Source organism: Nitrosomonas sp. Nm132, assembly GCF_900100485.1.
GTDB lineage: Bacteria > Pseudomonadota > Gammaproteobacteria > Burkholderiales > Nitrosomonadaceae > Nitrosomonas.
In genome coordinates this window covers 1-57,671 of sequence record NZ_FNDH01000010.1, presented here as the reverse complement: position 1 = coordinate 57,671, position 57,671 = coordinate 1, and the positions used below count along the sequence as shown (strand labels likewise).

Sequence of the window (57,671 nt, the reverse complement as noted above, 5' to 3'; positions counted from 1 at the left end):
CTCTGGGTAGTGAAGGAATCGGTACTGAAAGCACTGGGATGGGGGATTGCTGAATACCTGCAAGCCATTACCGTACGGCCAAATCATGACGGCAGCTACTGCATTATCCATGATCAAGGCGAATGGGCCGGAGTCGACGCCTGGTCGATTGGCGTACCTCTGCACTACGCGGCGGCATTGGCGTTGACCCATCAGGGTAAATCGCGAGTGCACGAATGCAGCGCCAGTCTTTCCTATGCTGATTAGTCGCAAAAACAATGAAGTGCCAAATACAGGTTTGGGTCGCAAAATTTTTTCCGGTAAAGCACGAATTTATTTTTAGGTGTAAATCATGAATACAAGACTGATTCCCTCTCGCAGTTATCCTGACAACATCGTTAGCCATCTGCAAAGGTTGGCACGGGAACGACCAGCGGACCCTGCGCTGATTGTCGTGAGTGCAGCCGGTGACGAGCTTGTTGACAAGCAATTAGATTATGCTTCGCTCGATCTGCACGTCAGGGTCGTTGCCGCTGTTTTGCAAGATCGTTTCATGCGGGGTGAACGGGCGTTATTGCTGATGGATAACGATGAGCATTACGTGATCGGTTTTCTTGCCTGCCTTTATGCAGGCATGATCGCTGTCCCTGCTTTTCCACCAGAGTCCATCCGGGAACAGCATCTGGCAAGATTGCTCGCGATTGCTGCGGATGCCAAGGCGAGGTGCATTGTCACGGCCAGCCAGTTTTTGCCGCTGATCAATGATGCAGCGATCGCTCAGTTAGCTGGCGCTGATATCCTGACTGTCGATACCCTAACTCAAAGTAGTGAGCAAAATAAGGTGCCCGCATGGCATGCGCGCCTGCCGGAGAAAGATGAGATCGCTTTCCTGCAATATACCTCGGGATCAACTTCCACGCCCAAAGGAGTCATGGTCAGTCACCACAATTTGATGATCAATGCGCGGGTATTTGAAGAAGGCATGTCGATTGATTCAGATGATATCTTCGTGAGTTGGTTGCCGCTTTACCATGATATGGGCCTGATTGGCGGTCTGTTGCAGCCTCTTCATCGCGGTGTTCCCGTGGTCCTGATGACGCCTGGTTTTTTTGTCGAAAGGCCGGTTCGCTGGCTGGAAGTCATTTCGCGCTACCGCGCTACAGTCAGTGGCGCTCCCAATTTCGCTTTCCAGCTATGCGTCGAGCGCGTAAGAAACGCACAATTACAGGAGCTCGATTTATCGAGCTGGCGCGTTGCGTTCTCGGGCGCCGAGCCGGTGCGCAGAGACACAATGTGGGCTTTCATCGAACGTTTTAGCTCAGTCGGTTTCTCTGCTGGGACGATTTACCCGTGTTATGGTTTGGCTGAGGCGACGTTATTTGTGACTGGCGGCGTGCGTGGAGAGGGGATGAAAGCCCATGACTTTTCTACCGAGAAGCTGGCGCAAGGCAAAGCCGAGGTAGCAGCGTCTGGGACATCCCTAGTGGCATGCGGTTTTCCCGCATCTCATCATTCGATAGCCATCGTTGATCCAGAGAAGTTGATTCCCTTGGCGGATGGCAATGTCGGTGAAATCTGGACAGATGGAGCCAGTCTCGCGTGTGGTTACTGGCAACGCCCGCAGGAGACGGCAGAAACCTTCGTGACCTATGAAGGCAAGCGCTGGTTACGTACCGGAGATCTGGGTTTTATTCACGCCGGGCAATTGTATATTGTGGGGCGGCGTAAAGATCTCATCATTATCCGTGGGCAGAATATTTATCCACAGGATATTGAACTGGTGATCGAAGAAGAAGTGGAAGCGGTGCGTAAAGGCCGGATTGCCGCATTTTCAGTGGAAACCAGAGATGGTGAAGGAATCGGTATTGCCGTTGAGGTATCGCGCAATATGCAGAAACTCGTTTCTGCCGAAACCCTTGTGAACGTATTAAATGAGACGGTCAGTATCAGTTGCCAAGAACCGTTGTCTGTAGTGGTGCTCCTGAATCCGGGGGCCTTGCCTAAAACCTCGAGTGGAAAACTGCAACGCGCGGCCTGCCGTCAGGGATGGCGTGAACGTACGCTGGATGCCTATGCCATCTACGAATTTGGCGGTTTCGTAATCGGTGGTAGCACTCAACCACCGCAAGCATTGACTGATGAAACGGAGATGGTGTTGGCAGCCATCTGGCAATCTGTGTTAAATCACACCGAGCTGGGGCGTGAAGATCATTTTTTTGCCATGGGTGGCAACTCACTCGCTACGGCTCAGGTTGCGGCACGTATCTCAGATCATTGGCAGATCAATTTCTCTCCGCGCAGCCTGTTTCAGCATCCCCGGCTGCATGCGTGCGCAGCGGAAATTAAGCATCTTTTATCAGCTGGCTGTTCCCCGCTGGCAGCTGATTCTCGCATAGTGCCTGTTCAACACGGAGTCAATTCAATCCCGTTGTCTTACGGACAGCAGCGGCTGTGGTTTCTTTGGCAGCTCGATCCCGCCAATACTGCCTATCATATTCAATATGCATTACGGCTGGCAGGATTGCTCGATGTCCAGGCATTGCATGCGAGCTTTCATGGTTTGATCGAGCGACATGAGTCATTACGCACGATTTTCTGTATCGGCACGGATGGATCGGTTGAGCAGGTGATTCAACCGCTGCCTCAGTTTGCGATGACGCAGATCGATTTAGGTGAGGTGGCTGCTTCAGAGCGGACGGCGCGGGCAGCAGCAGAAGCGCAGCGTATGGTCTCGATACCCTTTGATCTCACGCAAGGTCCGCTATTGAGAGTAGCGCTGGTGCGGATGACGGAGAACGAGAGCATCTTGATTATCGTCATGCACCATATCATCTCTGATGGCGCTTCCATGCAGATCATGATTGATGAATTGGCCGCCCGTTATCAGGCTCATCTACGGGGAGAAACCGCTTCCCTCAATAACTTGCCTATCCAGTATGCGGATTACACTTTATGGCAGCAAAAGTGGCTGCAGGCAGGGGAAAAAGAAAGGCAACTGGCTTACTGGCAAGATTACTTGGGCAGCGAACATCCGATTCTGACGCTCCCTACTGATCGCCCCCGGCAACCGCTTACCAGTTATCAGGCGGCACGACACCGCTTTGACTTACCCACCGCTGTTTTAAGCAAATTACGCAAGCTCATCCAGGATCGTGGCGCCACCCTCTTCATGGCATTATCAACCGCCTTTCAGGCATTGTTGTTCCGGCATACAGGCCAGTACGATATCCGTGTGGGCGTGCCGATAGCGAATCGCAATCGAGTAGAAACGGCTGGTCTGATCGGTTTCTTCGTCAATACGCAAGTATTGCGTGGTCAATTACATGGCCGGATGACCTTGGCTGAGCTTTTGGAGCAAGTGCGGGAAGCGGCGATTGAGGCGCAAGCTCATCAAGATTTGCCGTTTGAACAACTGGTTGAAGCACTGCATCCTCAGCGGGATGTGCGCCATAGTCCGCTGTTCCAAGTGACCATTAATCATTTGGTGAGAGATGACCAGGCACTGCAGAAAATTTCTGGACTTGCGATCACAGACTATCCTCTCCCTGAGCAGTCAGCCCAATTTGAACTGATATTGGAAACAGTCGAATCACCGGATGGGCGCATACGAGCTAGTTTCATCTACGCTGCTGATCTTTTTGATTCTTCCCTGATGGCGCGACTGGGACGTCATTATGTGTCTATCCTGCGCGCACTGGCGGAAAACCCGGAAGGAGCGATAGGGGACATTAACCTGTTAAATCAGGAGGAGGTATTACAGCTCAGAAACTGGGGTGTGGCGGTGCCACCTGCATCCGCTGCTCAGTTTGTGCACCAGCTCATAGAACAGCAGGTAGAGAGATGCCCTCAACTAGCCGCGGTCATCTCGGGTCATATTGAGTTGAGTTACGCAGAGCTCAATCGCAGGGCAAACCGGTTGGCGCATCGGCTTATCAGTCTTGGCGTTAAACCAGAAATTAAGGTTGGGATTGTAGTGGAGCGATCTATTGAAATGATCATGGGTCTGTTAGCGATCTTGAAGGCAGGCGGAGCTTACGTACCGCTTGATCCGGGGTATCCGGGAGAACGCCTGAGTTACATGCTGGAAGACAGCGGCATTCAGTTGCTGTTGACACAAACTCATATCAGATCGCGTATTCCGCAGAGGGAAGGACTGACAATTCTGGAATTCGAAGCGCTGGATCTAAGTACAGGAATAGAGACTAACCCGGTGGTGAGATTGCATGGGGATCATCTTGCCTATGTCATCTATACCTCTGGATCAACTGGCCGCCCCAAGGGCGTTTCAGTTGCGCATGGTCCGCTGGCCATGCATTTGACTGCGATTAAAAAGGTTTACGACGTTCGGCCCGGGGATCGGGAGTTGATGTTTTTCTCCATGAATTTTGATGCAGCGGTGGAGCAGTGGACTACTCCCCTGATTGAGGGGGCGGCGATTGTCTTGTCTTCCGCAAATGATCTGGCAGGGAAGGGCTTTGTCGATTTGATCGAAAAGCACCAGGTAACAACGTTACATCTTCCCCCCGCTTATTTGCGCATGTTGCTGCCGTTGCTGGACAATAAAGCGCTTTCAGTGCGCTTGTGCATCGCAGGAGGAGAAGCCTGGTATGCCACAGACGTTGCAGCTACCCAGGCTACCTTCCAGAACGTCCGGCTGGTAAACGCCTATGGCCCGACTGAAACCGTGATAACGCCTACAGCCTGGATTAGTCATGCTTCTGAAGAACATGCGCTAACATCTGTTGATGGAGATTATGCGCCGATCGGACAACCCGTGGGCGCACGTAGTTTGTATGTGCTGGATACCGAGCTCAATCTCGTGCCTCCGGGTACCACAGGAGAGCTTTATGTAGGAGGAGAGGGGCTGGCGCGGGGGTATCTTGATCGTCCTGCATTGACCAGCGAGCGTTTTATTCCTGACCCCTTTGCGCAAAGGGGAGGCCGCCTCTACCGGACCGGGGATTTAGTCCGCTGGCGAAGTGATGGGCAGCTTGAATATCTCGGCCGGGTTGATCATCAGATCAAGATTCGCGGTTTTCGCGTTGAACTGGGTGAGATTGAGTCGCAGCTGCTAGCTCAGGCAGGAGTGCGTGAAGCGGTAGTGGTGGCGCAAGAGGGACGAAATGGCCTGCGTCTGATCGCTTATGTAGCCGCCCATGCTGGAATGCTGCTCAATGCATCGTTGTTAAAAACAGCATTGGGTGCTGTTCTGCCTGATTACATGATTCCCAGTTTATTCATTTTTCTGGATACGTTACCGCTCAACCCTAATGGCAAGATAGACCGCCAGGCGCTTCCTTCCCCAGAGCAATTCGATCAACCGGATTATGAGCCGCCTGTTAATGCGATCGAGGTCATGGTTTCGGAAATCTGGGCCGAAACGTTGGGCGTTCCCAGAGTTGGACTGTACAACAATTTCTTCGATCTGGGAGGTCATTCACTGCTGTTGATCAAGATTCAACACCGGTTGCAAGAACGCTTAAATACGCCCATTTCCATCGTTGATCTCTTTAAATATCCCACTGTGGCGAGTCTGGTGAAATTTCTCAGTCAGGGAAGCGCCGATCACGTGTCTTTGCAGCGCCACCAGCAGCGAGCCCAGCGGCAGCGAGGCGCTTTTATTCAACGTACCCAAAAAGCAGAAAGGATACACTGATGAACAATATAGAAGAATCGCCAGAACGCGCAGACATTGATATTGCCATCATTGGTATGGCGTGCCGCTTTCCCGGTGCGAATGATATTGGAGCTTTCTGGCGCAATATCCGGGATGGAGTGGAGTCGATTACTTTCTTTACCGATGAGGAATTGCTGGCGCGCGGCGTCCCTGCGGACGTATTGAATGATCCGCTCTACATCAAAGCAGGTGCTCACCTGGAAAATGTCGATCACTTCGACGCGGCTTTTTTTGGCTATACCCCGCGGGAGGCGGCGGAGACGGATCCGCAGCATCGGCTTTTCCTTGAAGTCGCCTGGCAGGCCCTGGAAGATGCCGGTTATGATGCATCAATCTATCCTGATCTCATCGGGGTATACGCGGGTTGCGGTGTGGATACCTATCTACTGCTAAATCTGCTGTCCAGTGGACGCATGTCGGACAGGCAGGATATTTCCTCCCTGCAGGGGCTAATGAACGGCAACAATAAGGATTCTATGACGACGACTGTCGCGTATAAGCTTAATCTGCGCGGTCCCGGCATTACCGTTCAGACGGCCTGTTCCACCTCGCTGGCAGCGACCCATGTGGCTTGCCGCGGCCTGCTCAATCATGAGGCCGATATGGCGCTTGCCGGGGGCGCCTGGATCAACCTGTTGCATGAGGGAGGATACCACTATCAGCCCGGTGCCATTCTTTCTCCTGATGGTCATTGCCGTGCTTTTGATGCCAAGGCTGCTGGCACGGTGATAGGAAGTGGCGTGGGCATTGTGGTCTTAAAGCGGCTGGCCGATGCGCTGGCCGATGGCGATACCATTCATGCCGTGATTAAAGGTTCAGCTATCAATAATGATGGTTCAGCCAAGGCCGGGTACACCGCGCCCAGCATAGAAGGGCAGGCGGAAGTCATCCTGGCTGCTCAGGCCATTGCAGGCATATCTGCCGATACCATCAGCTATATTGAAGCGCATGGGACCGGTACGACGCTAGGTGATCCGATCGAAGTTACGGCTTTGACGCAGGCTTTCCGGGAAAGTACCGAGCGACGGGGATTTTGTGGTATTGGCTCAGTCAAGACCAACGTCGGTCATCTCGATGCGGCTGCTGGGGTAGCGGGTCTGATTAAGACGGCACTCTCATTGAAACACCGGATGCTGCCGCCGAGTTTAAATTTTGAGCAACCCAATCCGCAGATCGATTTTGCATCGAGCCCTTTTTACGTCAATACGATCAGTAAGGTTTGGCCGAGTGGCCCGACGCCACGGCGTGCCGGGGTCAGTTCATTTGGGATTGGTGGAACCAATGTTCACGTGGTCCTCGAAGAAGCGCCGCCAATTCATCCCTCCGGCCCTTCACGCGATTGGCAAATGCTCACCTTGTCAGCGCGCAGTCATCATGCGCTTGAGGTGATGCTGACTCGATTGAGGGAGCATCTGATGGCGCATCCTGAGGTACCATTGGCCGATGTCGCCTATACCCTCCAGATCGGAAGAAAAGGCTTTGCTCACCGGACGATCGCGTTATGCCGCGACCATGATGATGCAGTGGGTCTGTTAAAAAACCGGGACACGGAGCGGTTTCTAACGCAGCAAGTGATAGTCGAAAATCGCCCGGTCGCATTTCTTTTCCCAGGACAAGGGGCTCAGTATGTTGATATGGCGCGGGATCTGTATCAAAGTGAACCCGTTTTTCGCCAGGAATGTGATCGTTGTTTCAAGCTGTTAGAACCCTATCTTGATTTTGAGTTATTGACCGTCTTGTACCCTGGTTCAGATGAAGCTGACAAAGTTGCAGCAGCAGCACGGCTGGCGCAAACGGAGGTGACGCAACCCGCGCTTTTCGTGATTGAATATGCCTTGGCGCAACTGTGGAAGTCATGGGGTATCCAACCCACAGCAATGATTGGCCATAGCGTTGGCGAATACGTGGCTGCCTGCCTGGCAGAAGTCTTCTCCCTGGAGGATGCGTTGCGCCTGGTCGCGATGCGCGGGCGTTTGCTCCAGCAGATGGAAACGGGCGCCATGTTGGCTGTGATGCTATCCGAAACGGAGCTCACGCCTTATCTGATTGCAAATTGCGATTTGGCAGCCATCAACGGACCTGAGCTTTGTGTATTATCCGGCCCGGCTGCAGTCATTGAAGCTGTCGAGCAAAGTCTCACGAATAAGGGAATAGTAAGTCGGCGGCTGCATGTTTCCCATGCCTTTCATTCTGCCATGGTGGAGCCCATGCTCGCTGGTTTTGTTGAGAAGATTGCTCAAATTGAGTTGCGTCAACCAAAAATTCCGTTTATCTCCAATCTGAGTGGTAGCTGGATTACACCGTGCGAGGCCACCGACGCGAGTTACTGGGGGCGGCACCTGCGGGGAACTGTGCGTTTCAGCGATGGGTTACATAAACTGCTGAGTAACCCGGCGCAAATTCTTCTGGAAGTGGGGCCAGGGGAAACCCTGATCACGCTGGCGCAACGGCATCCTCAGGCAAAACCTGAGCAGCTCCTGCTCTCATCTTTACCGCATCCCAGCAAGGGCCATCTGGCTCAGAGACATTTATCGCTTAGCCTCAGCAAGCTTTGGTTGAGCGGGTTGACAATCAACTGGCGGAATTTTTATGCAAATGAGCACCGCCACCGCGTTTCATTACCGACGTATCCATTCGAGCATCAGCCCTACTGGGTGCAGCCGGCAGGGCAAAACCTTGAAGTGCCCAATAATAACGCCGGCATACAGCAGCGCAACAGGGAGGTCCGATCAGAAGCTTGCCCGCTGGATAGCTGGTTTTATGCGCCATCATGGCGGCGCGACGAGGGTACGGCGCTTAATGACATCTTGACCAAGCAAATCGGCTCTCTGCTGATTTTCAGGGATAAGCACCCTCTCGGGATAGAACTCACTGCCCATTTGCTCATGCATGGCATCGAGCCTATCGTGATCGTCGCGGGTACCCGGTTTCGACGGCAGGATAAAAATCACTATACCATTCGCCCTGGAGAGCGGCTTGATTATGATCATCTGTTGCGCAGCATTCGCGATGATGGCAAAACCATCGGCCATGTCCTCCATTTCTGGAGCATGACCACGGTTAACCAAAACCGCGCTCAAAGTGAAAGCCAGCTGAGGAATTTCTTTAGTCTGTTCTATCTCGCCCAGGCGTTGGAGTGGACTAAAGCGCTTATTCCTGCCGGGGAAAAGATAGCCATCACGGTCATCACCAGTCAGTTGACGGATGTGACCGGCAATGAGCAACTGCATCCCGAGAAAGCGCTTCTACTGGGACCATGCAGAGTGATTCCTCAGGAATATTCCTATCTCGGTTGCCGTATCATTGACGTCGAATTCCAGCCCACAGAGAGTAGCGCCAGATCACGGCTGATCAAACAGATTCTTGCCGAGATCCAAACCGATTCCCTTGCATCCATTGTCGCCTATCGGGGCCCGCATCGCTGGGTTCAAACCTTTGAGCCTATCCAGTTAGCTAAACCTGTCAGCACTTCTCTTAAACAAGGGGGGGTTTATCTGATCACCGGTGGATTAGGCGGCATCGGCTTGACGCTGGCCGAATATCTCGCCCAGACCCGGCAGGCAAAACTGGTGTTATTAGGGCGTTCTCCTCTTCCGTCACGGGAATGCTGGCCAGAAGTGCTGTCAACCAGCAGTCAGGAAGACGCCACCCGGCACAAAATTGAAAAAATCATGCATCTGGAAGCACTGGGCGCCAATGTGCTGGTAGTGAGTGCGGATGTGGCCAATCAGGCTGACTTGAAGGCAGCTGTGACCCGGGCACGCCGCCATTATGGCGCGATTGACGGCGTGATTCACGCTGCAGGTGAAGTCAGCAGCGGTTTGATTTCAGCGAAAACGGAAGAAACGATGACCCGGATATTCGCCCCTAAAGTGCAGGGAATGCGTGCCCTGCGAGCTGTATTTAAGGATAAGCCGCTGGATTTCATGATTTTATGCTCTTCGCTCGCGACGATTGCAGGCGGTCTCAGCAAAATCGATTATTGTGCTGCCAATGCGTATCTTGATGCCGTCGCGCACGCCGCCTATCGTGCATCTCCATTTCCTGTCATTTCGATTAATTGGGATAGCTGGCGTGAAGTCGGTATGGCCGCAAATATGGCGATGCCGGATGGCGTGGGAATCGCTCCTAAAGAAGGGGCAGCGGTTTTCGAACGCATCGTGAGCAGTCAAAGAAGGGCGCAGGTAATCGTTTCTACGCTTGACCTGCACACGCGGCTCAGCCAGACCCAGGAAGAGCTGGTTACCCAGCCCTTTGCATTCGCTCCCGCAGTCAGGACAGGGAGATTCCCAAGACCTGCATTACAGACCCTGTTCAGGTCTCCCGAAAGTGAATTGGAGAAGCATATCGCAGAGGTTTGGCAGAGTCTCTTGGGAATGGAGAGCATCGGCATGGATGACAATTTATTTGAATTGGGAGGAGATTCCTTGCTGGGCATACAGCTGCTGTCCAGGGTGCGGGCAAGTTTTGCTGTCGACTTGCATCCGGTAGACTTCTTCAGATCACCCACCATCGCCGGTCTGGCGGCATTAGTTGAGACAAAGCTACTGGATGAAGCCGAGTGTTCCTAATTGTGCCGATGGGTTTTGCGTGAGCGATGATCGGATAGCGGGAAGTAAAAATGGAAAATAATTCAGGGTATTTTTATGTCCAATAGTGACGACCTTGCAAAAAGACGGGCGCGCCTGACGCCTGAGCAACGCAGTAAGCTTACTCGGCGACTCTCAGCTGCTGCGAGTAATCTGGTACGACCTGAAGCGGTTATTTCACCCCGAGATTCCCGGGAACCCGCATTATTGTCCTACGCGCAGCAGCGTCAATGGTTTTTATGGCAACTGGAGCCGCTGAGTACTGCGTACCATTTGAGCGGCGCCTTGCGTCTGGTGGGGAAGCTGGATATTGAGGTATTGCAGGCGAGTTTTCAGGCGTTGGTCGCCAGGCATGAAGCGTTGCGCACGGTATTCCGGGTGAATGCGCAAGGATTGCCAGAGCAGCTGGTAGAAGCAGAACGCAAGCTGGAAATCCCCCTGATCGATCTGTGCGATTGGCCAGCGGAGCAGCGCGCGAGGCACGCGCAGGAAGCCGCCAAGCGGATCAATGCGGCCGCGTTCGATCTCACCCGTGACCCGCTGCTGAGGCTGGCGCTGATCCGCATCACACCGGAAGAGCACCTGTTGGTGGTAGTGATGCACCACATCATCTCGGATGCCTGGTCGAACCACATACTCATTGAAGAATTCGCGGCCCAGTACCGGGCGCGGCTGCAGGGCCGGGAACCTTCACTGCCGGCGCTCACGATTCAGTACGCGGATTATGCCATGTGGCAGCGCAACTGGCTGGAAGCGGGCGAAAAAGAGCGCCAGCTGAGTTACTGGCGCAAGCAGCTCGGGGAGAATCAGCCGGTGCTGCAACTGCCCACCGATCACCCGCGCCTGGCCAGCGCCCATTATCGGGCCGCGCGGCATGACTTTGCGTTACCGGCGCTACTGATTGCCCGCCTGCAGCAGCAGGCGCAGCGCCAGGGGGCGACCCTTTTCATGGCATTGCTGGCGGGTTTCCAGGCGTTGCTGCAACGCTACACCGGCCAGAACGATATCCGTATCGGCGTGCCGATCGCCAATCGCCACCGGGTGGAAATCGAACATATGGTAGGTTTCTTCGTGAATACCCAGGTATTGCGTAACCGCATCGACGGACGCACTCCGCTCAGCCTCATTCTCGAACAGACCCGTGAAGCCGCGCTGGCTGCCCAGATGCACCAGGATCTGCCGTTTGAGCAACTGGTGGAAGCTTTGCAGCCGGAGCGCAGTTTAACGCAACAGCCGCTGTTTCAGGTCATGTTCAATCACCTGCGCCTGGATCGTCGCGCCTTGGAGCAATTGCCAGGGCTTAAGGTAGAGGAATATGAACTGAGCGGCCAGACAGCCCAGTTTGAATTGACGCTGGATACCGTAGAAAAGCCAAATGGGCAGTTTAGCGCCCGCTTCACCTATGCTGGCGAGTTATTCGAGCCGGCCACCATCCAGCGCCTTGGAGCGCATTATCTGCACCTCCTTGAACAGCTGGCCGGGCATCCGGAATGCAGGCTGGGCGACATTGCTCTGCTGAGTGAAGCGGAGCTGGCGCAGCTTAAGGCATGGGGGGTGAACCAACGGCGCTATGCCGATACCGAGCCGGTGCACCGCCTGATTGAGCGGCAGGTAGCCGAGCGACCGGAAGCGATTGCACTGATCTTTGGCGATACGGAACTCAGCTATGCCGAATTAAACCGCCGGGCCAACCGGCTGGCGCACCGGTTGATTGCATTGGGGGTTACACCGGAAACCCGAGTGGGGATTGCAGCGGAACGCTCGATCGAGATGATCGTCGGTCTGCTGGCGATCCTCAAGGCGGGCGGTGCATATGTGCCGCTCGACCCGGCGTACCCGCGGGAGCGTCTGCATTACATGGTGAGGGACAGCGCCATTGCGTTGCTGTTGACGCAAAGCGCGATCAGAGAGCGGATCCCGCATGCCGAAGGGTGCCAGGTTGTGGAACTGGACACACTCGATCTGACAGATTGGCCGCAGAACAATCCGCAGGTGAGTCTGCATGGCGAGCATCTCGCTTACCTCATCTATACTTCCGGTTCCACCGGAAAACCCAAGGGGGTGATGGTGCGCCATCATGCATTGAGTCACTTCGTAATGAGTATGCTTGAGTTGCCGGGTATGACAGTCAAGGATACCTTGGTATCCGTCACTGCGCTTTCATTCGATATTGCTGGCCTGGAGATTTATCTGCCTCTGAGTGCCGGCGCGCGGCTGGTACTGGCGCCACAGGCAGCAAGTCATGATGGATCGATACTCGCGCAATTACTCCAGACCTACCAGGTAAGTATTCTCCAGTCTACTCCAGCTGGATGGCGGGTGTTGCTGGCAAGTGGATGGCAGGCTTTACCAGAAGAAGAGAATCAACCTCCTCTTAAATGTCTATGCGGTGGGGAAGCGTTGCCCATAGACTTGGTTGATCAGTTGCGCGCATTGAATGTCGAGTTGTGGAATATGTATGGTCCCACAGAAACGACTATTTGGTCGGTTATCGGCAGGATCGATCAGCGAGCCATCTCGCTTGGTAACCCTATTGCTGCGACCCAGCTTTATATCCTCGATGCGGAAATGAAGCCGGTGCCGTATGGTGTGGTGGGAGAATTGTATCTTGGTGGCATGGGGCTTGCGCGTGGTTATCTAAACAAACCTGGTTTAACCGCCGAGCGGTTTATCGCGGATCCTTTTGCTGACGAGGGCGGACGGCTGTACCGGACTGGCGATCTGGCGAGATGGCGCGCCGATGGGCAGATTGAATACTTGGGGCGGCTCGATTATCAGGTCAAGATACGGGGTTTCCGCATAGAGCTTGGGGAAATTGAAGCGCAGCTGTTGTCACACCCTGAAGTGAGAGAAGCTGTGGTGGCCGCTAAGGAAGCGCCCAGTGGCGCCAGGCTGGTGGCTTATGTCTCGCTGCATGCGGGCAGCACGGTAGATACTGCCGTATTGCGCGAATCGATAGGGAAAGCTTTGCCGGATTATATGGTGCCTTCGGCGATCGTCATGCTGGAGCGTCTGCCGCTGAATGCAAACGGCAAAGTCGATCGTAAGCTGTTGCCTGAGCCGGAATTTGCCGGCGCGGATGCTTATGAAGCACCGCAAGGCGAAGTGGAAGAGACGTTGGCGGCAGTCTGGGTGGAAGTGCTGGGCATCAGCCAAGTCGGACGCAATGACCACTTCTTTATGTCAGGAGGGCACTCCCTGGCAGTGCTGCAGGTTCAGCAGAAATTGCGGCAGCGCCTGTCTATTTCGTTGCCGCTACATTTATATTTTGAGAATCCTGTATTGAGGGATATGGCGTCTGTTATCCAGGATAAATATTCGTTGCGATCTAAAGAAAATACCGCATTACACGAAATGTCGGAATTACTGGATTTATTAGGGAACTGAGTAGAATTGAATAAACAGGATATTGCCGAGCGATTTTCTGCGCTCTCACGTGAGAAACAAAAAGCATTCCTCAGTGGATTGAAACAACGAGGGATCGACTTCTCTCTTCTCCCGATTATTCAACAGCCACCGCAGAACCGAAGCGTACTTTCCTACGCGCAGCAACGTCAATGGTTTTTATGGCAACTGGAGCCGCTGAGTACTGCGTACCATTTGAGCGGCGCCTTGCGTCTGGTGGGGAAGCTGGATATTGAGGTATTGCAGGCGAGTTTTCAGGCGTTGGTCGCCAGGCATGAAGCGTTGCGCACGGTATTCCGGGTGAATGCGCAAGGATTGCCAGAGCAGCTGGTAGAAGCAGAACGCAAGCTGGAAATCCCCCTGATCGATCTGTGCGATTGGCCAGCGGAGCAGCGCGCGAGGCACGCGCAGGAAGCCGCCAAGCGGATCAATGCGGCCGCGTTCGATCTCACCCGTGACCCGCTGCTGAGGCTGGCGCTGATCCGCATCACACCGGAAGAGCACCTGTTGGTGGTAGTGATGCACCACATCATCTCGGATGCCTGGTCGAACCACATACTCATTGAAGAATTCGCGGCCCAGTACCGGGCGCGGCTGCAGGGCCGGGAACCTTCACTGCCGGCGCTCACGATTCAGTACGCGGATTATGCCATGTGGCAGCGCAACTGGCTGGAAGCGGGCGAAAAAGAGCGCCAGCTGAGTTACTGGCGCAAGCAGCTCGGGGAGAATCAGCCGGTGCTGCAACTGCCCACCGATCACCCGCGCCTGGCCAGCGCCCATTATCGGGCCGCGCGGCATGACTTTGCGTTACCGGCGCTACTGATTGCCCGCCTGCAGCAGCAGGCGCAGCGCCAGGGGGCGACCCTTTTCATGGCATTGCTGGCGGGTTTCCAGGCGTTGCTGCAACGCTACACCGGCCAGAACGATATCCGTATCGGCGTGCCGATCGCCAATCGCCACCGGGTGGAAATCGAACATATGGTAGGTTTCTTCGTGAATACCCAGGTATTGCGTAACCGCATCGACGGACGCACTCCGCTCAGCCTCATTCTCGAACAGACCCGTGAAGCCGCGCTGGCTGCCCAGATGCACCAGGATCTGCCGTTTGAGCAACTGGTGGAAGCTTTGCAGCCGGAGCGCAGTTTAACGCAACAGCCGCTGTTTCAGGTCATGTTCAATCACCTGCGCCTGGATCGTCGCGCCTTGGAGCAATTGCCAGGGCTTAAGGTAGAGGAATATGAACTGAGCGGCCAGACAGCCCAGTTTGAATTGACGCTGGATACCGTAGAAAAGCCAAATGGGCAGTTTAGCGCCCGCTTCACCTATGCTGGCGAGTTATTCGAGCCGGCCACCATCCAGCGCCTTGGAGCGCATTATCTGCACCTCCTTGAACAGCTGGCCGGGCATCCGGAATGCAGGCTGGGCGACATTGCTCTGCTGAGTGAAGCGGAGCTGGCGCAGCTTAAGGCATGGGGGGTGAACCAACGGCGCTATGCCGATACCGAGCCGGTGCACCGCCTGATTGAGCGGCAGGTAGCCGAGCGACCGGAAGCGATTGCACTGATCTTTGGCGATACGGAACTCAGCTATGCCGAATTAAACCGCCGGGCCAACCGGCTGGCGCACCGGTTGATTGCATTGGGGGTTACACCGGAAACCCGAGTGGGGATTGCAGCGGAACGCTCGATCGAGATGATCGTCGGTCTGCTGGCGATCCTCAAGGCGGGCGGTGCATATGTGCCGCTCGACCCGGCGTACCCGCGGGAGCGTCTGCATTACATGGTGAGGGACAGCGCCATTGCGTTGCTGTTGACGCAAAGCGCGATCAGAGAGCGGATCCCGCATGCCGAAGGGTGCCAGGTTGTGGAACTGGACACACTCGATCTGACAGATTGGCCGCAGAACAATCCGCAGGTGAGTCTGCATGGCGAGCATCTCGCTTACCTCATCTATACTTCCGGTTCCACCGGAAAACCCAAGGGGGTAGCGGTCACTCATGAACCGTTGTCAATGCATGTCCAAGCAATCGGTAAGCTTTACGGTATGACGCCTGCAGACCGGGAACTGCAGTTTGCCTCGATCAATTTCGACGGGGCGCATGAACGCTGGCTGGTGCCGCTGGCCTTTGGCGCGGCATTAATGCCGCGGGACAACGATTTCTGGTCTGTTGACCGTACCGTCTCCGAGATTATCCAACATCGCATCACCATCGCCTGTTTCACACCGGGTTATCTGCAGCAACTGGCTGAATTGACGGGCAGTGCAGGCCGGAGTTTACCGATTCGTTCCTACACAGTCGGTGGCGAAGCAATGAGCCGGGCCAGCTTTGATTTTATTCAGGAAACACTGCAACCTCCGCGCATCATTAACGGCTATGGTCCTACCGAGACGGTCATCACACCTTTAATTTCGAAAGCCTATCCGGGTACTCGATTCGAGTCAGCTTATATGCCCATCGGTTATCCTGTCGGAGATCGCGTTGCTTATGTTCTTGATTCAGAACTTAATCTGGTTCCACTGGGAGTTGCTGGGGAGCTTTATCTAGGGGGAGTAGGATTAGCTCGCGGCTATCTAAACAAACCTGGTTTGACCGCCGAGCGATTTATCGCGGATCCCTTTGATGACAAGGGCGGACGGCTGTACCGGACTGGCGATCTGGCGAGATGGCGCGCCGATGGGCAGATTGACTACCTGGGACGATTGGATCATCAAGTCAAGATACGGGGTTTCCGCATAGAGCTTGGGGAAATTGAAGCGCAGCTGTTGTCACACCCTGAAGTGAGAGAAGCCGTGGTGGCCGCCAAGGAAGCGCCCAGTGGCGCCAGGCTGGTGGCTTATGTCTCGCTGCATGCGGGCAGCACGGTAGATACTGTCGTATTGCGCGAATCGATAGGGAAAGCTTTGCCGGATTATATGGTGCCTTCGGCGATCGTCATACTGGAGCGTCTGCCGCTGAATGCAAACGGTAAAGTCGATCGCAAACTATTGCCTGAACCGGAGTTTATCAGCGAGTGCCCATATGAGGCGCCGCAGGGTGAGGTGGAAGAAGCGCTGACAGTAATCTGGAGAGAGGTACTGGCAATCAGCCAAGTCGGCCGCCAGGATAATTTCTTCGAACTAGGGGGAGATTCCATTCTTAGTTTGCAGATTGTGACCAAAGCACGCCGTGCAGGCTGGAAGATTACGCCGCGACAATTGTTCGAACGGCAAACCATTGCTGCGCTGGCAAGTGTTGCCAGGCCGCTGGAGGAAGCTGCTAAAACTATTCATGAACAAAATGACTTGCCGGATATCACAGCGCCTATTCCCATGCTGCCGATCCAGCTTGATTTTTTTAACCAAGCAATTCCTATGCGGCATCACTGGAATCAGGCGGTACTGCTGAAAAGCTGCCAACCTTTACATGCGGCATGGCTGGATCAGGCACTGCAGGTTGTTGCGCAACATCATAGCGCGTTACATTTCTGTTATAGCAAGCAAACGAACGATCAATGGCAGCAAATTGCCATTAAATCGAGCATGCAGGATGTGTTGTGGGTTCGGCAGGCGGCAGATGCTGAGCAGTTATTGACACTATGCAATGAAGCGCAGCGTAGTTTGAATTTGCAGCAAGGATCGCTGATACGCGCCATGCTTGTCGAGATGGCGGATCAATCCCAGCGTTTGTTGCTGGTTGTGCATCATTTGGTGATTGATGGCGTTTCCTGGCGTATTTTGATTGAGGATCTTGAAACCGCTTATCACCAGGCGAAGAACCATGAAGCCATCAGATTGCCCGAAGTGATCACCGGCTACCCTGCCTGGACTCACCGACTGCAACAGTATCCTGATAGCCATGCAGCCGAGTTTGCCTATTGGCAAAACCAGATGAATGTGCCTGTTTCCCTTCCCTGTGATTTTCCAGAAGGCTCCAACAGTGTGTTTAATCGTACCCGTATTACGGCGAGGCTTGATCAGGCGCAGACTCAGGCGTTGCTCAAAGACGCTCCCGCCGCTTACCGCACACAAGTTAACGATTTGCTGCTTACTGCATTGGGTAGCGCCTTATGTCAATGGAGCGGACATCAGAAGATTCGGGTAGACCTGGAAGGTCATGGACGGGAAGATCTTTATTCGGATATCGATTTGTCGCGAACGATCGGGTGGTTTACTGCGCTGTTTCCAGTCATCCTCGATCCATCGGGTGATTTGCCGCAAAGAATCAAGCATATTAAAGAGAATCTGCGGCAGATACCCAATAAAGGATTGGGTTATGGTTTATTTAAATACTATGGCACTGCGGCGCAACGGAAGGTGATCGATGGTCTTCCCAAAGCGCAAGTGGTGTTCAATTATCTGGGGCAATTTGATACCAGCTTCGAAGAACAAACCCCCTGGATACTGGCCGATGAACCAATAGGTGATTTGATGGATCAAGGCGTTGTGCAGCAGCATGATCTCTCAATCAACAGCCACATTTACAAGGGGGAGCTCTGTCTGGAAGTCAGCTACAGTGAAGCTCGCTATGCCAAAGAAACGATCGAAACATTTATCGCTACGTTGCTGACTGAACTTAAAGCGGTTATTGGTCATTGCAGGAAGGGTGTTCGCGGGGTGACGCCTACTGATTTTCCGTTGCTTCAGATCACTCAGGATGAACTGGATAGTTTGCCGATTCCCGTTGGGCAACTGGAGGATCTTTACCCGCTCTCACCGATGCAGACTGGCATGCTGTTCCATAGCGTGTTTGATAGGGATGGCGGCATGTATCTCACTCAACTGAGCGCTGATATCGAGCATCTGTCGGTCGAGCGGTTCAAGGCTGCCTGGCAGGCTGCGATCGATCGTCATGAGATATTGCGCACCGGTTTCGTGCAGGAAGGAAAAGTGCCTTTGCAATGGGTAGCCAGAACGGCTGAATTACCCTTCATCGTGTACGACTGGCGTAATCAGGATGCTTATCCTTTAACCCATCGGAAGCAGGATCTTGATACGCTCGCGCTATCCGAGCACACGGCAGGTATCAATCTGAAAGAACCACCGCTGCTCCGGATTGCCGTGGTGCGCCTCACCGATGATCGATATCACGTCATTATGATGATCCATCATCTGCTGCTGGATGGCTGGAGCACTTCGCAATTGCTGGGTGAAGTACTGCGGCAGTATGGTGGTGCGATAGGGCCATCACCGCGTACTCGCTACCGGGATTTCATTGCATGGTTAAGTGATCGCGATCAGAAAACATCGGAAATGTATTGGCAGGAGCGGCTACGCCATATCACTGAATCTACCCGGTTAGCCGATGTGGTTGCAGCGCCCGCAACAAATGAAGGCTATGGAGAATCTATTCATCCACTCCATCGGACCTTGACCCGTGATTTGGCCCATTTCTGCAAACATGAACACGTTACGATCAATACCTTAATACAAGCTACGTGGGCTTTGCTGCTTGGCCATTATACGGGTCAGCAGACAGTTACCTTTGGGGTGACTGTCGCGGGCCGGCCGGCAGATTTGCCGGGATCGGATCAGATGCTCGGACTTTTCATTAATACTTTGCCAGTGAGCATTGCACTTAAGCCTGAACTTGCCATCGGCGCATGGCTGCGTGATTTACAAATGCAGAATTTGGCTTCTCGCGAGCATGAATACACGCCATTGTATGAAATCCAGCGTTGGGCGGGGCAAAGCCGGCAGGGGCTGTTCGATAGTATTTTAGTGTTTGAAAACTATCCCATCGATGAAGCATTGCAACAGCATACGCCGGGCGGGCTCGTCATCTCTGGCATCAAAGGCCGGGAAGCGACCAATTATCCGATGACCGTATCGGTGGTAGAGAATAATGGACTTACCTTGCAATATGGCTATGCCTGCAAGTATTTCTCAGAAGCAACCGTCCATCGTATCGCAGTGCACATTGAACAATTGCTGCGCGAGATCACCCGAGATGGAGTCAAATGCCTGGGCGATATCGCGCTATTAAATGCAGCAGAATGGCATCAGCTTAAAGCATGGGGTATCAATGAGCGGCGCTACGCGAATGCTGAACCGGTGCATCGCTTGATTGAACGGCAAGTGATTGCGCATCCTGATGCGACGGCACTCATTTTTGGCGAAACGGAGCTCAGTTACGCGGAACTGAACCGGCAGGCAAACCGCTTGGCGCACCGGCTGATCGCGCTGGGAATCAAACCAGAGAGCCGGGTCGGGATTGCGGTGGAGCGCTCGATCGATATGGTAATTGGCTTGCTGGCGACGCTCAAGGCAGGTGCAGCCTATGTGCCGCTCGACCCGGACTATCCACGGGAGCGGCTAAATCACATGGTGGCGGACAGTGCGATTGAATTGCTGCTGACACAAAGCCCGCTGCGGGCGCGGATTCCGCACGTTGAGGGATGCCATGTTCTGGAATTGGATGCGCAGGATTGGGTTGGCTGGCCGGAGAACAATCCTGATGTAAGCCTGCACGGCGAGCATCTGGCCTACATCATCTACACTTCCGGTTCTACCGGGAAACCCAAAGGGGTGGGGGTTGCGCACCACGCGCTGGTTGAGCATGCTTATATTGCCATTGATTTCTTTAAACTACGCAGCACAGACCGGATGCTGCAATTTTCCACCATTAACTTCGATGGCTTCGTCGAACAGCTTTTCCCTCCGTTATGCGCAGGCGCGGCCATTGTTTTACGCGGCCCGATGCTATGGGACAGTGAAGCATTCTACCGTGAACTGATGGATAAACGGATAACAGTTGCCGATCTTACAACAGCCTACTGGTTTTTGCTCGTGCAGGATTTTGCCAAGTTGGGGCCGCGCGATTATGGTGCGTTGCGGCAAGTGCACGCAGGGGGTGAAGCCATGTCGCCTGAAGGCATCAAAGCTTGGCGGCAAGCCGGCATGAATGCGATTACCCTGCTGAATACCTATGGACCGACAGAAGCGATTGTCACCGCCACGGTCGCTGATTGCGGCGGGAATTATCCGGATAGTGGTCCGGGATCAGTACAAGTGACGATCGGAAAGCCGCTGCCAGCGCGCCGTATTTATTTGCTTGACGCTAATCTGGCGCTTGCTATGCCTGGAATTCCTGGTGAGCTTTGCATTGGCGGAGAGCTGCTCGCACGCGGCTATCTGAACCGGCCGGAGTTAACTGCAGAACGGTTTATCGCAGATCCTTTTGATGACAAGGGTGGACGGCTTTACCGTACAGGCGATCTGGCAAGATGGCGCTCGGATGGGCAAATAGAATATTTAGGGCGGCTGGATCATCAGGTCAAGATACGAGGTTTCCGCATAGAGCTGGGTGAAATTGAAGCGCAGTTGTTGTTACAACCTGAAGTGAGAGAAGCGGTGGTAATCGCCAAGGAAGGGCCCAGTGGGGCGAGGCTGGTGGCCTATATCTCGCTGCACGCAGGCAGTACGCTGGATACCACTGTGTTGCGTGAGTCGGTAGGAACAGCTTTGCCGGATTACATGATGCCATCGGCGATGGTCGTTTTAGAGAGCTTGCCACTGAACGCGAACGGCAAAGTGGACCGTGAACTGCTGCCCGAGCCGGAATTTGTCAGCGCGGACCAATATGAAGCACCACATGGCGAAGTGGAGGAAGCGTTGGCGGCGATCTGGGCGGAAGTGCTGGGCATCAATCAGGTAGGGCGTAACGATAACTTCTTTGAAGTGGGCGGAGATTCCATTCTCAGTTTGCAGATTGTGACCAAAGCACGCCGTGCAGGTTGGAAGATCACACCGCGGCAATTGTTCGAACGGCAAACCATCGCTGCGCTCGCGAGGGCGGCAGAAGCCATGGCAGAGCCGGTCACCGAGGAGTTATCACTCAAGAAAGCCCAGCTGCAAGACTATCTTGATGCTGGAATCATCGCTACGCTGCCATTTGGTAATAGTGAGATCGAAGATATCTATCCGCTGTCACCGACGCAGGAAGGGATGTTATTTCATACCCTAGAAGCGCCCGGCACCGGACTGTATGTGAATCAGATCAGCGTCGAAGTCGAGGGTCTCGATGCCGCGCGGCTGACGCAGGCCTGGCAGGCGATGGTTGCCCGGCATCCGGTGCTGCGTACGGGGTTTTTATGGCGGGCAGGTCTGGCGCGTCCTTCACAGATCGTCTTCAAGCAAGTCGAGGCGCCAGTTAGCCATTTGGATTGGCGGGGTAAGGATCGTCTCGAAGAACGCATCATTGCTTATGCCGATCAAGAGCTGAAGCGTGAATTCGATTTTCTTAATCCTCCCTTAGCTCGATTGAGCTTGATCCAGATAGGCGAGAACCGCCATCAGCTGGTATGGACTAAGCATCACATATTGCTCGATGGCTGGGGCGATTCCATGCTGATCAGTGATTGGCTACGCTGCTATAACGGTGAGACCCTGGCGCAACCAGGGCCGGATTATGGCGTTTATGTGCGATGGCTGGCGAAACAAACCGCTCAGGCAGCCCAGCATTTCTGGCAAGTTGAACTCGATCACATTGACGGTCCGACACTGTTAGCGGAATCAGTCGGCAAGGGGGTGAAAAAAGAGCAACGGTCAGACTTTGCTCAGATTTATACGCATCTGAGTTCTGACGAAACGCGTCGCTTGCAGGCGTTTGTCCAGCAAGCGCACGTGACCTTGAATACTTTTGTCCAGGTAGCCTGGGCGCTGCTGTTGCAACGTTATACCGGAAAACAGACTGTCATTTTCGGTGCCACGGTTGCCGGCCGTCCGCCCAGCTTACCGCAAGCAGATGAGATTCTTGGGTTGTTTATCAATATGATTCCTATTCCTGTTGCGCGCCGCAGCGAATTGACGGTGAGTGAATATTTGGTTTCGTTGCAGGAGACCAATGCCAGGTTACGCGATTATGAACATACTGCGCTCGCCGATATTCAGCGCTGGGCCGGTTTTCCTGGGCAGCCGCTGTTTGACAGCATCGTTGTCTTCGAAAACTATCCGATTAATGCTGCTTTGCGCAGTAATGAGCTGTATGGTCTGCGTTTCGGGGACATTGCAGGCAAGGGATTGACCGGTTACGCAATGGATTTGCAGGTGACGGTCGGCGATACGCTGGAAATCGAATATGCCTATGGATGCAACGATTTTACCGATGAGTTTGTACTGGAACTGCGCAGTCACATGGAATGCCTGATGCGGGAAATGATGACTTACCCGCAACGGGTAGTGGGAGAGTTGGGGGGAGTGGGGAAGGAGAGGCTGGCTCAACTGTTTCTGCTGCGCGGTGATGCAAATTTAAGCGATACCTTGTCTCGCGCCTATCAACCCGTTCATCATTTGATCGAGCGAAATGCCGCGCATCAACCGGATGCCATCGCGCTGCTGATGGGCGAGCAGGAAATGGCCTATGCAGAACTGAATAGGCGCGCAAACCAGCTTGCACACCACTTGATCCGGCTGGGTGCTGGGCCGGAGATCTGTATCGGCGTCGCGATGGAACGTTCCCTGGATATCATTGTAACGCTGCTCGCTATTCTCAAATCTGGCGCAGCGTATGTACCGCTTGACGTGGATTATCCGGCTGGCCGGCTCTCGTTTATGATGAAAGACAGCGCATTATCGCTGTTGATCACGCAAAGCAAGGTGCTCGCAAAGCTCGAATTCAATAGTGCTGTGCCTGTGCTCGTTATGGATACCCTCGAGCTTGAGGCTGAGCCGACGTCGAATCCGGCAATTGCGGTGCATGAGCATAATCTCGCTTATGTGATTTACACCTCAGGGTCGACCGGGCTGCCAAAAGGCGTGGCGGTCACGCATGGTCCGCTCGCCATGCACTGCCAGGCGACGGCGCACATTTACGGTATGAGCCCCCGTTCCTGCGAGCTGCTGTTTATGTCGTTTTCGTTCGACGGCGCGCATGAACGCTGGCTGACTGCGCTCACCATAGGCGCAGGGCTCGCGGTGCGCGATCAGGAATTATGGACCGCCGAGCAGACCTATGATGCGCTGCATCATTACGGAATTACCAATGCCGCGTTTCCGCCCGCTTATCTCGGTCAGGTGGCGGAATGGGCCGTGCCGCGCAACGATCCGCCCCCCGTAGAACTTTATGTATTTGGCGGCGAAGCCATGCCGAAAGCTTCCTATGATTTAGTTCGAAAAACGTTACGGCCACGCACGCTGATTAATGGTTACGGACCCACTGAAACTGTGGTAACTCCCTTGATCTGGAAAACGGACGCCAGCAATAGCTTCGAATGTGCTTATGCTCCGATTGGGCGTCCTGTGGGTGAACGAGTCGTGTATGTCCTGGATGTCGATATGCAGCTCGTGCCAATGGGTATCGTGGGCGAGCTTTATATCGGCGGATATGGATTGGCGCGAGGGTATCTGGGACGCGCCGGATTGACTGCTGAACGCTTCGTTGCCGATCCCTTCGACGAACATGGTGGTCGCCTCTACCGCACTGGCGATCTGGTAAGGTGGATGGAGGACGGCAATATCGAATATGTCGGCCGCGCTGATCATCAGGTGAAGATACGGGGTTTCCGCATCGAATTGGGCGAAATCGAGGCCCGTATTCGCGAGGTAACCGGTATCGCAGAAGCAGCTGTTACGGTTCACCAAGGAGCAATCGGCGCCCAGCTGGTGGCCTACATCGTTCCCGTTGCGCCTGTCACCGGGCAATCAGCGCAGAACCTGATAGCGCAATTGAAGCTAACACTTGCCAAGCGATTGCCCGAATACATGCTGCCGGCTCACTTTATGACGTTAACTGCGCTGCCGCGTTTACCGAGCGGCAAGCTCGATCGCAAGGCGTTGCCGGAACCCGATTGCTTGCCAGGAGAGCGTTATCAAGCACCTTCGACTCCTGAAGCCAGATTGATTGCAGAGATATGGCAGGAAGTCCTGGGTGTCGAGCAAGTCGGGGAGACGGATAATTTCTTTGCACTCGGCGGTGATTCTTTATCGAGCTTGAAGGTTATGGCGCGCATGCGCAACCTGACCGATGTGAAACTGGATTTTAAGTTGCGGGATCTGATACAGCGGCCAACCATCGCAAGCCTCCTGGGATTGGATAAACGAACGATAGCAAGTGCGAGCGGGTTATTAGCGCTAAACCAACCTAGCGGGAACGGGGAAAGAAAACCATTATTTTGCATCCATGCCGGACTGGGTACGGTATTCGATTACCAGCCGCTCGCGCGGCAATTGCAAGGTGTGCGGACTGTTTACGGATTGCCTTGCCGTATGCTGGCCGATCCTGCGCACCAGGATATTTCCTTGAGGCAGATGGCAGAAGACTATTGCAGCATGATTCGCTCTGTTCAACCGGAAGGACCGTATCATCTGCTGGGCTGGTCATTAGGCGGAACATTGGCTGTCATGATGGCCGATTTGCTGGAAGCAAACCGGCAAACCGTAGCGTTTCTGGGCCTGATCGATCCCTACGTTCCCGGAACGGCGCCGCTGCAGCGAGATGACTGGCGCGAAGATTTTCTTGATTTTATTTCGGTGGCGATTCCCGGGGGCGAGCCCGATGATGCCTTGAAGGCGGCGTTATCCAGCCAATCTGCAGGAGTGGTGTCGAAACAGGCCATCGCCGATTTACTGGAGAGGATGTTAGCCATCAAGCAAGCTGAGAGCCAAACGAGCGGGCAAACGGCAATCCAGGGCTATGCCGATATGGGCGTGGAGGAACTGGCGCATATCTTCCTTGTCGCTCGCCATTTAAAAACGCTGTCGTTGCGGGTGGGCGCACTGCGTCCCTTGAGAAGCCAGACAACGTGCTGGTGGGCAGCGACCCGAGAGGTAGGTGACCGGCTTACACTCGAACAGCAAATCAAACCGGCCGAGATACGCTCGATTGAAATCGACGTGGATCATTTTGATATCGTGCGTGCTGGGTCTTTGCTATTGGGGATTCAGTCTCTATTGACGACTGTCTTGACCAGCTCTACTGATGGTAAAGAGAATGTCTGCGTAAAAGAAAATCTTTAGCGATGACTATTTAATTGTTTGGCAGTCGATCGAATTTCTTTGGAAAGCAGGATAGATACTTCACCCGAATATTTCATAAATTGGCACGTGCCCTCACTTGTCTTTTGATTAATAAGAAAGATTTTGCTCAGTCGGGTGTATGAATCACTACACCACTCCTTCTCAAAACTTCCCTATTAATCAAAATCCTGCGTGATCATCACGCGAATTTATGAAATATTCGGGTTCAAAGCCTGGTTCCATCAATGTGCAAAATTTCCTGTTTTTGCTTTTTCAAGCATTATCCTGAGATCAAATTAAGGTTTTTGCTTATTTTAATTTTCTTCAAGAAAGAGTAACTTCTGGGGTGGTGGATTTAAGTTGAAAGCGCTGATCAAGCAAATAACTTGATAAATCAGCAATCTATTTATTAAGAAGGAGGTTAAATATCATGAATGCACTTACCGCGTTGTTAGTTGCTTTTTCTATTTCCTCTGTGCTGGTAGGTTGCAAAGATAGCAAGCCACCACAAGCCCCTGAACCTTCAGAAATGGTATGTGGCACGATCCAGGGATTGACATGTCCTGATGAGCAGTACTGCGATCTTGGAATCGGTCAATGCAAAGTCGCTGATGCACAAGGTGTCTGCAAGACTAAACCCACGATTTGCACAAGGGAATTCAATCCAGTCTGTGGTTGCGACGGCAAGACCTATGGTAATGCATGTGAGGCAGCTGCAGCAGGGGTTTCCATTGATCACACGGGTGAATGTAAGCCAGCAGAGCCTCAAGCGTGTGGTGGCATTGCGGCAATCAAATGTCCGGAAGACCAGACTTGCATTGATGATCCGAGTGATAGCTGCGACCCCACTCAAGGAGGAGCAGACTGCCCAGGGATATGCACAACCCAGCAGGACCCGATGGGAGATGTTTGAATTTGTTTGCGTGATTAATCGCATCATTATGATTTGTTGAAGTACAAAAAATATTTTGTAGTTAACGCGAAGGGCTGCTCTGTTTTTCAAGTTGAACAAGATGAAGTGGCCTGCCTTAGCCCCGCGTGGATGCGATACAGCCAAGAAAACGCTTTCCATTGAGGGCGCAAAATTAAGTGAGGTGACTGTTATGAAACAACTCAATACGATCAAGTTTTTCTCCATTTTGCTTGGACTATGGTGCGGGTTCGGCTTTATCGGCATCCAGCGAATCGCTCAGGCAGAAACAGCGAAATACCCAGAAACGATCAAAACCGAGTATCAATATGCCGCAAAAGTCGCTTGCTCGATGTTGCTGGCGCACCAGGATGGCACCTTGGCGAGAGGCACTTACCGCACAATCGTCAATATTCACAACCCTACCAATAAGAAAATTACCATTGCAGCCAAGGTGGCGCTTGCAACACAGCTTGGCTCCGAGCCAGGTCCCTTCGATATTACGCCTTTCAAGGGCATTGTTCTCCAGCCAGACGGGGCGGTTGGAGTAAACTGCTTTGACATTGCAGGCTACTTTTGTCCGATTGATGGTGTTTGTGTGGATTTCGCCTTCCTGGAAGGATTTCTGGTTGTGAAAAGCCCTGTTCCACTGGATGTTGTGAGCGTATATACCGCTCGGCATACCGACGGGGAGGTTGAGTCCATAGATGTTGAAACAATTGAGCCGCGAAAAGCGCACGATACCGTTAAGCTGGGGCCAACAGAGCTCACCAAACCGGGGGAAGGAAAACGCATTGATTATCCACCCAAGGGAAGCTCTGCTTACTATGATCAGAAACCAAAACAAATGTGTGGAGGAATTGCCGGTTTTCCATGTCCTGAAGGCATGAAGTGTGTGGATGATCCTTCAGATGATTGCGACCCTACTAAAGGTGATGCTGATTGTGCAGGTATCTGTGTGAAATAACCGCAAGTAAGCGTAAAAATAGTTGCTGCAAGGAATGCAGCAGCGGGGTGGTTCCTGTTTTGTTGAGTTAAGCACTTAATTGGAGGATTTGTACAAATTGCAGTGAGTGTGCATGCTGCTGATAGCAAGGAGTGCAATCATTGCGCACTCACAGCGCGTTCTCGAGGAAAGGCGCCATGAAACCAATTGCTGTGATTCTCATGGGTATGGCGATTCTTGTCGAGATGAGCTCCACCGCAATGTCACAGGAACCTTTCGATTTAAAGAATATGACTTGCCACATTGCATCAGCAGATACAAATGGTTGCACAGGAATACCCACGCTTCATTCCGGGGTGCTGACTATTTCGAAAGAGGGTGCTTTTAAACTGAAGGCTCACTACGAGGGATGTTTCATGGTTGAGAAGGTTACAAAATCGGGGAGATATCAGGTATCCCGTTTTAAGGAAACGATGAGCCTTGAGCTCCTGACTACAAAAACAACGGGGATGGCAGATACGGCATCAGATTTTCCGAGAACGCTTGGGTTTGCCAATTTAAATTATGACAGGCTGGATGGATACTTTATTGACATATCTGCCGTGATTCGTGAGCGTGGACGTCATACAGAAAATATCATTACCTCGAAACTGCAATGCGAGGTGGATGAATAGGGCAGCAAATGGCTACCCCTTTACTGGTTTGTCAAAATATTGTAGTGAGTAACACAGTAGAAACTCTTTTTTATACAAAGGCAAAGGGCGGATCAATTTTTCATCACTCAAAAGGGAGTTCACAGTATGGCGCATCATAAAGAAATGTTTGAAGGCTGCGATATTGAAATAAAAGACGATATCAATCTGTCGATTAACGGAAAGGAAATTCATTACGAGCATGATGAGGCAAAAAATAAGTGGTCTTCGAAATATCTACCCTATACCCAATATGATTCGTTATTGGAACTGGCAAGAGCAATTGCTCAGCACACTGTTGAGTTTTCCAACGTAAAAAAATAGTCTAAACAGACTGAGAGAAGGAGGAAATTCTCATGGCTATCAGAAAAGATGCAAATACCCTGACGGTTGCTGAACGGGCAGAATTCGTTGCCGCCATCGTAGCTTTGAAAGCCGAAGGCATTTATGACCAATTTGTTCTCAGGCATGCAAATGCCATCATGAGCGCCATTCATCGGGCTCCTGCCTTCTTGCCCTGGCACCGCCGTTTTATTTTTGATCTCGAGCTGGAACTGCAGCGTGTCTCAGGCAACCCGAATCTCGGAATACCCTATTGGAACTGGCCTTCGGGAGGAGCCAATGCCTCCATGTGGAATGATGACTTACTTGGAGGAGATGGAGATGCCGGTGGAGTCGTCCGGACCGGACCATTCCGGGCCGGTCAATGGACAGTCGTCAATTCCAGCGGATTACCAGCTGGCCCACTTATGCGAGCATTTGGTCAAAATGGCCTGCCAACCTTACCCACTCAAGCGGAAATCAATCAAGTCATAGCGGTCACGCCGTACGATGTCCCTCCATGGAATATGAACAGCAATCCAAGTTTCCGTAATCAACTTGAAGGCTGGGTGGGTCCTAATCTCCACAATCGTGGTCATGTCTGGGTTGGCGGCTCCATGCTGCCAATGACCTCTCCGAATGATCCGGTATTCTTCATGCATCATTGCATGGTCGATAAGATCTGGCATGAGTGGCAATTACGCTTTCCGAATCAAGGCTACCTGCCAACAAGCGGTGGTCCTTTTGGACAGAACTTGACCGATCCAATGAATAACACCCCTTCAGGGCGGATCGGTTCGCGCCCGATTGATGTTCTTGACAGTAATGCTCTGGGTATTATCTATGACGGTGCGGCCCCTCAGCCTCAACCACAGATACCGCTCATTGTTGTCGGAGCCAATCCAACGTCGGCTGATATCGGAACACCAGGAGAAATTGACGTATTCCGGTTTGAAGTCTCGTCCTTCGGCCCGCATACGATGTACACTACTGGGCCATCCGATACTTTCATGACCCTCTTTGGCCCCAATGATCCGAATATCGAAGTGACCTCAGATGATGATGCAGGCGAAAATCTTAATTCACAAATCACGCGGAATCTCTCGGCAGGAACCTACTATCTGCATATTCGCCTTTATAGTGCGAGCGCAGCAGGAAATTATGCGGTCGGTGTGCGCGCTGCTGGTACCAGTCCCACTCCCACCCCCACCCCCATCCCTGATCTCGTTGTAGATGGCGCAAGCATCAATGCGGCTATTTCTGCAGCAAATGAAAGCGATGTGTACCGATTTAATATAACAACTGAAGATACCTATACTATTCAGACGAGCGGGACTACGGATACCTTTATGAGTTTGCATGGACCAAATAGCCAGATACCGGAAATTGCTAGCAATGACGATGAGGGAGTTTCCTTCAATGCCCGGATTCGCCGCCAGCTCCCGCCTGGTGAGTATTTCGTCCGTATAAGGCACTACTCGCCTTTCGGGACAGGACCCTATTCCATCCACGTCACTCGGGGATGATGCTGAAACCGGCAGGCTAGCCGGATATTTAACCAGGACGCGGGATGATGGCGGGACAATTGGCTCATCCCGCGCCAAGTCGATATCAGCAGTTATTAGTGCGAAGTGGGCTGCCAATCGCTCATCAGCCCCTGCGACTAACAATCCTATAACGCTACGCCATCGATACCATAGCCTCATGGAATGTTTTCATTTCTTTTCTGGGCTTTTTGCAATGGCACGCTGAAGAATGATCCTGATATCAGCTGATATCGCGGAGTCGGTGGGGTTTTCTATAACATCAGGAACACTATTCGCTGTTATTATGGCCGGCGTGGCTGTATTTACTTTAGCCCGAATATTTCATAAATTCGCGTGATGATCACGCAGGATTTTGATTAATAGGGAAGTTTTGAGAAGGAGGGGTGTAGTGATTCATACACCCGACTGAGCAAAATCTTTCTTATTAATCAAAAGACAAGTGAGGGCACGTGTCAATTTGTGAAATATTCGGGTTAGTCTCTGGCGATTTTACAGGATCAAAGAGTAACCGGCCATTTTCCATGCGGATGAGACGATCGGCTAAATGAAAATAACGGTCATCGTGCGAAATGACCAGGATTGCCTTACCCATCGCGCGCAATTCGGGAAGTACCTCATAATAGAAAATCTCTTTAAAGGCTGGATCCTGGTCCGCTGCCCATTCATCAAATACCAGGAAGGGGCGGTTTTCCAGGTAAGCGACCACTAAAGCCAGACGTTTGCGTTGTCCTTGCGATAAGGTCAGTGTGGTAAAGGCGCCATTCTGGACTTTTACTTTGTTTTGCAGATGGAGTTTGGCTAAAAGCTGGTTTCCTTTTTCATCGAGATCCTTGCCATGCCCTGTTTCAAGCAATCGGTCAAAAAGATGAAAATCAGAAAAAATGGTCGTAAAAAACTGTCTATAGTTATCACGATTGGTATCATTGATGATGACGCCATTGAGCGTGATGTTGCCTTCTTCCGGGGGATAGAGTCCCACAAGCAATTTTGCTAATGTGGTTTTACCACTGCCATTGCCCCCAATCAGAAAAGTGATTTCTCCGGGATGGAACTGCAAGTCAACTGGTCCCAGCGTAAACATTTCATCTTTTTGCTCATGATAGTAGCGGTGTAACACGCCCTGTAACACGATAGATTGCAGCGGCGGTAGCTCGGCTTTCTCTGTTTGAGATTCGGAAGAGGACATCAAGCGCGTAATCTCATCGATCCGGTCAGCTGATACTTGTGCAAGGTTAGCGCGAGGGATATTTAATAGCAGCGCCTCGAGCGGCCCTACCATATAAACGAAAACCAATGCATAACCTGTGATGATCAATGCTCGGTCAGGCACGTCGCCGACTAGCAGGAACAGCACCATGCCAATGAATGCGTAAATCAAGAAATTACCCCAACTTGCCGAGGCTACGAAAACAGACATACCAAAGGTTCGTTCTTTACGTACTTTCTCGATAGATTGTTTGAGCACATCATCGTAAAAAGTGGTACGTTTATCCCGGTTAAGGCGTAACTCCTTGGCGCCGTCAGTAAGTGAGCGGAAATAGGTAAATAGATTATCCTGCTCCTGGGCGGCAATATCCAGATGCCGGATAGCGCGCAGATGGGCAAGATGATATCCCAGTGAACCGAAACCGATGACGAGGATTGCGAGCAGGAAAACTTGCCATGATAGCAACGCCATGTAAACCAGACAGCCGGCAACGACCACGGCATTGGTGAGAATAACTGGAAAACTCACAAAAAATTCGGCCACCCGGGTGCAGTGCTCGGAAAGGGCGGACTGGATGCGTGCAGCGCCAAGTTGTTCGAGTTGCCGGTAATCGGCCACAATCACTCTTTGCGCGATAAAGCTGCGTAACTCAGAATGGGCGCGTTGTCCTAAGCGTTCGAATAAAATCGCCGCCATCATATAACTGAGCATGACACACAGCGCCGTTCCCGCAAAAATGAGCGCCATCTCTTCGCGATCAGATTCTGTCGCTGTCAGCGCTGAACTGATTTGTGCAAGCAGCAGAACGCTGCAAATACCATGCAATATGCTGGCAAACGATGCGCTCAAAAGCAGCGGCTTGGATTGTTTAATAAGATACTTCAGCATGGTTTACCTATTTAAAATGTATATCAAGAGAGACGAATAGCAAGCATAAATATTTACTCTGCTGGAGTAATGCCTTCAGTATTCCTCAATGGCTGAGCTATCCCTCCGGTCACTTCTTCTGATAGGGAATTAAATGCTGTTTATCAACGACATAGCCATATTTCATTTTCTTGTCTATGGTCAGCAGATAATCAGAAAAAATTTTATGGAGAAGAAAATTTATAAATAACAATACTTCTCATTCGTCTTCAATCAGTGAGATAAGGGTAATACCAAAATCAAAATTTTTTGGGGACATATGAATCTATATCGATTAAATGATCAATCTTGTGAGTCATTAGTGGAGCAGTCGATGCTCCCAGTGAGCTTATTATCTTACCCAGAGCAAACTCGCTATCTTGTCATCTATGAAGGCAGAACGTTAAAGGTACAGGATGTTGAAAATGAAAAGACAACGATTTGGCATTTATACCAGCAATCTGATCAGCTAATGCTGGAATGGGTCGATTCCTATTCAGAACAACCTGAAGCGACCGAATTCCTGGCAGCAGTGGAAGCTTCATTTGTCAACTATCCCCACCAGAAGAAATTGTACTTGTCTGCACCAACCAAACAGCTTGCCGGGTTATTCGATTCAGGCGCTCTGGTTAAAACGGAAGATGGCCGATACGTAGTCTATGTGGAGCTTTTCTGGCAGCAATCCAGAGTATGGCTTTCTTCATCCCGATCTCAAGCGTACCCAATTTATTCTACCTTCAGCCATGGGCGACGTCACCCGCTGCGGCCGCCCAAGCCTAATGGTATCGTTTATCAGCGTTATATCACGTGGTTGGACCGTACCTTGGCACTTCGGACAGTTGATGTTGATACCGATCTCGGTTGCTTCAATCGCTGGATGAATGACCCCGTGGTAGCAGAGTTCTGGCAAGAAACGGGCGATCTCTCCAAGCATCGCACCTACCTCGAAGGTATCCGGGCTGACCCGCATGTGATTAACCTCATCGGTTGTCTGGATGACGAACCATTTGGCTATTTCGAAATATATTGGGCCAAGGAGGATCGGATTGCGCCTTACTACGATGTGTATGATTTTGATCGCGGCTGGCATGTATTGATTGGAGAGCCCCATTTGCGTGGTAAACCTTTCGTGACCGCCTGGTTACCCTCAATTTCCCATTATTTATTTCTTGATGATGACAGAACTCAGCGTATCGTCATTGAACCCCGCGCTGACAATCACAAAATAATCCGGAATCTTGCACAATGCGGTTATGCCCATCTCAAGGAATTCGATTTTTCACATAAACGCGCCATGCTCGGCATGTTGCTACGAGAGCGCTTTTTTGCTGAACAACTCTGGGTGCCGCGCAATACGATGCCACCCCATTCTGTCTCTTTATCCTGAGGATTTCGTCATGAAAATTTATGATTTGATCGGCATTGGCTTTGGTCCCTCCAATATTGCACTCGCCATTACGCTCGAAGAAAAAAAACAAGCTGGCTACGGCGTCGAGTCATTTTTTATTGAGAGGCAGCCCAGTTTTGCCTGGCACGTAAACATGATGTTGGATAACGCGCATATGCAAGTTTCTTTTCTCAAGGATCTGGCCACAATGCGCAATCCATCGAGTCATTTCACGTTTATCAATTATCTTCACCAAAAGAACCGGCTACAGGATTTTATCAATCTCAAGACTTTCTTTCCGAGTCGTCATGAGTTCAATGATTATCTGGCATGGGCGGCAGCACATTTCGATCATTGCTGTGCTTATGGCGAAGAGGTGATCGAGGTGCTGCCAGAGAAACATGGTGATGAGATTGTGCTGCTGCGCATACGTTCACGTGATCGTGAACAAGTCATTCATGAGCGACTGGCCCGCAATCTGGTGATCAGTATCGGTGGCCAACCGAGAATTCCAGATTGCTTTTCGTCATTGAGAGGAGATTCGCGTGTGTTCCACTCAAACAGCTATCTCAAGGAGATTCAACAGCATGCTCATGCAAACAAGATTGCGGTAGTAGGGGGTGGGCAAAGTGCAGCAGAAATTTTTATGGATTTGCATCATCGCTCTCATACGACTGAGGTCGATTTGATTATGCGTGCGCGTTCCATCAAGCCATCAGATGACAGCCCTTTCGTCAATGAGATTTTCAATACTGATTTCACGGATTATGTTTTCAATAGCTCTGATCAACAACGGACTGAAATCCTCAATGAATTCTGGCATACCAACTATGCTGCACCGGATCTGGTTTTGATCGAGCAAATCTTTAAGGTGTTTTATCAGCAAAAAGTTTCCGGTATCGAGCGACATCGTTTTCTGCGGCGCCATGAAGTCAGGAAAGCAATCTCTCGGCCTGACGGCATTCAGTTTGTTTTGCATGATCTGAATACAAATTGTGAGCGAACGATAACCTATGATGCGGTGGTGCTTGCGACGGGCTATAACCGGGATCACCATAAATCTTTATTAGCGCCGCTTACTCCTTATTTCAATAATTTAACTGTGGATCGTCAATATCGATTATGCAGTACACCCCATTTCAAGCCAGCAGTTTTTCTTCAAGGTACCTGTGAATCAAGTCATGGTTTGAGCGATACCTTGTTGTCAGTGACGGCGGTACGCACGAGCGAAATAACCCAGGCGCTCATGAGCTTACCCAATCAAACGACCGCCGTGCAAGCAAAGCGCGCGATATCTTCCGCGCTTGTTTATTCTAGATAGAATTTCTCTTAACTTCGGTCATTGATTCAATCATACAGATCTTTACAAGCTACCACGGAAGAACGATCGATCTACAGAATGCGATTCTTTTTATAAATTTCAACTTCTTTTTTAGATGTTGCAAAAAAAACCGCACAATCCCGATGCGAACTGGTGTAAGATTGCGGCTAAATCCAGCTCCTGTAATCACTGGATACGGGCTTGGTTATTCGGGAGCTGATTCCAGGATTTTTCGAGTCCTTTGCGGATCCAGCAAAGGACTTTTTAATGAGATCATTGGCACCAGAAGTAATGAATAGATATGCGCTTCTGAGTAGTTTGAAAGAGTTTTGACCGAGTAATGGTTATTTACGAATCAGCAACGCTGATTGATGTAAAATTGTCTTATGGCGGGCCTCCCCGCATTGCAGGGTAGTGAACCTGGTCAGATCCGGAAGGAAGCAGCCACAGCTATTTTTTGCAAGTGCCGGGGGTTCGGCTCGCCACCCTAACAGATAGGTTATTGATAATCATCTGCTCTTTTTCCTTCATTTGACAAATATCGTGTCCCAAACACAAGTTCTTGCTCGGAAATGGCGCCCAAGAAACTTTTCTGAGTTGGCTGGGCAAGACCATATCGTTAAAGCAATCACCCATTCACTTGAGCAGAATCGGTTGCATCATGCATACTTGTTTACGGGCACACGCGGTGTCGGTAAAACAACGATTGCCAGAATCCTGGCCAAAGCACTGAATTGTGAAACTGGCGTGACATCCACGCCTTGTGGAGAATGTCCGGCTTGCGTAGCTATTGATAAAGGAAGCTTTGTTGATCTGGTTGAACTGGACGCAGCATCCAATACCCAAGTTGACAGCATGCGCGAGCTTCTGGAGAGCGCATGCTATGCCCCTACTGCTGCCCGCTATAAGGTGTATCTGATTGATGAAGTGCACATGCTTTCCAGAGCGGCTTTTAATGCCATGCTCAAAACTCTGGAAGAGCCTCCTGAACATGTCAAATTCATACTGGCGACTACTGACCCACAGAAGATTCCTATCACCGTGCTCTCGCGTTGCCTTCAGTTCAATTTGAAGCAGATTCCTCCCCCTTTGATTGCAGCACATTTAGAGAACATATTGTCTCAAGAGCAGGTTACATCGGATGTTGCGTCCTTGCGATTATTGGCAAGAGCTGCACAAGGTAGCATGCGAGATGCGCTGAGTTTACTCGACCAAGCAATTGCCTATGGTAATGGTGTTGTTGAAGAAGCTGATGTACGTGCCATGCTGGGTGTAATAGATCAGGAATATCTTTATGATTTGCTTGAAGCGTTAGCTGAAAAAGATGGCGCGAAGATATTATTGATTGCTGATGAGATGGAGGTGCGCAGTTTATCGTTTGATACTGCTTTACAAGATCTGGCAACCATACTTCATCGTCTTGCATTAGCACAAATCGCGCCCCAGGCGATTGATGAGACATTGCCTGAACGTGAGCGAATATTTGCCTTGGCTAAGCGTTTTACCTCCGAAGATGTTCAATTGTTTTACCAGATCGCACTCCATGGGCGCAGTGATTTGAATCTGGCGCCGGATGAATATGCTGGCTTCACGATGACATTGATGCGGATGCTGGCATTTATACCCGACCAGATGTTTCCAGGGGAGATTTCTAAGAATTCTGGAGAGAATGGAAATAGCGCACGGGAATCGGTTCAAGTGATGAATCAGGCTAAAGATAACAGTCGATCAATACAGAAAAAAGAGAGCGAAGTTTCTAGTTCTCCCAATAAAGACTGGCTGGCAGCCGTAAATCAATTGAAACTGAATGGTATGGCGAAGATGCTGGCGCAACATTGCGAGGCAAGGCATTTCTCGGCTGATCAGGTTGAATTGTGTGTGCCAGAAATACACAAATATTTGTTAGAAAAAACTTATCAGGATAAGTTAAAAGCTGCGTTAGAGCACTACTTTGAGAAACCTGTTAAAGTCGTATTTTCGATAGGCAGTATTACCGGTATGACGTCAGCAGTCATGCAGGATCGTGAAAAACAGGCAAAACAGTCTGAAACGATTGCGGCAATTGAAGCCGATCCTTTTGTAAGAGAATTGGTAGAAAATTTTGATGCAAAACTAATCGTTTCTTCGATTAAACCGATTGAAGATTGAATAATGGAGACAAAATAATGATGAAAGCTAATTTAGGCAATTTGATGAAGCAGGCGCAGCAGATGCAGGAGAATATGAAAGCCATGCAAGAGCAGTTGGCGACGATAGAAGTGGAGGGTCAGTCAGGAGCAGGTATGGTCAAAGTTGTGATGACCTGTCGCTATGATGTCAAGCGTATCAATATCGATAATAGTTTGATGGGTGATGACAAAGAAATGCTGGAAGATTTGATTGCTGCGGCAGTTAATGATGCTGTGCGTCGAGTGGAGGCAACCACGCAGGAAAAAATGGCTGGTTTGACCGGTGGACTGGGTTTGCCCCCAGGGATGAAACTGCCTTTCTGAATAACGGATCAATGGTATCGAATTAAGCATAGGATTATTTATTCTGTTTATCAGTATTCAGTGCCTTCTCAAATTATCCTCGTTGTGAAGTAAAGTAAATGCGCATCAAGCGACCACTCAATCCAAGAAATTCAAAGAAAAAGCAGACTCTGGCACCGATGAGTAACCGTGTTTCCGCCAAACCTGATTTAATGGTTACCCACAAGCTCCATAAGTTGCTGGCGCAAAGCGGTCTGGGTTCCCGGCGTGAGATGGAAGACCTGATTGCCTCAGGTCAGGTCAGTATCAATGGAAAGATCGCGAAATTGGGAGATCGGGTGGGGTCCAGAGATCTGGTGCGTGTAAATAAACGGATTATACGGATCAACACCAGCGAGCGTTTACCACGCGTGATCCTCTATCACAAACCGGAAGGTGAAATTGTGAGTCGTCATGATCCCGAAAAGCGTCCATCTGTTTTTGATAAATTGCCGCAATTGAAATCATCGCGGTGGATTGCTATTGGTAGATTAGATTTCAATACCAGTGGATTACTGATATTTACCACAAGCGGTGTTTTGGCAAACCGGCTGATGCACCCACGTTTTCAAATCGAACGTGAATATGCGGTCAGAATTGTTGGTCGCCTGACCCCGGAACAAAAAAGCCAATTATTGGCAGGTGTTGAACTGGAAGATGGTCTGGCAAAATTCAGTGATTTGTCAGAACAAGGAGGGGAGGGCACCAATCGTTGGTATCACGTGATATTAAAAGAGGGCAGGAATCGGGAAGTGAGACGTATTTTTGAAGCATTGGGCTTAGTGGTCAGTCGATTAATTCGTGTACGATTTGGCCCGATTAATCTATCTCCCAGATTGAGGCGCGGCATGTGGCACGAACTGGATGAGAGTGAAATCAAGTACTTGCTGGAGTTGGTTAATGGTGTTCCGTCTTCTGGTGCTATAGCAAGAAAAAACAGTAAGTTAAATTAGATCGCTGCGCTTCAACATGAAAACAAATTGATCGCCTGCGCTTGTTTCCAGCCAGGTAAAAGGCATACGTGGGAAGGATTGTTCAAGGGCATCGCGATTATGGCCAATTTCTACGATCAATAGGCCTTCTTCAGTCAGATAATTGGCAGCTTCGTTGAGTATTGTACGTGTTATGGTCAATCCATCCGAACCGCCTGAGAGTGCAATGTGTGGTTCATGGCGAAACTCTTCAGGGAGTGCTGCCATCGATTCGGCATTGACATAGGGCGGATTGCTAATGATCACATCATAGCGTTTTCCAGTTAATTCGCTAAATAGATCGGAGTGAATAGGGTTGATAGTATGCGATAGGGCATAACCAGTTATATTTTTATGAGCGACTTCCAATGCTTCAGTTGAAATATCAACTGCATCAATGTTTGCATACTCAAACGCATGAGCCAGTAATACAGCCAGACAGCCAGAACCCGTACACAGATCCAATGCAGAATGGATGTCGTCAGGATGCTTGATCCAGGGTGCCAATCGAGTTTGCAATAATTCAGCGATAAACGATCGAGGGATGATAACGCGTTTGTCGACGTAAAAACTGAAGTCACCTAACCAGGCTTCATTCGTCAGATAAGCTGCTGGGATCTTTTCGGCTACGCGCTGTTCAATGTAATGAAATATCTGATCGCGTTCAGGCTGGGTGAGGTGTGCGTCCAGGAATAGATCTAATTGGTCTGGCGTAAGATGTAGTGCATGTAAAATTAGATGAGCGGCTTCATCGTAAGCCGTGGGAAATCCCTGGCCAAAAAACAAGCCGGTTTGGTTAAAATAGCTTACGGCAAAACGCAACAGATCGCGCAGTGTGCGCAGCTCATTCCTGGCGTAGTCGGTAACTGGAATTCTGGGTTCTTGGGAAGGAGTCACCATATCTGGCAATAGAAGAATATTTGCATGCGATACGAATGTAGCATAAAAGATAGGCTGATGCTCAAATTATTCGATTAACCCATCTTATGAACAATATCCATGAATGACGAATATTTTATGCGGGTAGCACTTGACCTTGCGTTCAAGGCGCAGGAGCTGGGAGAAGTGCCAGTGGGTGCTGTCATCGTTAGAAAGGGCGAAATCATAGGCCGTGGCTACAATCGTTCCATCGTGGCGATGGATCCTACGGCGCATGCAGAGGTAACTGCACTGCGTGATGCAGCTCAAAATTTACACAATTATCGTCTACTGGATTGTACGTTGTTCGTAACCCTTGAGCCTTGCACCATGTGTATCGGCGCCCTTTTCCATGCTAGGATCAAGCGCCTTGTGTATGCCGCTGCAGATCCCAAAACAGGTGTTTGTGGCGGCGTATTAAATTTACCGGCGGAGACAAGGCTTAATCATCATCTAGAAGTCACCGGCGGTGTGCTGGCCCATGAGGCAAGTGGGCTATTAAAACAATTTTTTATCAGAAAGCGAAATCCTGACAAGATCGTTTTATTATGAAAATCCATATCAGTATCGACCGGCAGCAACTCGATTTGTTGAATGATGAAAATACAGTTATCAGCAGCTATTTGATATCTTCAGCCAGAAAAGGTGTCGGTCAGCAGCGGGGTAGTTTTTGTACGCCATTGGGAATGCATATTATCCGTGCCAAAATTGGAGAGAATCAACCGATTAATGCCGTCTTCGTCAAGCGTCGCCCGACTGGAGAAATCTATACGCCCGAGCTGGCTAGCCGCTATCCTGGTCGGGACTGGATTTTGACGCGCATCATGTGGTTATCAGGATGTGAGATCGGATTTAATCGGCTGGGTCTGGTTGATACCATGCGTCGTTATATCTATATCCATGGCAGTCCCGATAGTGCAGAGATGGGTAAGCCTGGCTCGATCGGTTGTATTCGCATGCATAATAACGATTTATTGGATTTATTTGGCCGGGTAGCGGTGGGAACACCTATTGAGATTAATCCTTGAGCATGTTCTCCTTATTCCAATTCTCGATAGAAACGTAAATATATTTAATACGTAACTCTCTGTATTTAAGAAGTTATACTAATATAATTGTTCCTCTTTCTATTGAGAATTGGAATGAAATATGATTTTGGCGGAGAGAGCTTTAATCTCAGAGATTCCTGGGCGACTGGAAATGTGATGAGTTTGTTTCGCCAGGGCGGTATTAAGAAGTGACATGGTTTCGGGTAAAACTGATACCCAACACACCCTCAAAACACTTCGTTATAAGCTCTTTGCCAAGGCTGGTTTACATTACTCATGAGGGTCGAAAAAAGATTATTAACCTGGCCGTTGCTATGCAACAACGTGACTGGATTGATGGCCTTTGGAATCAATCTAAAACGTTCGATCTTCCTGTTAAATTTAACCCGAATATTTCATAAATTGGCACGTGCCCTCACTTGTCTTTTGATTAATAAGAAAGATTTTGCTCAGTCGGGTGTATGAGTCGCTACACCCCTCCTTCTCAAAACTTCCCTATTAATCAAAATCCTGCGTGATCATCACGCGAATTTATGAAATATTCGGGTTAATTGGTTCTAATGGAAAATCTGGGATAAAAACAGCTTTTTCAACAGACGACCGTCCAAACTTTTACACATGAAGTGGCTATTTTTTAGTATTCTACGCGCACCCGGTAGGTTAGCGTGGCTTCGCTCTCGGCTGGGAGGGGTATTTTCCATTCAACCATGCTAGCCGATAGTTTGGTGTGGGGCAATGATTCGGATAATATGTCCCAGTCCCCCGGGATAGGTTCTCGCACTTGTACCGTGACCGCTTCTTTCTTGGCATTCTTGAGTGTGATTTGATAAGCCGTTTCAAAAATACTGGCATGTCGTGGCGTGCCAGCAATTTGTTGAAAATCGGTTTGTAGCTTATCAGCGGTAATATCAAAGGCATTACCCAGTCTGAGACGAATCAGCTCATTTTGCGGGGTGTGATCGATCTGATCTTCACCAATAAATTGATTATTTCCTTGCTTATCTTTTTTATAGACCCGAATAATTCCTTTCGGCAGGGGAATTCCCAGACCCTCTCCTTTGTTAAGAAAGCCGATGAGTACGCCTATTTTTAATTTCTGGCTGATCGCATCGTATTTCCCTGAGTAGTAATAATCCGCACCTTGCAGCACATATTCCTTACTGACAGGAATATGGGTTGCGGACATGAGCGCAACTTGCTTGGTCTGGTTCTCAGCTAGTGTTGTAGGCTGTTGTAGTGTATAGAGATGATATTCAAAAAGTGATTCTTCCTTCATTTGTGCTGCATCAGCCATTTCTGGTGCTATCGCCATCATTTTTCTGGGTAGACGCTGCTCAGGGTAAATTCGATGGATATCACCTGCTACCAATTGCAAATTGGCATGATGATAGATCATGCCGCTTTGATTAGTTAACGTCACCAGTCCATTGAGATCAAGTCGGCTATCATCTTCGCTCAAGGCAGCCACATAGTCCGCATGCCAGGATAATCCCGATGTGAGGTAGGAAAGCTCAAGATCATGCTTGCCTGGGGAGGGGCTGGTCAGTGAAATGAGCAATGTGGGTTTGTCACGCAGATTCTCTGGTACTCCAGGGAATACAATACGTCCAGGGACGCTACTTTCGATACGGTCATTAAATTTCAGGATAGTTCCTTCATTAGTCGAAAGAACTGTAGCTGTCTCGCTAGTCTCGGAACCTGTCGCAGGGCTGGTGCGAATGACGATAACTTCTTTACCCGAGTACTTTTCTAGCAGTTTTCTTGGAGTGAGTAGATCGAAATCAAAATTCTGTTCCAGTAAGCGGAATCCTGAAGAATGAGTAAGATTGCGTAAAAGTGCAGTTTCAGGACGTATCTGCGCAGATACCTCACGCCAGGCCAGCTTGTTGAAAGCTTGATCCAGCACAACGCTACGCAAGTCTTTTATCAGCGCCAGATCCTCATTATAAATTGTAACGACAATGTTCTTCTGATCCTGGGATGTAGTAATTCTTTCGCCAGTCGACGCAGCAACATAACTTAAAGGACTGCTGCTTATCAGCGTTATTGCAAGAATCGTTACACAAAAAGATTGTTGATGACAGTATTTTCTTCTTGCGACTAAACACGCCTTTCTTAGCCATTTCATCATCATGATTTACTTTGTGGATTAGAAGTGATGGTTATTTCTTATCAGTAGACATTCCAACATGTTCAGTGATATCTGTCGAGTTCTTGTGTTCGTTTCCTTATGTTCCCATCATTGCTTCCACGTGCGATAAGGGCTTGTTTATTACCCTCGACTTGGAATAGGGTTTGATCTATAGTCTGGGTTTCCAGCTAACCTAATTACTTTTCTGAGTGATGTCCATGTGGTCATCTGCATATTTATGAAAATTGATGATTCTTTGATTGGATTGATTGCGCGCTGGGATTCTCTTGCCTATCAATAGACTTGATTCAGTTGATATGCTTGTGAGCATGAGTCAGCAAATTTTGTAGATGCGTCATCCAGGGCTCAGTAATGGCCCTGATTTTGGCATCACAGGCCAATATCTGATGAATGATCTCAATTCTTTTTTTCTGCATTTCTGCGCTTAATGGTTGTTGTGGAGGATTGGCAATCAATGCATGAGTTAATTTTTTGCACTCCTGTTCCAGTGAGAACAGTTTCTTCCCATCGTTTTCCTGGGCAGCTTTTAGCATTTTGTGAGTGATGGCCAATATTGCTTTATACGTAGAAATTATTTGTGCTTCGTCCATATTATTTATCGTTATTTATTTGGTATGTATTTAAGCAGTATTAGAACTAAAATCAGCGGTATAAGAACTGGAATTAATTACTCCAATATTTGTAGGTATATCATCGCTATCATTGGTATTCTGTAAAACTTGATTGAACCCCCCGATTTGTGAAGTCATGCGTCTAGAAATCGTTGGTCATGCCGCATGCTCTGAAATAATTGATGCAGAAACCGGATGCTAGGCATTCTGAATTGACTTCAAGCATATTTCTCGGCACATTCTGGTTATCTCGTGCATTCAACGAGGTAGTATTAATGTTGATAGCTTGGAGCATTTGAGGAGCTCTTATTCTTATTCGGGTCTATAAAGCCGCTATTTAAGGGGTAATCGGACAGAATGGAAAAAAATTTAATAGATTGTTAAATAGATGTTAAGTAAATGTTAAGTAAAGGTTGGGTAAAATGAGAAAAACCTGTGAGCAATCCATGACTGTATTGCTGTATTTTCCGCTTACTTCCTCAGTTTTTAAGAGGAATGATGAGAAATGCCCTAACCGAGTCGCTATGTTGCGGCCTGCGCCCCTCATCAAAATAATGCGTTGGTTATATAATTAGTTGGGCAGGATTAAATCTTCTCAGAAATATTTCTGCTTTATTGGGTAGCTATATAATATGCTGATTTCATTTCCCAAATAAGTGTTGAGGACAGTGTTGGTCAAAACGCTCAATATGCTGCTGGTAGGATACTCGGCCGAGGATGCCCAGCGTATCTGCAGAACGCTCAAGGAAGGTGATTTATACTTTAATTCAGAATGTATCAATACCATTGATGCCTTTTCAAAGGCGCTGGTTGAATGCTCGTGGGATGTCATTTTGTCCGATGCGATGACTGATTTGGGTGCTGAGCAGGTATTATTTTATCTTGCCATGCATCATTTGACTATTCCTGTGATCGTAGTATCCAGCCAGGGAAGCGATGAGTCAGCAGTTCATTTTATGAAAGCAGGAGCTCAGGATTTCATATTAATGGCTTGCATGGTGAGGTTAATTCCAGCGATACAACGCAGTCTGAAGCAAATGGAAGCTCTTCATCATATCTGTGAAGCACAGCTTGCATTGCAGAAAAGCGAGGCACGCTTTCGTGCAATCGCCTCCAATTTGCCTGGCCTGGTATTCCAGTTTTTGCTGAACCGGGATGGTTCCAAAAGCTTTCCTTATGTGAGCGAAGGGTCAATAATGCTGCTGGGAATTTTGCCAACAGCACTAATAGAGCAGCCGGATTTATTTACCGACTTGATTTTGCCTGAAGACAGGGTTACTTATGATGAACTTATGCAAACATCAGCCAGGCATTTTTCTACTTGGAATTGGGAGGGACGCATTCAGGTCAAAGGTGATCCAGATATCAAGTGGGTCAGTTTGCGCGCAACACCACGTCGACCGCTCAATGACGCTGTTTTATGGGATGGGATAGTGATGAATATTTCACGCAATAAGCTGGCAGAAATTGAAATTGCTCGCTCACATGCGCAATTAGCTGAACTTTCTTCTTATCTACAGAAAATCAAGGAACATGAACGCGCAAAAATTGCCCGAGAAATTCACGATGATATTGGTGGGACCTTGACAGCGATCAAGTGTGAGCTAGTGCCCTTTATGGATACTAAACCGAGGAAGCCTGATTTTTATCAGCAGAAAGCGGCGTCTATTGAAAAACTGGTCGACTATGTGATTGACAGCACACGCCGAATATCTATGGATTTGCGGCCAGGTATACTGGATTTTGGTATTGTGGCGGCAATTGAGTGGCAAGCAAGGAAATTTAGCAAACGCACGGAAATTCCTTGTCAATTTTATTGTGACAGTGAAGATATTCCTCTGGATGCAGATTTAGCTACTGCAATTTTCCGAATTTTTCAGGAAATATTGACTAATATTTATAAACATGCAGGCGCATAGAATGTCAGAGTCAAACTGTTTGGGGCAGATGGTTGGATATTTTTGGAGGCGACTGATAATGGACGTGGAATTAGGGAGGCGGATATGAACAAACCAGGGTCCTTTGGAATCCGGGGGATGCGTGAGCGCTGCCATCAATTAGGAGGAGATCTTCGCGTTAGCGGAATACCCGAAAAAGAAACTTGCGTAATAATCAAGATTCCAGTCAATGGTAAAGAGCAGTATGCCTTGTAGGCAGTATCAAGTATCGAATAATAAGCAGGCGAGGAAAGATAAAATGATACGTGTGATGATTGCCGACGATCATGCTATTGTGCGCCGGGGTCTGAAGCAGATTCTGGGTGAAACGGACGATATCAGTGTAGCTGGTGAAGCGGAAAGCGGGATTGAAGCGATCATGATCGCACGCCAGCAAGTTTTTGATGTGATCCTGCTGGATATCTCATTGCCTGATAGAAATGGCATCGAAGTGCTCAAGCAGATTAAAAAAGATCAATCTAACTTAACGGTATTAATACTCAGTATGTATAACGAAAGTGAATTCGCGATACGTGCAATCAGGGCGGGTGCGGCAGGTTATCTGAACAAACAAAGTGCACCCATGCAACTGGTGACAGCGATTCGTCAGGTCGCAGCGGGGCGCAAGTATATTACCCCGACCCTTGCACAGGAACTGGCTAACGCAATCACATTAGACACTGAACAGCCATTACATACTAGTTTATCTGACCGTGAATACCAGACACTATGCTTGATTGCGATAGGTAAGTCACTTGCGGAGATTTCAACCAGTTTGTGTCTGAGTCCCAAAACAATCAGTGTCTATCGTGCCCGTCTTATGGAAAAACTTAAGCTAACGAATAATTCTGAATTGGTACGTTATGCGATTAAGCACAATTTGGTTGACTAATCTAGCCAGAATATTTCATAAATTGGCACGTGCCCTCACTTGTCTTTTGATTAATGAGAAAGATTTTGCTCAGTCGGGTGTATGAATCACTACACCCCTCCTTCTCAAAACTTCCCTATTAATCAGAATCCTGCGTGATCATCACGCGAATTTATGAAATATTCGGGCTAGACTAACCCAGAGTTGATCTGAGTAAATACGGATTAAAGTTATCACTTGCTGATCCGCATTCCAGTAGTTCGCTGACGACGCTCCCTGCCAGTTAATGGTTATGGGGTTTCTTGGGTGCTTCTTTGATTATAACGTTCGACTTAATTTATCCTGCCAAGAATCTGAAACTATTCTTGCTTCTGACCGAGATCAGGGTAAATTTAGAACAAAGCGAGATTTTCATTCTAATTTCATTTATTGAATCACACTGGATTTGTTAATCTACTGGTCATGGTAGATTATTCTTAGATAGCTTCTCCTCCCCAATTCAATCAATCTAGGCTTGTCTGGAATAAGCATCCATTTCATGGTGTGACTAAAAGGAGATTACATGATCATGCAGACTTCAAGTAAGAAGCAGTTAAAATTGGTTAAATCATCTGGGGGTGGAGAGAAAAATGTAGGAAGTGAGAAAGATGGTAAGTCATTGCTTACTATTGATAAATATTATCAGCGTGTAGAATGGTATGCCCAGAGAATTCGGAAGACTCATGATATTGGAGAGATTACTAGCATTCTGGATACCGTCTTGTCTGAAATTAGGGAATTGCATCATAACAATGAGTTGTCCAGCTCCCGGGAACAAATTCTTTACGCAGTGCAGAAAATTGAATCTCTAAGACATGAGCTGGAGCTCATCAGAGGGCTAGTGCAGACAGACCAGATGACTGGTTTGTTTAACCGGCGTGGGCTGGATGAGCATTTTACGCGCGAAGCTGCACGTGCAGACCGAAACAAGGGGCAATTATGCGCCATACTGATTGATTTGGATAATTTCAAGGAAATTAATGAAATTTATGGTTACCGGTTTGGTGACAGTGCTTTGATCCATTTTGCGAGGATCGTGAAGGATACGCTGCGTCCAAGCGATGCGGTTGCGCGCTATGGTGGTGAAGAGTTCGTTATTTTGTTGCCTGATACTCGTACAGATGAGGCGGTTCGGGTAATGCAGCGGGTGCAGCATACCTTAGTGAGTAGGGCTATGCTAAATACAAATAATCAACCGGTATCGATCACTTTTAGTGGCGGGATAGCATTACGTCAAGCCTATGAGCATCAGTATTCGGTGATGAGGCGTGCTGAAGAAGCGCTATCTCGCGCAAAAAATACCGGAAAGTCTCGAATAGAAATTGCCTGATGATTTGAATCGTTCTAACGGAGACCTGCCCTGACTGTTACCGTATCATAGGTTTGTAGATAGCCTGGTAAGATTTCCAGGGAGGGCCTATCCAATTCTCGATTTGTATGAGTTGAATACTCAGCGTTCATATGCCAATGTGGGGGCGAGCCATCTTTCTGCTTCATCAAGCGTCCAGTCTTTTCTTCTAGCGTAATCTTCCACTTGATCTTTACCAATTTTACCCACGGCGAAATAAGTAGATTCCGGATGCGAAAAATAAAAACCGGATACGGCCGCGGTGGGGACCATAGCGTAAGATTCAGTGATAATGATGCCGGCTCGTTTTTCGGCTTCGAGTAAGGCAAATAGGGGTCCTTTTTCGGTATGATCAGGGCAGGCCGGATAGCCCGGTGCCGGACGAATTCCCTGATATTCTTCATTGATGAGTTGTTCGTTGGTTAGAGTTTCATCCTTGGCATAACCCCAGAATTCCCGCCGCACGCGCGCATGCATGTGCTCGGCAAACGCCTCAGCTAAGCGATCAGCTAAAGCCTTCAGTATGATGGCACTATAATCATCATTGGCAGCTTCGAATGCTTTTACGTGCTCGTCGATGCCAAAACCAGCTCCGACAGCAAATAATCCAATCGTATCGATGACGCCGCTTTCCTTAGGTGCAATGAAATCGGCCAAACACAAATTGGGGCGTCCTGCTGGCTTGACTGTTTGTTGTCGTAAAGTGTGGTAGGTCATCAACACTTTGGTACGAGACTTATCCGAATAAATCTCGATATCGTCATGATTGACTGAATTGGCTGGGAAGAGACCGATGACTGCATTGGCTGTGAGCCACTTTTGTTCAATGATCTTCTTCAGCATGATCTGTGCATCACGGAACAGATTGCTGGCAGCTTCACCCACCACTTCATCCTCTAGGATAGCCGGATAGCGTCCTGACAATTCCCACGCCTGGAAGAAGGGCGTCCAGTCAATGTAAGGAATCAGTGTTTCAAGAGGATAATTCTTCAGAGTTCGGATGCCCAGGAAACTCGATTCTGTGGGAGCGTAGCTCTGCCAATCTATTTTCAATGCATTGGCGCGTGCTTGAGCGAGAGAGAGTAATTGTGCCGGTCCTTTTTTGTTTTTCTGCTGAGCGCGGACCTTTTCTTGCTCAGCCTTGATTTCCTGCTTATACGCAATATGCTGATCCCGGGACATCAATTGACTGCATACGCCTACAGCTCGGCTTGCATCGGGTACCCATACCGTGACCCCACTATAATGTGGTGCAATTTTAACGGCAGTATGCACTCGTGAAGTAGTGGCGCCGCCAATCAACAGTGGAATGGTAAAACCTTCACGCTCCATTTCTTTGGCGACATGCGCCATTTCTTCCAGTGAAGGGGTGATTAAGCCAGATAAACCGATAATATCGACTTTTTCGTTGCGTGCCATTTCCAGAATTTGCGCACTTGGCACCATCACGCCCATGTTGATAACTTCGTAGTTATTACACTGGAGGACGACTGTAACAATATTCTTGCCAATGTCATGAACATCACCCTTGACTGTCGCAATAACGATTTTTCCCTTGGGCTTAGCATCGCCGGAAATTCTTTTTTCTGCTTCGATGTAAGGTAGCAGATAAGCGACTGCTTGTTTCATGACACGTGCGGATTTGACGACTTGCGGCAGGAACATTTTTCCGGCGCCAAACAGATCACCTACCACATTCATGCCATCCATTAAGGGACCTTCAATCACTTCAATTGGGCGCCCACCGCTGTTTTCAATCTCCTGCCGAATGATTTCGGTATCTTCAGTAATGTAGGTGCCGATTCCTTTGACCAGCGCATGTATTAATCGTTGACGAACAGGTTCATTACGCCAGGCGAGATCCTCGACTAGCTCCTTTTTTTGTCCTTTGAAATTTTCGGAAAATTCAACCAGACGCTCGGTGGCATCAGGGCGGCGATTAAGCAGCACGTCTTCAACCCGCTCCAGCAAATCTTTGGGAATATCAGAATACACCCCTAATTGACCTGCATTAACGATACCCATAGTCATGCCAGCCTGGATGGCGTGATACAGGAACGCGGTATGGATGGCTTCTCTGATCGGTTCGTTTCCACGGAAAGAAAAGGAAACATTGGAAACGCCACCGCTGATCTTGGCATAAGGCAAGGTTTGTTTGATGATACTGATGGCTTCGATGAAATCCAGCGCATAGTTGTTATGTTCTTCAATCCCTGTTGCGATCGCGAAAATATTTGGATCGAAAATAATATCTTCCGGCGGGAAGCCAACCTTGTCGACCAATACACGATAACTTCGCGTACAGATTTCAACCTTGCGCGCCATCGTATCGGCTTGCCCCTTCTCATCAAATGCCATCACGATGATGGCCATGCCATAGCGGCGTGCAAGCTTGGCATGATAAATGAATTCTTCTTCACTTTCTTTTATGCTGATGGAGTTGATAATGGCTTTACCTTGAATGCATTGCAGACCTGCTTCAATGACTGACCATTTGCTGGAGTCGATCATAATAGGCACCCGGCTAATATCTGGCTCCGCTGCAATGAGATTGAGGAAAGTGACCATGGCTTTTTGCGAATCCAGCATGGCCTCGTCCATATTGATATCGATAATTTGTGCGCCATTTTCTACCTGGCTGCGTGCAATACTTAACGCTTCCGCATAATTATCATTAAGTATCAAGCGGGCAAAGGCTTTCGAGCCGGTAACGTTGGTGCGTTCGCCCACATTTACAAACAGCGAGTCATCACCAATATTAAGCGGTTCCAGGCCAGACAGGCGGAGTTTCTTGGTGATATCCGGGATTTTTCGTGGCGCAATACCGTGTACTGCCTCGGCAATAGCTTTAATGTGGGCAGGTGTCGTGCCACAGCAGCCACCCACAATATTAACGAAGCCAGACTGGGCAAATTCCTTGATCAGGCCTGCGGTGTATTCGGGCGATTCGTCATAGCCGGTTTCTGATAGGGGATTCGGTAAGCCCGCATTGGGGTGAGTGCTGGTATATACCTCAGCAACATTGGAAAGTTCTTCCACATAAGGACGCATTAATTCGGCGCCTAGTGCACAATTAATGCCTACTGAGATGGGTTGTGCATGTTTGACTGAATTCCAGAAAGCTTCTGGGGTTTGTCCAGAAAGATTACGCCCGGAAGCATCGGTAATTGTTACCGAAATCATCACAGGCAGGCGAATCTGATGTCTTTCAAAGTATTGATCTATCGCGAACAGTGCAGCCTTGGCATTCAGGGTGTCAAAAATGGTTTCAACCAGCAGAATATCGACCCCCCCCTCAACTAATCCGCGTATGGATTCCGAGTAATCCGTGACAAGTTGTCCGAAAGTGATCGAGCGGAAACCAGGATCATTCACATCCGGTGAAATGGAAGTCGTTTTGGTTGTAGGCCCGATGACACCTGCGACAAAGCGGGGCCTGTCTGGTGTTTTAGCTTCCATCGCAAGCGCTTCTTCATGCGCCAATTTTGCTCCGGCGAAATTTAACTCATATACCAAATCCTGCATATGGTAATCAGCCATCGAAGGCACATTGGAATTGAAAGTGTTGGTTTCAATGATATCGGCACCAGCTTCCAGGTAGCGCGCATGAATCGAACGGATGATTTGCGGTTGCGTCAGCGTCAGCAAATCATTGTTGCCTTTGAGGTCATGAGGAAAGTCTGCGAAACGGGTTCCTCGATAATCGATCTCGCTCAATTTGTAGCTCTGGATCATGGTTCCCATTGCTCCATCCAGAAGCAGAATGCGTTGAGCAAGCAAATTCTCCAGCAAAGTAGTGCGATGATGAGTCATGTTGGAATGGTATTTCCGGTAAATACAAAGTAACTGATTATACCCTATGGTCACTGCATCATGGCCTGATGAAGTGACCTTCAAGAAAAGTTAACAAAATTGAAATCATCAAGACATAAACACAATGTAAAGTATGCATACGCTATGCTGTGTCTATTTGACAATAAAATTGTCCCCGTTGTCTGAATCTGAAATATTCGGGTTAAGTAATACATAACTCCTGTAGCTCCCTTTGGGAAGGTGGTAGAGAAGATATTGCTTCCACCTTCTTTTTTATGAGGAGAATCAGGGATAGAGCAGCAGCAACCGGTAGCCCATTGCGTTCAGATCGCTGTTATCAAAATAAAGCTTGATATCGATTTCGCTATTTGCCGCAAAAACCTGGGGATCACTTTCTTTATCCAAATAGTCGTGCGCGGTAAGAAGGCGACTGGCTAGTGTTTGGTCATCCATGTCGGTGAATGTGAGTAATAATGCAGGCAATTCCTGCGGAAATGGGGCGTGATTACGTATCGTGGCAATAAGGGTGAGGATCCCGGGTTGATGCGCTGGATTTGCCTGTAAATCAGATGATTCAAGACTTAACAAAGCGATATGTTTGGGTGACTTGATCGTGCATTGTAAAAGCGCACAGTAATTTTCCAAAAAAGGTCTGGTACCGGGTATGGCGATAGAAAGTTCAGTGCGATAAAAATAGATACCTTGTACAGTTAAGATAAATATCATCAGTAAGCTGGCAAAAAGCCAATGTCGTGAAGTTTTGCGTGCTGACTGAACATCAAACTGATCGACCGCAGCGAGGATTTCTTTTTCCTGATCCTGAATGCTAAAAGCAGGGGGTGTCAGTTCATTCTGAGAAGGGAGCTTTGATTTGTTTGCCTGAGTTACTTTAGCTTCTAAGGGTGATTTCGTTATCAGTGATTCCGGGACGGTAATAAGCATGACGAGGGCATCAAACAATTGAGTGCATTGTCCGCATTGCACTTTACCATCATGGGCTTGCAATTCAGCAATGGTCAAGCTGAAAATTGAATTACAACCGGGACATCGTGTTACCAGTGCCATTGCTATCAGTAAAAAGTCGTTATTTCTTTATCCCAGTCAACAGCACCCAACCTTCTTTTTTATCAGCAATATCCATTTCAAACCATTGACGATAAGTATTGATGACTTCGCTAGCTTGTTCCTCAAGTATGCCAGAAAGCGCGATAGAGCCACCTGTTCGTACGGCATTCATCAATATGGGCGCCAACATGATTAATGGATTAGCCAGGATATTTGCGACGATCCTATCTACTTGTCCGTTTTCTTTCGTGTTGCTTTGGGATGAACCCAATGTTGTTGAGAAAATTATTCTTTCTGGATCGCAACGGTTGAGTGCTGCATTGTCACGGCTCGCTGCGATAGCATTAGCATCGATATCGACGCCTAACACGCTACTCGCGCCGAGCTTTAATGCAGCAATTGCCAGTATGCCTGAGCCACATCCGTAATCGAGCACAGTCTCACCAGACTGTATATTCTTGTCCAGCCAGAAGAGGCAAAGTTGAGTCGTCGGATGACTGCCGGTACCAAAAGCGCGTCCTGGATCAAGAATCAGATTGATTGCTGTTGAGTCAGGGGGCTCGTGCCAAGTAGGAACAATCCATAATCGTGGTGATATGTCGATTGGATCGAACTGTGCTTGCGTCAGTTTGACCCAATCTTGTTCTGGTATGCGAGATAAACGGTATTCAGGTTGGGTTGCAAGCTGAAGTATCCGAGTAATCGTTTGCATGATTGCTGGGATATTTGCGTCTTGCTCGAATAGTGCAGTGATGGCCGCTTTTGTCCAGACTTCGCCTGTGAATTCGCCAGGCTCATCAAACAAAGGCTGTTCTTGCTCGGTGCCAGCAGCAGCATCATGGATATCGACAGATAATGCGCCTATCTCAAAGAGCTTATCACTTAAAATTTCAACATACGTTGCATTGACTTCAATGTTAAGGGATACCCAGGACATATTTAACTGCAGGTGACCTCAATAAGATCGCTCAATCATTTTCCTTATTTGTTTTATTATGCAAGGCAAGCTTGTGTTCAAGATAATGAATCGAAACACCACCACTAAGAAAATTGCTATCGGATAGCAGATCAAGATGTAGTGGAATATTCGTCTTGATGCCGCTAACTACCATTTCTGAAAGGGCAATACGCATTCTGGCAATGGTTTCATCTCGATCATCTCCATAAGCGATAATTTTGCCGATCATGGAATCATAATAAGGAGGTACCATATAGTTATGATAGACATGAGAATCAACCCGGATACCCGGACCACCCGGAGCATGATACTGGGTAATACGACCTGCCGACGGGGTTAGCTTATAGGGATCTTCTGCATTGATACGACATTCAATCGCATGCCCTTTTATCACAATGTCTTTTTGCCGTAACAAGAGTTTTTCTCCTGCGGCAACACGAATCTGTGCTCGTACCAGATCAATGCCAGTAACAGCTTCGGTCACAGGATGCTCTACCTGCAAACGAGTATTCATTTCAATGAAATAGAATTCATTATTCTCGTAAAGGAATTCAAAGGTTCCTACACCACGGTAATTGATCCGACGACAGGCTTCTGTGCAACGCTCGCCAATTTTGTCGCGTAATCGTGGAGAGATATCCGGTGCTGGAGCTTCTTCAAGAATTTTCTGATGACGACGTTGCATGGAGCAATCCCGTTCTCCCAGGTAAACAGCATTGCCATACTCGTCAACCAGTACCTGTATCTCAATATGCCTTGGATTCTCCAGATATTTTTCTGCATAAACCGTTGGGTTTCCGAAGGCTGCTTGAGCTTCATTCCGCGTTGTAATGACCGCATTCGAGAGTGCGGCCTCGGTGTGCACCACGCGCATGCCTCGACCTCCTCCACCTCCAGCCGCTTTGATAATGATGGGATAGCCTATCGACTTAGCAATTTTCTTAATTTCTTCTATCGATTCCGGTAATGCACCATCTGAACCAGGAACACAGGGCACACCTGCTTGTCTCATCGCATTTTTTGCGCTGACTTTATCACCCATCAACCGTATGGTTTCTGGACGGGGGCCAATAAAAACAAAGCCACTTTTTTCTACCCGTTCAGCAAAATCAGCATTCTCAGAAAGAAAGCCATAGCCGGGGTGAATGGCTTCGGCATCTGTTACTTCTGCTGCACTGATAATGGCTGGTATATTGAGGTAACTCTGTGAAGACGGTGCAGGGCCGATACACACAGATTCGTCAGCGAGCTTGACATATTTTGCTTCAGCATCGGCCTCAGAATGAACTGCAACGGTTTTAATCCCCAGGGCACGGCATGCACGCTGGATGCGCAACGCAATTTCGCCACGATTGGCAATAAGTATTTTCTCAAACATAGTTGAAGTATTTGAGGTGAAGTCTGGAGGATAACATCGCAGAAATAGATGATTGAAAAATCATCCGATCACAAACAAAGGCTCGCCATATTCGACTGGCTGTCCATTTTCAAGCAAAATAGCTTTAATGACACCAGCTTTATCAGCTTCTATTTCATTGAGAAGCTTCATCGCTTCAATAATGCATAAGGTGTCGCCCGCCTTAACGGTCTGCCCGATTTCTACGAAAGGTTTTGCACCCGGTGCGGAAGAACGATAAAAAGTACCTACCATAGGTGATTTTACGATATGGCCTTCCGGTAAACTTGGTTTTATTTCTGCTTCTGTCGAAATAGTCTCAGCTATATTGGTAGGCACATTTGCTGTTGGGGCAGTAGCTGTTTGGTAAAGCTGGGGTATAGCCGCATAATTTTGTGATGAGTAACCAGATTTGTTGATGCGAACTTTTTCTTCGCCCTCAGTAATTTCTAATTCGGCGATATTATATTCTTCAACTAATTCAATTAGTTTCTTTAGCTTTCTTAGATCCATATACAGTCTCCCGGGAACATCCCGTTCACGAGTAATCTAAAATCAAACCTGAGACATTATCTATCATTAAGGTTTGCGAGATTCAGTTAAAAACAAAATAGAACTTATGTAGCTTGCTAATAAAGTGATGCATCAAGGAATACCTCAGTAAGTGGCGGCGGCATGTTACTACATATTATCAATTCCTTGTATTATTCTTTATCTTTGGTCTTCTATCAGGTTAATTGGATTAATGCTTAATCAAGTCATGCGCTAGCGATTGAAGGATTGATCAGGAAATCATCATTCACTTAAAGCAGACTGTAATGCCAGTTCATAACCTTTCGCCCCTAGACCACTGATTACTCCGATAGCAAGATCAGAAAAGTAAGATTTCTGACGAAATGCCTCACGTGCATAGATATTAGAAAGATGTATTTCAATAAAAGGTAAGCCTGTCGCGGCTAGGGCATCACGTAAAGCGATGCTGGTATGAGTCAAACCTGCGGGATTGATAATGATGAAATCAGTTTCATCACGCATAGCCTGCTGCACGCGACCTATTAATTCACCCTCACTATTGCTTTGAAAAACTTCCAGTCTTGCTTCAGCAGCTAGCGATATTTCATACAATTTTCTGTTAATATCATCCAATGTCGTTTTTCCATAGATCCCAGGCTCTCGTATACCCAGAAGATTCAAATTGGGCCCATGGATAACCAGAATATTTTTAGCCGATATATTTCTAGATGTCATTTCAAAATTATGGCTTTTTTTGCTGGAAATGTACAGATTTTTGGAGATAATCAGAGAAATTAAACGGAATTATTAAGAATCACTTTGCTTAGTTATTTAACCTCCCAAGATCCGTGATTCAAAGATTGTAAAGCAAAGGGATGCCGCATCCCACAATCGATCCGGTAGAATTAGTATCATCGAAACGCTCACCTATTGGGTGATGAAAGAGGTTGATGCGATGAGAGCTTTGGCACAAATGGTGCTTCCGTTCAGGGTAGAGGCGACGGACGAGTCATTGACAGCAAATGCTGGATTGGTGTTATTTGGGGAATTTGTCTGTGGCCTGGGGCTGGAGCGGTGGTTACGGCAGGAGATGCCCAAGCCTGGAAGTGGGCATAGCTATCATGCGGTTGCCTACGTCACTTCCCTGGTACTCATGCTCAATGATGGCGGACGATCATTGGAGGACATGCGTACCTTCAAGAGCGACTCTGCGCTATCCCGCTTGCTGAAACTGGGCATACTGCCGACACCAGATGCTGTGGGCGATTGGTTGCGCCGTACGGGTGCTGGAGAGGGGCTGATGGGTCTTTCACGCTATCCAACCGACGGATCGTTGCTACGCGAATTCGGCAAACTGGCCTCACTGCTCATACGCTGGATGGGGATGTTTGACAAATTATCGCCGAGAAGAAAGCGGCGCGCTTTACCTACCAAGGGGAACAAGGCTATATGCCGATGATTGGCCATCTGGCTGAGGCAGGTGTAGTGGTTCATGATGAATTTCGTGAAGGCAACATTGCTCTGGCCAGTAAAAATCTTGAATTCATCAAGGATTGTGAAACTTACCTGCCCAAGGGGCATCGAATCGCCCATGTCCGCATGGATGATGAGCCGACCCTTAAGGCCATCGAAGTTATCCCTGAATCAGACTGGAAGCATTATGCCGATTGCGCCATAGCTGAAGCCACGCACAAGGCGTTTTGCCTGATCGTAGTCAAGTGCAAATACCAGGCTGAATTGTTCGATGATCAGCCCAAGTATCACGTGATCGCCAGCAATCGGGTTGAGTCGACGGCAGACACCCTGATCTGGTATCGAAGCCGCGGCGAAGTCTCCGAGAATGGCATCAAGGAGCTAAAAATCGGCTTTGGCATGGAGCGCATGCCTTGCGGGCAGTTCGAAGCGAATGCCGCCTTTTTTCGTATTGGCGTAATCGCTCATAATTTGTTTGTCCTGTTCAAGCATTCTGCACCGGGTGGCAATTGGCAACGTCATCGAGTGGCCACAGTACGCTGGCGACTATTCCATCTGCCAGGTAAGCTTGTGCAGCATGCCCGCACGCTAACGCTCAAGATCGCTGCCGAGTTCGCCAAGTTGTTCCGGGACATACGTATTAACCCGAATATTTCATAAATTGGCACGTGCCCTCACTTGTCTTTTGATTAATAAGAAAGATTTTGCTCAGTCGAGTGTATGAATCACCACACCACTCCTTCTCAAAACTTCCCTATTAATCAAGATCTTGCGTGATCATCACGCGAATATATGAAATATTCGGGTTAAAAGCTACCAATTTCTCCTTGTTTCCACTCTCATATGCATCCCTTTGCACACTAAAAAAGGAAGATAAAAATTCAATCGCGGAATTTGGGTTTACACAATTGTGGAACAGATACCGAATTGGGTAGCGTCATCTTCTTGATTAATGATTTCTTGAATTCTTTTGAATAGCTCTTTTGCATCATCTCCTCTCGCTTCGCCCTTGAAGTTTTTAGGTTTTAAATGAGGCGAAAGGTATCCTGACACATAGGGTGATCGACTGCTTAAATTTCAGACCACCTGATCCCGACGATTTTAAGATGACCCCAATTTAAAGATCAGACGAAGTCCAGATCGAGGAAAGAAGGTTTCAGTAGCATTGAGCTCCTCGCAAAGCTTAGCGATGACCTCATCAGTATGTGCGCGTGCGCTGTGGTGCAAAC

General features: G+C 49.1%; 33 protein-coding genes and 1 other RNA gene (1 of these 34 running past the window's edge). 24 read left to right on the top strand and 10 right to left on the bottom strand.

The features are described from left to right. From BLP80_RS05905 to BLP80_RS05860, 10 genes are all read left to right on the top strand, one after another. On the top strand, nt 1-246 hold the end of the coding sequence (locus BLP80_RS05905) for a 4'-phosphopantetheinyl transferase family protein (RefSeq protein ID WP_090541232.1). It extends 456 nt beyond the left edge of the window; the window shows 246 of its 702 coding nt (coding positions 457-702); the start codon falls outside the window, past its left edge; its stop codon occupies nt 244-246. An 85-nt stretch (nt 247-331) separates the two neighbouring features. Then, the gene (locus BLP80_RS05900; RefSeq protein WP_090541229.1) at nt 332-5,635 is read left to right on the top strand and encodes a non-ribosomal peptide synthetase; all 5,304 of its coding nucleotides are present in this window, start codon (nt 332-334) and stop codon (nt 5,633-5,635) included. Then, on the top strand, nt 5,635-10,227 hold the full coding sequence (locus BLP80_RS05895; RefSeq protein ID WP_090541226.1) for a type I polyketide synthase: 4,593 nt from the start codon (nt 5,635-5,637) through the stop codon (nt 10,225-10,227). Before BLP80_RS05900 ends, BLP80_RS05895 begins: the two co-directional genes overlap by 1 nt. A gap of 75 nt (nt 10,228-10,302) precedes the next feature. Beyond that, nucleotides 10,303-13,632 carry a non-ribosomal peptide synthetase gene (locus BLP80_RS05890; protein WP_090541223.1) on the top strand — a complete coding sequence of 1,110 codons (3,330 nt, stop codon included), beginning with the start codon at nt 10,303-10,305 and terminating at the stop codon, nt 13,630-13,632. A gap of 6 nt (nt 13,633-13,638) precedes the next feature. Continuing rightward, a complete protein-coding gene (locus BLP80_RS05885) occupies nt 13,639-25,581 on the top strand; it encodes an amino acid adenylation domain-containing protein (protein WP_090541221.1) in 11,943 nt (3,980 codons plus the stop codon). A gap of 430 nt (nt 25,582-26,011) precedes the next feature. Then, nucleotides 26,012-26,494, top strand: coding sequence for a Kazal-type serine protease inhibitor family protein (locus tag BLP80_RS05880; protein ID WP_090541218.1), 483 nt, complete (start codon nt 26,012-26,014; stop codon nt 26,492-26,494). A 190-nt stretch (nt 26,495-26,684) separates the two neighbouring features. Next, entirely contained in the window at nt 26,685-27,458 is a 774-nt protein-coding gene (locus tag BLP80_RS05875) for a Kazal-type serine protease inhibitor domain protein (RefSeq protein WP_090541304.1), read from the top strand. Between the two features lie 176 nt (nt 27,459-27,634). Then, nucleotides 27,635-28,111, top strand: a complete 477-nt coding sequence (locus BLP80_RS05870) for a hypothetical protein (RefSeq protein WP_090541215.1) — start codon at nt 27,635-27,637, stop codon at nt 28,109-28,111. Nucleotides 28,112-28,237: 126 nt separating this feature from the next. Next, nucleotides 28,238-28,453, top strand: coding sequence for a hypothetical protein (locus BLP80_RS05865; protein WP_090541212.1), 216 nt, complete (start codon nt 28,238-28,240; stop codon nt 28,451-28,453). 32 nt (nt 28,454-28,485) lie between these two features. Then, a complete protein-coding gene (locus tag BLP80_RS05860; RefSeq protein ID WP_090541209.1) occupies nt 28,486-29,976 on the top strand; it encodes a tyrosinase family protein in 1,491 nt (496 codons plus the stop codon). Nucleotides 29,977-30,421: 445 nt separating this feature from the next. Here BLP80_RS05860 and BLP80_RS05855 read toward each other — a convergent pair whose 3' ends face one another. Continuing rightward, nucleotides 30,422-32,092 (bottom strand): cyclic peptide export ABC transporter, encoded by a 1,671-nt coding sequence (locus BLP80_RS05855; protein WP_090541155.1) that lies wholly within the window; start codon nt 32,090-32,092, stop codon nt 30,422-30,424. Between the two features lie 352 nt (nt 32,093-32,444). Here BLP80_RS05855 and BLP80_RS05850 point away from each other — a divergent pair, with 352 nt between their 5' ends. The 6 genes from BLP80_RS05850 to rluB all read left to right on the top strand — a co-directional run bounded on the left by BLP80_RS05850 (nt 32,445) and on the right by rluB (nt 38,281). Then, a complete protein-coding gene (locus tag BLP80_RS05850; protein WP_090541152.1) occupies nt 32,445-33,497 on the top strand; it encodes a GNAT family N-acetyltransferase in 1,053 nt (350 codons plus the stop codon). Between the two features lie 10 nt (nt 33,498-33,507). Further along, entirely contained in the window at nt 33,508-34,818 is a 1,311-nt protein-coding gene (locus BLP80_RS05845; RefSeq protein ID WP_090541149.1) for a lysine N(6)-hydroxylase/L-ornithine N(5)-oxygenase family protein, read from the top strand. 388 nt (nt 34,819-35,206) lie between these two features. Further along, nucleotides 35,207-35,305: signal recognition particle sRNA small type (gene ffs / locus BLP80_RS05840), an RNA gene on the top strand. Nucleotides 35,306-35,361: 56 nt separating this feature from the next. Further along, entirely contained in the window at nt 35,362-36,966 is a 1,605-nt protein-coding gene (gene dnaX / locus BLP80_RS05835; protein WP_090541301.1) for a DNA polymerase III subunit gamma/tau, read from the top strand. A gap of 20 nt (nt 36,967-36,986) precedes the next feature. After that, a complete protein-coding gene (locus tag BLP80_RS05830) occupies nt 36,987-37,310 on the top strand; it encodes a YbaB/EbfC family nucleoid-associated protein (RefSeq protein ID WP_176754286.1) in 324 nt (107 codons plus the stop codon). A gap of 98 nt (nt 37,311-37,408) precedes the next feature. Then, nucleotides 37,409-38,281 carry a 23S rRNA pseudouridine(2605) synthase RluB gene (gene rluB, locus BLP80_RS05825; RefSeq protein ID WP_090541143.1) on the top strand — a complete coding sequence of 291 codons (873 nt, stop codon included), beginning with the start codon at nt 37,409-37,411 and terminating at the stop codon, nt 38,279-38,281. On the opposite strand, the gene prmB is transcribed toward rluB, so the two are convergent. Then, nucleotides 38,273-39,199, bottom strand: coding sequence for a 50S ribosomal protein L3 N(5)-glutamine methyltransferase (gene prmB / locus BLP80_RS05820; RefSeq protein WP_090541140.1), 927 nt, complete (start codon nt 39,197-39,199; stop codon nt 38,273-38,275). The genes rluB and prmB overlap by 9 nt on opposite strands. A 99-nt stretch (nt 39,200-39,298) precedes the next feature. Between prmB and tadA the strand changes: the two genes are divergently transcribed. Then, a complete protein-coding gene (tadA, locus tag BLP80_RS05815; RefSeq protein ID WP_090541137.1) occupies nt 39,299-39,769 on the top strand; it encodes a tRNA adenosine(34) deaminase TadA in 471 nt (156 codons plus the stop codon). Beyond that, nucleotides 39,766-40,245, top strand: coding sequence for a L,D-transpeptidase (locus BLP80_RS05810; protein WP_090541136.1), 480 nt, complete (start codon nt 39,766-39,768; stop codon nt 40,243-40,245). Before tadA ends, BLP80_RS05810 begins: the two co-directional genes overlap by 4 nt. A gap of 655 nt (nt 40,246-40,900) precedes the next feature. On the opposite strand, the gene BLP80_RS05805 is transcribed toward BLP80_RS05810, so the two are convergent. Then, nucleotides 40,901-42,397, bottom strand: coding sequence for a DUF4139 domain-containing protein (locus BLP80_RS05805; RefSeq protein WP_256324972.1), 1,497 nt, complete (start codon nt 42,395-42,397; stop codon nt 40,901-40,903). 308 nt (nt 42,398-42,705) lie between these two features. After that, entirely contained in the window at nt 42,706-43,008 is a 303-nt protein-coding gene (locus BLP80_RS05800; protein WP_090541134.1) for a flagellar protein FliT, read from the bottom strand. A 692-nt stretch (nt 43,009-43,700) separates the two neighbouring features. Here BLP80_RS05800 and BLP80_RS05795 point away from each other — a divergent pair. The 4 genes from BLP80_RS05795 (at nt 43,701) to BLP80_RS05785 (ending at nt 47,206) form a co-directional block, all read left to right on the top strand. Continuing rightward, the gene (locus tag BLP80_RS05795; RefSeq protein ID WP_256324971.1) at nt 43,701-44,948 is read left to right on the top strand and encodes a hybrid sensor histidine kinase/response regulator; all 1,248 of its coding nucleotides are present in this window, start codon (nt 43,701-43,703) and stop codon (nt 44,946-44,948) included. A gap of 15 nt (nt 44,949-44,963) precedes the next feature. After that, nucleotides 44,964-45,182, top strand: a complete 219-nt coding sequence (locus BLP80_RS16160; RefSeq protein ID WP_371128813.1) for a sensor histidine kinase — start codon at nt 44,964-44,966, stop codon at nt 45,180-45,182. Nucleotides 45,183-45,225: 43 nt separating this feature from the next. Then, the gene (locus tag BLP80_RS05790; RefSeq protein WP_090541131.1) at nt 45,226-45,858 is read left to right on the top strand and encodes a response regulator; all 633 of its coding nucleotides are present in this window, start codon (nt 45,226-45,228) and stop codon (nt 45,856-45,858) included. A 541-nt stretch (nt 45,859-46,399) separates the two neighbouring features. Then, the gene (locus BLP80_RS05785; RefSeq protein WP_256324969.1) at nt 46,400-47,206 is read left to right on the top strand and encodes a GGDEF domain-containing protein; all 807 of its coding nucleotides are present in this window, start codon (nt 46,400-46,402) and stop codon (nt 47,204-47,206) included. Between the two features lie 120 nt (nt 47,207-47,326). Here the strand turns inward: BLP80_RS05785 and metH are convergent, their stop codons facing one another. The 6 genes from metH to aroQ form a co-directional block, all read right to left on the bottom strand. Beyond that, nucleotides 47,327-51,037 carry a methionine synthase gene (gene metH / locus BLP80_RS05780; RefSeq protein WP_090541128.1) on the bottom strand — a complete coding sequence of 1,237 codons (3,711 nt, stop codon included), beginning with the start codon at nt 51,035-51,037 and terminating at the stop codon, nt 47,327-47,329. 285 nt (nt 51,038-51,322) lie between these two features. Next, nucleotides 51,323-52,102: a zinc-ribbon and DUF3426 domain-containing protein gene (locus BLP80_RS05775; protein WP_090541125.1), complete on the bottom strand. Its 780-nt coding sequence runs from the start codon at nt 52,100-52,102 to the stop codon at nt 51,323-51,325. Between the two features lie 19 nt (nt 52,103-52,121). Continuing rightward, nucleotides 52,122-53,039 carry a 50S ribosomal protein L11 methyltransferase gene (gene prmA / locus BLP80_RS05770; protein ID WP_090541122.1) on the bottom strand — a complete coding sequence of 306 codons (918 nt, stop codon included), beginning with the start codon at nt 53,037-53,039 and terminating at the stop codon, nt 52,122-52,124. Nucleotides 53,040-53,070: 31 nt separating this feature from the next. Continuing rightward, on the bottom strand, nt 53,071-54,438 hold the full coding sequence (gene accC, locus BLP80_RS05765) for an acetyl-CoA carboxylase biotin carboxylase subunit (protein WP_090541119.1): 1,368 nt from the start codon (nt 54,436-54,438) through the stop codon (nt 53,071-53,073). A 60-nt stretch (nt 54,439-54,498) separates the two neighbouring features. Further along, on the bottom strand, nt 54,499-54,969 hold the full coding sequence (gene accB, locus BLP80_RS05760; protein ID WP_090541114.1) for an acetyl-CoA carboxylase biotin carboxyl carrier protein: 471 nt from the start codon (nt 54,967-54,969) through the stop codon (nt 54,499-54,501). Between the two features lie 282 nt (nt 54,970-55,251). Next, entirely contained in the window at nt 55,252-55,704 is a 453-nt protein-coding gene (gene aroQ, locus BLP80_RS05755; protein ID WP_090541111.1) for a type II 3-dehydroquinate dehydratase, read from the bottom strand. 220 nt (nt 55,705-55,924) lie between these two features. Here aroQ and BLP80_RS05750 point away from each other — a divergent pair, with 220 nt between their 5' ends. Both BLP80_RS05750 and BLP80_RS05745 read left to right on the top strand, forming a co-directional pair. Continuing rightward, nucleotides 55,925-56,428 (top strand): hypothetical protein, encoded by a 504-nt coding sequence (locus BLP80_RS05750; RefSeq protein WP_143002240.1) that lies wholly within the window; start codon nt 55,925-55,927, stop codon nt 56,426-56,428. After that, entirely contained in the window at nt 56,419-57,102 is a 684-nt protein-coding gene (locus tag BLP80_RS05745; protein ID WP_090541105.1) for a transposase, read from the top strand. The genes BLP80_RS05750 and BLP80_RS05745 overlap by 10 nt, the downstream gene beginning before the upstream one ends. Nucleotides 57,103-57,671 lie beyond the last annotated feature (569 nt).

What these genes read in the sequence shown, in the direction of transcription:
- BLP80_RS05805 (WP_256324972.1), bottom strand. Translation starts at nt 42,397, where the DNA reads ATGATGAAATGGCTAAGAAAGGCGTGTTTAGTCGCAAGAAGAAAATAC.
- BLP80_RS05895 (WP_090541226.1), top strand. Translation starts at nt 5,635, where the DNA reads ATGAACAATATAGAAGAATCGCCAGAACGCGCAGACATTGATATTGCC.
- BLP80_RS05860 (WP_090541209.1), top strand. Translation starts at nt 28,486, where the DNA reads ATGGCTATCAGAAAAGATGCAAATACCCTGACGGTTGCTGAACGGGCA.
- BLP80_RS05785 (WP_256324969.1), top strand. Translation starts at nt 46,400, where the DNA reads ATGATCATGCAGACTTCAAGTAAGAAGCAGTTAAAATTGGTTAAATCA.
- aroQ (WP_090541111.1), bottom strand. Translation starts at nt 55,704, where the DNA reads ATGACATCTAGAAATATATCGGCTAAAAATATTCTGGTTATCCATGGG.
- BLP80_RS05850 (WP_090541152.1), top strand. Translation starts at nt 32,445, where the DNA reads ATGCTCCCAGTGAGCTTATTATCTTACCCAGAGCAAACTCGCTATCTT.
- BLP80_RS05875 (WP_090541304.1), top strand. Translation starts at nt 26,685, where the DNA reads ATGAAACAACTCAATACGATCAAGTTTTTCTCCATTTTGCTTGGACTA.
- tadA (WP_090541137.1), top strand. Translation starts at nt 39,299, where the DNA reads ATGAATGACGAATATTTTATGCGGGTAGCACTTGACCTTGCGTTCAAG.
- BLP80_RS05845 (WP_090541149.1), top strand. Translation starts at nt 33,508, where the DNA reads ATGAAAATTTATGATTTGATCGGCATTGGCTTTGGTCCCTCCAATATT.
- BLP80_RS05800 (WP_090541134.1), bottom strand. Translation starts at nt 43,008, where the DNA reads ATGGACGAAGCACAAATAATTTCTACGTATAAAGCAATATTGGCCATC.
- prmA (WP_090541122.1), bottom strand. Translation starts at nt 53,039, where the DNA reads ATGTCCTGGGTATCCCTTAACATTGAAGTCAATGCAACGTATGTTGAA.
- BLP80_RS05880 (WP_090541218.1), top strand. Translation starts at nt 26,012, where the DNA reads ATGAATGCACTTACCGCGTTGTTAGTTGCTTTTTCTATTTCCTCTGTG.
- BLP80_RS05865 (WP_090541212.1), top strand. Translation starts at nt 28,238, where the DNA reads ATGGCGCATCATAAAGAAATGTTTGAAGGCTGCGATATTGAAATAAAA.
- BLP80_RS05810 (WP_090541136.1), top strand. Translation starts at nt 39,766, where the DNA reads ATGAAAATCCATATCAGTATCGACCGGCAGCAACTCGATTTGTTGAAT.
- BLP80_RS05855 (WP_090541155.1), bottom strand. Translation starts at nt 32,092, where the DNA reads ATGCTGAAGTATCTTATTAAACAATCCAAGCCGCTGCTTTTGAGCGCA.
- prmB (WP_090541140.1), bottom strand. Translation starts at nt 39,199, where the DNA reads ATGGTGACTCCTTCCCAAGAACCCAGAATTCCAGTTACCGACTACGCC.
- BLP80_RS05750 (WP_143002240.1), top strand. Translation starts at nt 55,925, where the DNA reads ATGAGAGCTTTGGCACAAATGGTGCTTCCGTTCAGGGTAGAGGCGACG.
- BLP80_RS05870 (WP_090541215.1), top strand. Translation starts at nt 27,635, where the DNA reads ATGAAACCAATTGCTGTGATTCTCATGGGTATGGCGATTCTTGTCGAG.
- metH (WP_090541128.1), bottom strand. Translation starts at nt 51,037, where the DNA reads ATGACTCATCATCGCACTACTTTGCTGGAGAATTTGCTTGCTCAACGC.
- accC (WP_090541119.1), bottom strand. Translation starts at nt 54,438, where the DNA reads ATGTTTGAGAAAATACTTATTGCCAATCGTGGCGAAATTGCGTTGCGC.
- BLP80_RS05790 (WP_090541131.1), top strand. Translation starts at nt 45,226, where the DNA reads ATGATACGTGTGATGATTGCCGACGATCATGCTATTGTGCGCCGGGGT.
- accB (WP_090541114.1), bottom strand. Translation starts at nt 54,969, where the DNA reads ATGGATCTAAGAAAGCTAAAGAAACTAATTGAATTAGTTGAAGAATAT.
- BLP80_RS05745 (WP_090541105.1), top strand. Translation starts at nt 56,419, where the DNA reads ATGCCGATGATTGGCCATCTGGCTGAGGCAGGTGTAGTGGTTCATGAT.
- BLP80_RS05830 (WP_176754286.1), top strand. Translation starts at nt 36,987, where the DNA reads ATGAAAGCTAATTTAGGCAATTTGATGAAGCAGGCGCAGCAGATGCAG.
- BLP80_RS05890 (WP_090541223.1), top strand. Translation starts at nt 10,303, where the DNA reads ATGTCCAATAGTGACGACCTTGCAAAAAGACGGGCGCGCCTGACGCCT.
- BLP80_RS05900 (WP_090541229.1), top strand. Translation starts at nt 332, where the DNA reads ATGAATACAAGACTGATTCCCTCTCGCAGTTATCCTGACAACATCGTT.
- rluB (WP_090541143.1), top strand. Translation starts at nt 37,409, where the DNA reads ATGCGCATCAAGCGACCACTCAATCCAAGAAATTCAAAGAAAAAGCAG.
- BLP80_RS05775 (WP_090541125.1), bottom strand. Translation starts at nt 52,102, where the DNA reads ATGGCACTGGTAACACGATGTCCCGGTTGTAATTCAATTTTCAGCTTG.